At 61.2% G+C, this 50298-nt stretch carries 39 protein-coding genes; 17 read left to right on the top strand and 22 right to left on the bottom strand.

The genetic code is table 11. From position 1 onward, the window contains the following. Positions 1-536: 536 nt before the first annotated feature. A complete protein-coding gene (locus tag BT199_RS05465; protein WP_014718698.1) occupies positions 537-1442 on the bottom strand; it encodes an AraC family transcriptional regulator in 906 nt (301 codons plus the stop codon). 72 nt (positions 1443-1514) lie between these two features. Continuing rightward, positions 1515-2804: a glycosyltransferase gene (locus tag BT199_RS05470; RefSeq protein ID WP_072434086.1), complete on the bottom strand. Its 1290-nt coding sequence runs from the start codon at positions 2802-2804 to the stop codon at positions 1515-1517. A gap of 158 nt (positions 2805-2962) precedes the next feature. Between BT199_RS05470 and tpx the strand changes: the two genes are divergently transcribed. The 7 genes from tpx to BT199_RS05505 all read left to right on the top strand — a co-directional run bounded on the left by tpx (position 2963) and on the right by BT199_RS05505 (position 15996). After that, entirely contained in the window at positions 2963-3463 is a 501-nt protein-coding gene (gene tpx, locus BT199_RS05475) for a thiol peroxidase (RefSeq protein WP_072434087.1), read from the top strand. Between the two features lie 232 nt (positions 3464-3695). Further along, a complete protein-coding gene (locus tag BT199_RS05480; RefSeq protein WP_014718695.1) occupies positions 3696-4994 on the top strand; it encodes an MdtA/MuxA family multidrug efflux RND transporter periplasmic adaptor subunit in 1299 nt (432 codons plus the stop codon). Further along, complete coding sequence (locus tag BT199_RS05485) at positions 4991-8092, top strand: MdtB/MuxB family multidrug efflux RND transporter permease subunit (RefSeq protein WP_014718694.1); 3102 nt, start codon at positions 4991-4993, stop codon at positions 8090-8092. Before BT199_RS05480 ends, BT199_RS05485 begins: the two co-directional genes overlap by 4 nt. Continuing rightward, positions 8089-11196, top strand: coding sequence for an efflux RND transporter permease subunit (locus tag BT199_RS05490; RefSeq protein ID WP_072434088.1), 3108 nt, complete (start codon positions 8089-8091; stop codon positions 11194-11196). The genes BT199_RS05485 and BT199_RS05490 overlap by 4 nt, the downstream gene beginning before the upstream one ends. After that, positions 11193-12734 (top strand): efflux transporter outer membrane subunit, encoded by a 1542-nt coding sequence (locus BT199_RS05495; RefSeq protein ID WP_081088325.1) that lies wholly within the window; start codon positions 11193-11195, stop codon positions 12732-12734. Before BT199_RS05490 ends, BT199_RS05495 begins: the two co-directional genes overlap by 4 nt. Positions 12735-13098: 364 nt before the next feature. Then, entirely contained in the window at positions 13099-15195 is a 2097-nt protein-coding gene (locus BT199_RS05500) for a putative bifunctional diguanylate cyclase/phosphodiesterase (protein ID WP_038450352.1), read from the top strand. A 54-nt stretch (positions 15196-15249) separates the two neighbouring features. After that, positions 15250-15996 carry an SDR family oxidoreductase gene (locus BT199_RS05505; protein ID WP_014718690.1) on the top strand — a complete coding sequence of 249 codons (747 nt, stop codon included), beginning with the start codon at positions 15250-15252 and terminating at the stop codon, positions 15994-15996. Here the strand turns inward: BT199_RS05505 and mapR are convergent. From mapR to BT199_RS05520, 3 genes are all read right to left on the bottom strand, one after another. After that, positions 15993-17402, bottom strand: coding sequence for a GntR family transcriptional regulator MpaR (mapR, locus tag BT199_RS05510; protein WP_072434089.1), 1410 nt, complete (start codon positions 17400-17402; stop codon positions 15993-15995). The genes BT199_RS05505 and mapR overlap by 4 nt on opposite strands. Before the next feature lie 155 nt (positions 17403-17557). Continuing rightward, the gene (gene ccoG / locus BT199_RS05515; protein WP_032901679.1) at positions 17558-18967 is read right to left on the bottom strand and encodes a cytochrome c oxidase accessory protein CcoG; all 1410 of its coding nucleotides are present in this window, start codon (positions 18965-18967) and stop codon (positions 17558-17560) included. 183 nt (positions 18968-19150) lie between these two features. Continuing rightward, the gene (locus BT199_RS05520; protein WP_072434090.1) at positions 19151-19390 is read right to left on the bottom strand and encodes a DUF3203 family protein; all 240 of its coding nucleotides are present in this window, start codon (positions 19388-19390) and stop codon (positions 19151-19153) included. 122 nt (positions 19391-19512) lie between these two features. Here BT199_RS05520 and BT199_RS05525 point away from each other — a divergent pair, with 122 nt between their 5' ends. Further along, positions 19513-20004 carry an MgtC/SapB family protein gene (locus BT199_RS05525; RefSeq protein ID WP_014718686.1) on the top strand — a complete coding sequence of 164 codons (492 nt, stop codon included), beginning with the start codon at positions 19513-19515 and terminating at the stop codon, positions 20002-20004. Between the two features lie 19 nt (positions 20005-20023). Here the strand turns inward: BT199_RS05525 and BT199_RS27370 are convergent, their stop codons facing one another. Beyond that, positions 20024-21037, bottom strand: a complete 1014-nt coding sequence (locus BT199_RS27370) for a M10 family metallopeptidase C-terminal domain-containing protein (protein WP_256575930.1) — start codon at positions 21035-21037, stop codon at positions 20024-20026. A gap of 195 nt (positions 21038-21232) precedes the next feature. Next, complete coding sequence (locus tag BT199_RS27205) at positions 21233-21397, bottom strand: hypothetical protein (protein ID WP_165835081.1); 165 nt, start codon at positions 21395-21397, stop codon at positions 21233-21235. A gap of 204 nt (positions 21398-21601) precedes the next feature. Between BT199_RS27205 and BT199_RS05540 the strand changes: the two genes are divergently transcribed. The 4 genes from BT199_RS05540 (at position 21602) to BT199_RS05555 (ending at position 30522) form a co-directional block, all read left to right on the top strand. Further along, positions 21602-23590 carry an alpha-1,4-glucan--maltose-1-phosphate maltosyltransferase gene (locus tag BT199_RS05540; protein WP_019816874.1) on the top strand — a complete coding sequence of 663 codons (1989 nt, stop codon included), beginning with the start codon at positions 21602-21604 and terminating at the stop codon, positions 23588-23590. Between the two features lie 138 nt (positions 23591-23728). Beyond that, entirely contained in the window at positions 23729-27076 is a 3348-nt protein-coding gene (gene treS / locus BT199_RS05545; RefSeq protein WP_072434092.1) for a maltose alpha-D-glucosyltransferase, read from the top strand. After that, a complete protein-coding gene (gene glgB / locus BT199_RS05550; protein ID WP_072434093.1) occupies positions 27073-29319 on the top strand; it encodes a 1,4-alpha-glucan branching protein GlgB in 2247 nt (748 codons plus the stop codon). Before treS ends, glgB begins: the two co-directional genes overlap by 4 nt. A gap of 42 nt (positions 29320-29361) precedes the next feature. Beyond that, complete coding sequence (locus tag BT199_RS05555) at positions 29362-30522, top strand: GGDEF domain-containing protein (protein ID WP_019816876.1); 1161 nt, start codon at positions 29362-29364, stop codon at positions 30520-30522. Here the strand turns inward: BT199_RS05555 and BT199_RS05560 are convergent. The 6 genes from BT199_RS05560 to BT199_RS05585 form a co-directional block, all read right to left on the bottom strand. Then, positions 30501-32705: a GAF domain-containing protein gene (locus tag BT199_RS05560; protein ID WP_014718681.1), complete on the bottom strand. Its 2205-nt coding sequence runs from the start codon at positions 32703-32705 to the stop codon at positions 30501-30503. The two genes, BT199_RS05555 and BT199_RS05560, sit on opposite strands and share 22 nt — an antisense overlap. Before the next feature lie 172 nt (positions 32706-32877). Beyond that, the gene (locus BT199_RS05565) at positions 32878-33729 is read right to left on the bottom strand and encodes a CAP domain-containing protein (RefSeq protein WP_014718680.1); all 852 of its coding nucleotides are present in this window, start codon (positions 33727-33729) and stop codon (positions 32878-32880) included. Between the two features lie 82 nt (positions 33730-33811). Next, complete coding sequence (locus BT199_RS05570; RefSeq protein ID WP_014718679.1) at positions 33812-35137, bottom strand: MFS transporter; 1326 nt, start codon at positions 35135-35137, stop codon at positions 33812-33814. A 56-nt stretch (positions 35138-35193) separates the two neighbouring features. After that, the gene (lhgO, locus tag BT199_RS05575) at positions 35194-36387 is read right to left on the bottom strand and encodes an L-2-hydroxyglutarate oxidase (RefSeq protein ID WP_072434094.1); all 1194 of its coding nucleotides are present in this window, start codon (positions 36385-36387) and stop codon (positions 35194-35196) included. 106 nt (positions 36388-36493) lie between these two features. Beyond that, a complete protein-coding gene (locus BT199_RS05580; RefSeq protein WP_072434095.1) occupies positions 36494-37204 on the bottom strand; it encodes a FadR/GntR family transcriptional regulator in 711 nt (236 codons plus the stop codon). Positions 37205-37242: 38 nt separating this feature from the next. Then, a complete protein-coding gene (locus BT199_RS05585; protein WP_072434096.1) occupies positions 37243-38475 on the bottom strand; it encodes an MFS transporter in 1233 nt (410 codons plus the stop codon). 113 nt (positions 38476-38588) lie between these two features. Here BT199_RS05585 and BT199_RS05590 point away from each other — a divergent pair, with 113 nt between their 5' ends. Both BT199_RS05590 and BT199_RS05595 read left to right on the top strand, forming a co-directional pair. Next, complete coding sequence (locus BT199_RS05590; RefSeq protein WP_072434097.1) at positions 38589-39473, top strand: LysR family transcriptional regulator; 885 nt, start codon at positions 38589-38591, stop codon at positions 39471-39473. Between the two features lie 56 nt (positions 39474-39529). Beyond that, a complete protein-coding gene (locus tag BT199_RS05595) occupies positions 39530-40207 on the top strand; it encodes a GNAT family N-acetyltransferase (protein WP_072434098.1) in 678 nt (225 codons plus the stop codon). Here the strand turns inward: BT199_RS05595 and BT199_RS05600 are convergent. Beyond that, positions 40197-40799 (bottom strand): TetR/AcrR family transcriptional regulator, encoded by a 603-nt coding sequence (locus BT199_RS05600; protein ID WP_014718673.1) that lies wholly within the window; start codon positions 40797-40799, stop codon positions 40197-40199. The genes BT199_RS05595 and BT199_RS05600 overlap by 11 nt on opposite strands. A gap of 72 nt (positions 40800-40871) precedes the next feature. Here BT199_RS05600 and BT199_RS05605 point away from each other — a divergent pair, with 72 nt between their 5' ends. Continuing rightward, positions 40872-41471 carry an NAD(P)H-dependent oxidoreductase gene (locus BT199_RS05605; protein ID WP_072434099.1) on the top strand — a complete coding sequence of 200 codons (600 nt, stop codon included), beginning with the start codon at positions 40872-40874 and terminating at the stop codon, positions 41469-41471. A gap of 1 nt (position 41472) precedes the next feature. Here the strand turns inward: BT199_RS05605 and BT199_RS05610 are convergent, their stop codons facing one another. The 3 genes from BT199_RS05610 to BT199_RS05620 form a co-directional block, all read right to left on the bottom strand. After that, positions 41473-41862 carry a hypothetical protein gene (locus BT199_RS05610; RefSeq protein ID WP_020301139.1) on the bottom strand — a complete coding sequence of 130 codons (390 nt, stop codon included), beginning with the start codon at positions 41860-41862 and terminating at the stop codon, positions 41473-41475. A gap of 128 nt (positions 41863-41990) precedes the next feature. Then, entirely contained in the window at positions 41991-43247 is a 1257-nt protein-coding gene (gene aroA, locus BT199_RS05615) for a 3-phosphoshikimate 1-carboxyvinyltransferase (protein ID WP_072434100.1), read from the bottom strand. Positions 43248-43380: 133 nt separating this feature from the next. Then, positions 43381-43935, bottom strand: a complete 555-nt coding sequence (locus tag BT199_RS05620; protein WP_072434101.1) for a UPF0149 family protein — start codon at positions 43933-43935, stop codon at positions 43381-43383. 184 nt (positions 43936-44119) lie between these two features. Here BT199_RS05620 and BT199_RS05625 point away from each other — a divergent pair, with 184 nt between their 5' ends. Further along, positions 44120-44932 carry a crotonase/enoyl-CoA hydratase family protein gene (locus BT199_RS05625; protein ID WP_032901606.1) on the top strand — a complete coding sequence of 271 codons (813 nt, stop codon included), beginning with the start codon at positions 44120-44122 and terminating at the stop codon, positions 44930-44932. Between the two features lie 5 nt (positions 44933-44937). Next, on the top strand, positions 44938-45771 hold the full coding sequence (gene nudC / locus BT199_RS05630; RefSeq protein WP_032901605.1) for an NAD(+) diphosphatase: 834 nt from the start codon (positions 44938-44940) through the stop codon (positions 45769-45771). Here nudC and BT199_RS05635 read toward each other — a convergent pair. The 5 genes from BT199_RS05635 to BT199_RS05655 all read right to left on the bottom strand — a co-directional run bounded on the left by BT199_RS05635 (position 45739) and on the right by BT199_RS05655 (position 50261). Beyond that, a complete protein-coding gene (locus tag BT199_RS05635) occupies positions 45739-46518 on the bottom strand; it encodes a TSUP family transporter (protein ID WP_003191011.1) in 780 nt (259 codons plus the stop codon). The two genes, nudC and BT199_RS05635, sit on opposite strands and share 33 nt — an antisense overlap. 109 nt (positions 46519-46627) lie before the next feature. Then, positions 46628-47344, bottom strand: a complete 717-nt coding sequence (gene pcsA / locus BT199_RS05640) for a phosphatidylcholine synthase (protein ID WP_014718666.1) — start codon at positions 47342-47344, stop codon at positions 46628-46630. 148 nt (positions 47345-47492) lie between these two features. Next, positions 47493-48413 carry a class I SAM-dependent methyltransferase gene (locus BT199_RS05645; protein ID WP_014718665.1) on the bottom strand — a complete coding sequence of 307 codons (921 nt, stop codon included), beginning with the start codon at positions 48411-48413 and terminating at the stop codon, positions 47493-47495. 49 nt (positions 48414-48462) lie between these two features. After that, entirely contained in the window at positions 48463-48951 is a 489-nt protein-coding gene (locus BT199_RS05650; RefSeq protein WP_014718664.1) for a DUF1289 domain-containing protein, read from the bottom strand. Between the two features lie 146 nt (positions 48952-49097). Further along, the gene (locus BT199_RS05655) at positions 49098-50261 is read right to left on the bottom strand and encodes a ribonucleotide-diphosphate reductase subunit beta (protein WP_072434120.1); all 1164 of its coding nucleotides are present in this window, start codon (positions 50259-50261) and stop codon (positions 49098-49100) included. Positions 50262-50298 lie beyond the last annotated feature (37 nt).

A 50298-nucleotide genomic window follows, 5' to 3' on the forward strand; every position in this document is an offset into this window, starting at 1 on the left:
GCGGGAACGATCCTCAGTGCAGTGCTTAACGCTTGATCGTTCCCACGCTCCGCGTGGTAACGCCGCTTGGGACGCTCTGCGTCCCCGAGTGATGCAGAGCGTCACGGAATGCATGCCCACGCGGAGCGCGGCAACGATCGATGCCGTCTTTAACGGTGAATAGCACGCTGGGTGCTGGATCGTTTGGGGGATTTGGGGTGGGTTTGATCATGGTGAAACTCCTGATTTAAGTGGAGCTGCCACCCTTTCGCCGCGACGCTATGGGGTGGTAGCCGTACGCAGGTTCGCGGACCGGAATCAGGAAACCGGCATACCCGAAGGTATCCCGCGCACAGCCACCATGAAGCCGCACAGTAGACGATAAAAAAACGCCGACTAAAAGCGGAAATGGCACTTTGCATCTGATTAAACCGGGCCGCGACGCCCGACGCTGCCTGTGCAGCGGTGTACGGAGACTAGAGATCGAGTGTCCTAGGGGCAACCTCAAAGCCTTGTAAGACGTTTCTGTTTCCCACCACCTAGATGAACGATCAACCTCAAGCCAAATTCTGCTCAGTCAGCCGCTGCACCGCCAACCGCCGATAGTGAGACGGCGTCATCCCCTTAAGCTGCTGAAACCGCCGATTAAAGTTGGAAATATTATTAAACCCCGACTCAAAGCACACATCCGTCACGGCCTTGTCCCCATCGGCCAGCAATTCACAGGACTTGCTGATGCGCAGCCGATTGACGAATTCAATAAAAGTCCGCCCGGTCGCCTGTTTGAACACCCTGGAAAAATACGTCGGCTTCATCCCCAGGTACTCCGCCACTTCTTCCAACGGCAGCTCTCGGGCGTAGTGGGCAAAGATGTAGTCCACTGCGCGGTTGGTGCGGTCGATGCTGTGTTCGTCGGCTTGCTGTGGCGTGGTGACGCCGGACAGTAACTGGTAGTCCTCACAGGCGCTCAACACCTCCAGCAAGATAAAGAAGTGCCCCAGGCGTGCCATGCCTTGGGCGTCTTCGATGCGTTGCATCAGGGTCATGGCGTTGGCGATGGTTTTTTTGCAGCGAAATTCGATGCCGTATTGCGCACGTTCAAGCAGCGGCGCCAGGCTTTTGAGTTCGGTGAAGATGTGGCTGCCGTGTTCGAACAACTCATCGGTGAAGTTCACCAGCATGTCACGCTTGGGCACCACTTCATCTTCCTCCACCTGGCTGATCCAGTTATGGGGCAGGTTGGGGCCGGTGAGGAACAGGCTTTCCGGGTAGAAGTTGCCGATGTAGTCGCCGATAAACACCTTGCCGGAGCTGGCGACGATCAGGTGCAGTTCGTATTCCTTGTGGAAGTGCCAGCGCACCAACGGGCAGGGGAAGCCATGCTGACGATAGATGATGGACAGGCCGTTGTGGTCGTCCATCAGTTCGTAGGAAGGGTCGGTGATGCGCGTTGCTCGGGTCATGCTGCCGTCGCTTTATTGTGGTCGCTGCGTAGGATAATGCCCCGTCGCGCGCGACCTCGCCAGCAGCAGTGTTTATAGGGTGCGGTTTTTGGCCTCGATCCACTGGGACATGTACTGGGTACTTTTATGCGCGTGATGGCGCAGCATGCTGCCGGTGAAGTTGTCCCGGCGATGGGCGGCGAGGCTGCTGCGGCAACGTTCCAGGCATTCCACCAAGGCGGGCCCGTGCACGTCCTGGTCATAGCGTCGGGCCAGGAGTTGGCGCCCATGCTCCTGGGCTTGAGTCCAGCGCTCGCGGTTTTGGTAAAGGGCCACGGCAGCGGCGGCCAGGGCCGGGGCGTCCTGTGCGATCTCGCCGGGCCAGGGCTGGTCATCGCCCATGGCTTCGGCGCCGATCGGGGTGGTGACATTGGGTGTGCCGCACAGCATGGCGTCCACCAACTTGCCCTTGATGCCGGCGCCAAAGCGCAGTGGCGCCAGGCAAATACGCGCCGCCGTCATGACTTGCAAGGCATCTTCGGCCCAGTTCATCACATGAAAACCCTGTGCCGGGTTGTGCAGGGCGGTGGCTTTGGGCGGGGTGTAGGCGCCGTAGATGTGCAACTGCGCGCCCGGCAACTGTTGGCGGATCAGCGGCCACAGGCTGTGCTTCATCCACAGCACTGCGTCCCAATTGGGCGCGTGGCGGAAGTTGCCGATGCTGAGGAAATGCGCACGGTCTTCAAAGGGCGCAAAGGCTGCAGTGGGCGGTTGCAGCATCAAGGGGCACCAGTGGAGCAGGGCGGCAGGCACCTTGAACTGTTCGGTGAGCAGGCGGATTTCCACGTCGGAGATCATCAGGCTGATGTCGCAGCGGTAAATCGCGGCGATTTCGCGCTTGGCCAGGTCGGTATCGGCCATGCGCTGGAATTCGTCCTCCAGCGCCGGCGCGAACAGGGCGCTGAAGTCGTCGCTGTCGGGGTTGGCTTTTACTTGTTCTTTGAAACGCTGGTGGCGGGCGTCGCGCAGGCTTTGCAGGTCGGAGGTTTCCAGCACGCGCAGGGCGTCGGGGCAGCATTGTTCTACGCGCCAGCCGAATTGCTCCTCCATCATGAAACGGTCGAACAGCACGATATCCGGGGCCAGTTCGCGAATAAAGTCGTCGAAACTGCTGTTATTCAGTTCGATGGCGCGTTCGGCGATCCCGAGTGCCGGCAAGTCGGCCTTGTGCTCGCCAATGGTGGCCGGGCTGCTGAAGGTAATGTCCCAACCTTGCGTAAGAAAGCTCTCAAGGATTTGCATCATATGCCCGCCCGCTGCCGAGGAGCGGGGCTCGGGCCAGACGTAGCCAATGACCAGGACTTTGGTGGCGGGCTGATTCATCGACGAAGGTTTCCTTGAAGGGCAGGCGCAAAGCGCGCAATTAAACCACAACCTCAGGACATGACAATTTGTGTCTGGCGGTAGGTAGCTTCGGCACTTTGTGGTTAACTTCCGCCTCTCGAATTCGTTTAACCAAACCCAGCATAAGGATTCCGTTCATGGCTCAAGTCACCCTTAAAGGCAACACGGTCCAGGTTGAAGGCCAATTGCCGAAAGTCGGCGCCAAAGCTGCAGACTTCACCCTGACCGCCGGCGATCTGTCCAACGCCACCCTGGCTACCTTTGCCGGCAAGCGCAAAGTGCTGAACATCTTCCCAAGCGTTGACACCCCAACCTGCGCCACTTCGGTGCGCAAGTTCAACGCCCAGGCCAACGATGTGGCCAACACCGTGGTGCTGTGCATCTCCTCCGACCTGCCATTCGCCCAAGCGCGTTTCTGTGGTTCCGAAGGCCTGGAAAACGTTAAGAACCTGTCGGATTTCCGCAATGCCGACTTCGCCGTCGACTATGGTGTTTCCATCGCTGACGGCCCGCTGCAGGGCCTGACCGCTCGCGCTGTCGTGGTGCTGGATGAAAACGACAACGTGCTGCACAGCGAGTTGGTCAAGGAAATCGCTGAAGAGCCAAACTACGACGCCGCCCTGGCTGTGTTGAAGTAACTGTTTCTACGTATGACTGTCGTTTGGCAGTAACACGTATGATGCATGATTGCGGCCTGGCCTAGTCCAGGCCGTTTTTATTTGAGCGTCAGCGGCTTAGCGAAATAGCCGGTGGACTAAGATCAAAAAGTTAAACGTTGTAAGCCTAAGGTAAATAGCCGGTAAAGGTGCTTTTCTAAACGCACCCCAGTGCTTATCTTTCAGCCTCCCGAAGAAGAAGCTCTCACCCCCAATGGTTGATCACTCCATGCAATCCTCCTCCCGCAACTCCCGCCGCTGGCTGTTTGGCCTGCTCGTGCTGCTGGTTATCGCCGGCCTGTGCTGGAAATTCTGGCCCAGTGGCGCGGCCCATAAAGATGCTCCGGCGGGACACACGGGCAAGACCGGCATGGCGCGCCCAGGCTTCGGTGGTTCCACCGGGCCGGTACCGGTGCGTGTGGCGCCGGCGGTGCTGGGGGAGTTTCCGGTGTACTACAAGGCCCTGGGGACGGTCACTGCACTGAACACCATTAATGTGCGCAGCCGGGTGGGCGGCGAGTTGGTCAAGATCGCCTTCGAGGAAGGGCAGATGGTCAAGGCCGGTGACCTGCTGGCAGAAATCGACCCGCGCAGCTACCAGAACGCCTTGCTCCAGGCCCAGGGCACCTTGCTGCAAAACCAGGCCCAGTTGAAGAACGCCCAGGTCGATGTACAGCGTTATCGCGACCTGTACGCCCAGGACAGTATCGCCAAGCAGACCCTGGACACCGCCGAAGCGCTGGTGTTGCAGTACCAGGGTACGGTCAAGACCAACCAGGGCGCGGTGGACGATGCCAAGCTCAACCTGGAATTCACCAAGATCCGTGCGCCCATCAGCGGCCGCGTCGGTTTGCGCCAGCTTGACGTCGGCAACCTGGTTGCGGCCAACGACACTACCGCCCTCGCGGTGATCACCCAGACCCAGCCAATCAGCGTGGCCTTCACCCTGCCGGAAAATACCCTGGAAACCGTGCTGGCCCGTTACCACGCCGGTAACAAGTTGCCCGTGGAAGCCTGGGACCGTAGCGACGTGAAAAAACAGGCGGTCGGTGTACTGCAAAGCCTGGACAACCAGATTGACGTCACCACCGGCACCCTGAAGTTCAAGGCGCGTTTCGATAACAAGGACCAGGCGCTGTTCCCCAACCAGTTCGTCAATGTGCACCTGCTGGCCGATACCTTGAAGAACGTGGTGCTGGCACCCTCTGCGGCGATTCAGTTCGGCAACAATGGCACCTTTGTCTATAAGCTCGACGGTGACAAGAAGGTCAAGGTCCAGCCGCTGGTGGTGGGGGATACCGATGGCGAAAACACCGTGATCAAAGAGGGCCTGGTCGCTGGCGACCGCGTGGTGCTGGAAGGCACCGATCGCCTCAAGGACGGTAGCGAGATCGAAGTGGTCAACGCCAGCAGCGAGGTGCCGACCACGCCGACCGAACACCTGCAAGGCAAGCCCGCAGCTAAAGGGGAGACCGGGGCAGACGCCGGCAAGGCGCAAAAGGTCGGTTCATGAACCTGTCGCGCCTGTTCATCCTTCGCCCGGTCGCCACCACGCTGAGCATGCTGGCCATTGTCCTGGCCGGCATCATTTCGTACCGCCTGCTGCCGGTATCGGCGTTGCCCCAGGTGGATTACCCGACTATCCGGGTGATGACCCTGTACCCCGGCGCCAGCCCCGACGTGATGACCAGTGCGGTCACCGCACCGCTGGAGCGTCAGTTCGGGCAGATGCCCGGGCTGACCCAGATGGCGTCCACCAGCTCCGGCGGCGCGTCGGTGCTGACCCTGCGTTTCAACCTCGACATCAATATGGATGTCGCCGAGCAACAGGTGCAGGCCGCGATCAACGCCGCCACCAACCTGTTGCCCAAGGATTTGCCGGCGCCGCCGGTATACAACAAGGTCAACCCGGCGGACACCCCGGTGCTGACCCTGGCAATTACCTCCAAGACCATGTTGCTGCCCAAGCTCAATGATTTGGTCGACACGCGCATGGCGCAGAAAATCGCGCAGATCAGCGGCGTCGGCATGGTCAGCATCGCCGGTGGCCAGCGCCAGGCCGTGCGCATCAAGGTCAACCCCGAGGCCCTGGCGGCCAATGGCTTGAACCTCTCGGACGTGCGCGCCCTGATCGCCGCCTCCAACGTCAACCAGCCCAAGGGCAACTTCGACGGCCCCACCCGCGTGTCGATGCTCGACGCCAACGACCAGTTGGTCTCGCCCGAGCAATATGCCGAACTGATCCTGGCCTACAACAATGGCGCTCCGCTGCGGCTCAAGGATGTGGCGCAGATTGTCGACGGTGCCGAAAACGAACGCCTCGCCGCCTGGGCCAATGAGAACCAGGCCGTGTTGCTCAATATCCAGCGCCAGCCGGGCGCCAACGTGATCGAGGTGGTGGACCGCATCAAGGCCCTCCTGCCGAGCATCACCGACAACCTGCCGGCCGGCCTGGACGTGACGGTGCTCACCGACCGCACCCAGACCATCCGCGCCTCGGTCAAAGACGTACAGCACGAGCTTCTGATCGCCATTGCCCTGGTGGTCATGGTGACGTTCCTGTTCCTGCGCCGGGTCAGCGCTACGATCATTCCGTCCATCGCCGTGCCGCTGTCCCTGGTGGGCACCTTTGGTGTGATGTACCTGGCCGGATTCTCCATCAATAACCTGACGCTGATGGCCCTGACCATCGCCACCGGGTTTGTGGTGGACGACGCGATCGTGATGCTGGAGAACATCTCGCGCTATATCGAGGAAGGCGAGACGCCGATGGCGGCCGCGCTCAAGGGCGCCAAGCAGATCGGTTTCACCCTGGTGTCCCTGACGCTGTCGTTGATCGCGGTGTTGATCCCTTTGCTGTTCATGGCCGACGTGGTCGGGCGGCTGTTCCGTGAGTTCGCCATCACCCTGGCAGTGGCGATCCTGATTTCCCTGGTAGTGTCCCTGACCCTCACGCCCATGATGTGCGCGCGCCTGCTCAAGCGCGAACCCAAGGAGGAAGAGCAGGGCCGCTTCTACAAAGCCAGCGGCGCCTGGATTGACTGGTTGATCGAAGCCTACGGCCGCAAGCTGCAATGGGTGCTCAAGCACCAGCCGCTGACGTTGCTGGTGGCGATCGCCACCCTGGGGCTTACGGTAGTGCTGTACCTGGTGGTGCCCAAGGGCTTTTTCCCGGTGCAGGACACCGGCGTGATCCAGGGTATTTCCGAAGCGCCGCAGTCGATTTCCTTTGCGGCGATGAGCCAACGCCAGCAGGAGTTGGCGAAGATCATCCTTGCCGACCCGGCGGTCGAGAGCCTGTCGTCCTACATTGGCGTGGACGGCGATAACGCCACCCTCAACAGCGGCCGCTTGTTGATCAATCTCAAGGCCCACGGCCAGCGCGATTTGAGCGCAGCCGAGGTGATCACCCGCCTGCAACCGCAAATCGACAAGCTGGTGGGCATCCGCCTGTTCATGCAGCCGGTGCAGGACCTCACCATCGAAGACCGCGTCAGCCGTACCCAGTACCAGTTCAGCATGTCCTCCCCGGACGCCGAGTTGCTGGCGTTGTGGAGCGGCAAGCTGGTACACGCCCTCAGCCAGTTGCCGGAACTCACCGACGTCGCCAGCGACCTTCAGGACAAAGGCTTGCAGGTGTACCTGGTGATAGACCGCGACGCGGCCTCGCGCCTGGGCGTGAGTGTCTCGACCATTACCGACGCGTTGTATGACGCCTTCGGCCAGCGCCAGATTTCCACCATCTACACCCAGGCCAGCCAGTACCGGGTGGTGTTGCAGGCCCAGTCCGGCGAAACCCTCGGCCCGGCGGCCCTCAACCAGATCCATGTGAAAACCACCGACGGTGGCCAGGTGCGGCTGTCGAGCCTGGCCCATGTGGAGCAGCGCCAGGCGCAGTTGGCGATTGCCCATATCGGCCAGTTCCCGGCGGTGATGATGTCGTTCAACCTGGCGCCCGGCGTGGCGCTGGGCAAAGGCGTGGAGCTGATCAACCAGACCCAGAAGGACATTGGCATGCCGGTGGGCGTGCAAACCCAGTTCCAGGGTGCGGCCCAGGCGTTCGAAGCCTCGTTGTCGAGCACCTTGCTGTTGATCCTGGCGGCGGTGGTCACCATGTACATCGTGCTCGGTGTGCTCTATGAGAGCTATATCCACCCGATCACCATCCTCTCGACCTTGCCATCGGCGGCGGTGGGGGCCTTGCTGGCGTTGCTGCTCAGTGGCAATGACCTGGGCATGATTGCGATCATCGGCATCATCCTGCTGATCGGTATCGTGAAAAAGAACGCGATCATGATGATCGACTTCGCCCTCGACGCCGAACGCAACCAGGGCCTGGACCCGCAGACGGCGATCTACCAGGCGGCGCTGTTGCGCTTCCGGCCAATTTTGATGACCACCCTGGCCGCGTTGTTCGGTGCGGTGCCGTTGATGCTCGCCAGCGGTTCCGGCGCCGAACTGCGCCAGCCCCTGGGCCTGGTGATGGTCGGTGGCTTGCTGGTGAGCCAGGTGTTGACGCTGTTCACCACGCCAGTGATCTACCTGTACTTCGATCGTCTTGGCCGTCGCTGGCGCAAAGAGCCGCAACGCCTGGAGCCGGTTGAGCCATGAACCTGTCCGGACCTTTCATTAGCCGGCCTGTAGCGACCATGCTGCTGAGCCTGGCGATCATGTTGCTCGGTGGCGTCAGCTTCAACTTGCTGCCGGTGTCGCCGCTGCCGCAGATCGACTTCCCGGTGATCGTGGTGTCGGCCAGCTTGCCCGGTGCCAGCCCCGAGGTGATGGCGTCCACGGTGGCCACGCCGCTGGAGCGCTCGTTCGGCGCGATTGCCGGTATCACCACCATGAGCAGTTCGTCGAGCCAGGGCTCAACCCGGGTGATTCTGGCGTTCGATTCCGACCGCGACATCAACGGGGCGGCGCGGGAAGTGCAGGCGGCCATCAACGCGTCGCGCAACCTGCTGCCCAGCGGTATGCGCAGCATGCCCACCTACAAGAAGATCAACCCGTCCCAGGCGCCGATCATGGTGCTGTCGCTGACCTCTGACGTGCTGCAGAAGGGCCAGTTGTACGACCTGGCCTCGACCATCCTGTCCCAGAGCCTGTCCCAGGTGCCGGGCGTGGGCGAAGTGCAGATCGGCGGCAGTTCGCTGCCGGCGGTGCGCATCGAGCTGGAACCCAAGGCCCTCGATCAGTACGGCGTCGCCCTGGACGATGTGCGCAACACCATCGCCAATGCCAACCAGCGCCGGCCCAAGGGCTCCTTGGAAGACAGCGAGCGCAACTGGCAGATCCAGGCCAACGACCAGCTGGAAAAAGCCAAGGATTATGAGCCCCTGCTGATTCGCTACCAGGATGGCGCCGCTCTGCGCCTCAAGGACGTGGCGAAGATCACTGATGGCGTGGAAGACCGCTACAACAGCGGCTTCTTCAACAATGATTCGGCGGTGTTGCTGGTGATCAACCGCCAGTCCGGCGCCAACATCATCGAAACCGTGCGGCAGATCAAGGCGCAGTTACCGGCGTTGCAGGCGGTGTTGCCGTCCAGCGTCAAGCTCAGCCTGGCCATGGACCGCTCGCCCGTGATTACCGCCACCCTGCATGAGGCGGAAATGACCTTGCTGATCGCTGTAGGGCTGGTGATCCTGGTGGTGTACCTGTTCCTGGGCAACTTCCGCGCTTCGTTGATCCCGACCCTGGCGGTGCCGGTATCGCTGGTGGGCACCTTCGCGGTGATGTACCTGTACGGGTTTTCTCTGAACAACTTCTCGCTGATGGCGCTGATCCTCGCCACCGGGCTGGTGGTGGACGATGCCATCGTGGTGCTGGAGAACATTTCCCGGCACATCGACGACGGCGTGCCACCGATGAAAGCTGCGTACCTGGGCGCTCAGGAAGTCGGCTTTACTTTGCTCTCGATGAACGTGTCGCTGGTGGCGGTGTTCCTGTCCATCCTGTTCATGGGCGGGATCGTCACTAACCTGTTCCGTGAGTTTTCGATCACCTTGTCGGCGGCGATCATCGTTTCGCTGATTGTCTCGCTGACCTTGACGCCCATGCTGTGCGCCCGCTGGCTCAAGCCCCACGTCAAGGATCGGCAGACCGGTTTGCAGCGCTGGAGCCAGAAGGTCAACGACCGCATGGTCGCCGGCTACGCCACCAGCCTGGACTGGGTGCTGCGCCATCGGCGCCTGACCTTGCTCAGCCTGTTGATCACCGTGGGCGTGAATATCGCGCTGTACGTGGTGGTGCCCAAAACCTTCATGCCCCAGCAGGACACCGGCCAGTTGATCGGTTTTGTGCGCGGCGACGATGGCCTGTCGTTCAGCGTGATGCAGCCGAAGATGGAGATCTTTCGCCAGGCGGTGCTCAAGGACCCGGCGGTGCTCAGCGTGGCCGGCTTTATCGGTGGCAACCAAGGCACTAACAATGCGGTGATGCTGGTACGCCTCAAGCCGATCGGCGAACGCAAAATTTCCGCCCAGGCGGTGATCGAGCGCCTGCGCAAGGAGGTGCCGCTGGTGCCGGGCGGGCGCTTGTTCCTGATGGCCGACCAGGACCTGCAGTTCGGGGGCGGCCGCGACCAGACCAGCGCGCAATATTCCTACATCCTGCAAAGCGGCGACCTGGCCGCGTTGCGCCTGTGGTACCCGAAAGTGGTTGCGGCGATGCGTGAGTTGCCGGAGCTGACCGCTATCGACGCCCGCGAAGGCCGCGGCGCGGCCCAGGTGACGTTGATTGTCGACCGCGACCAGGCCAAGCGCCTGGGCATCGACATGGACATGGTCACGGCGGTGCTCAACAACGCTTACAGCCAGCGGCAGATTTCTACCATTTACGACAGCCTCAACCAGTACCAGGTGGTGATGGAGGTCAACCCCAAATACGCCCAGGACCCGATCACCCTCAACCAGATGCAGGTGATCACTGCCGACGGCGCACGGGTGCCGTTGTCGACCATTGCCCACTATGAGAACAGTCTGGCCGACGATCGCGTCAGCCATGAAGGCCAGTTCGCTTCGGAGAATATCGCCTTCGACATGGCACCCGGGGTCACGGTGGAGCAGGGCACGGCGGCTATCGAGCGGGCGATTGCCAAAGTCGGGTTGCCCGAGGACGTGATCGCCAAGATGGCCGGTACTGCCGATGCGTTCGCCGCGACCCAGAAAGGCCAGCCGTTCATGATTCTCGGCGCGCTGGTGGCGGTGTACCTGGTGCTGGGTATTCTGTATGAAAGCTACATTCACCCGCTGACCATCCTGTCGACGCTGCCGTCGGCCGGTGTCGGCGCGTTGCTTGCGATTTACCTGCTGGGCGGCGAGTTCAGCCTGATCTCCTTGCTGGGCTTGTTCCTGTTGATCGGCGTGGTGAAGAAAAACGCGATCCTGATGATCGACCTGGCGCTGCAACTGGAGCGCAACGATGGCATGAGCCCGCTGGAGTCGATCCGCAGCGCCTGCCTGTTGCGCCTGCGGCCGATCCTGATGACCACCCTGGCCGCGATCCTCGGTGCCTTGCCGTTGCTGCTCGGCAGTGGTGATGGCGCGGAAATGCGCCACCCGTTGGGCCTGACCATTATTGGCGGCCTGGTGTTCAGCCAGATCCTGACCCTTTACACCACCCCGGTGGTTTACCTTTACCTGGACCGCGCGCGCCATCGCTTCAACGCCTGGCGCGGCGTGCGTACCGATGCTGCCCTGGACACTGCGCTATGACCGACTCAACCAACGCCCCTGCGACCTCTGTAGGAGCGAGCTTGCTCGCGAAAAAGGCCCAGACGCCGCGCTCATCCAGAATGAACGCGTTAACGTTGGCAGTCTTCGCGAGCAAGCTTGCTCCTACAGTGGGCTTGGCCATGTTGCTCAGCGCCTGCGCCATCGGCCCTGACTACAAACGCCCGGACGTCATCGAGCCGGTGCAGTTCAAGGAGGCCCAGGGCTGGCGCCAGGCCAATCCGAGCGACTCCCTGGCCCGCGGCGCCTGGTGGGAGCTGTACGGTGACCGACAACTCAATGACCTGGTGGTGCGCCTCAACGCGTCCAACCAGACCGTCGCCCAGGCCGAAGCGCGTTTTCGTCAGGCAAAGGCGCTGGTGCGCAGCTCACGCGGGGCGTTTTACCCCAGCGTTGACCTGAGCGTGGGTAAAACCCGCGCCAGCCAGGGCACCGGCAGCAGCAGCGCCAGCCTCAGCAGCTCCAGCAGTGGTATCCGCGACACCCTCAATGCCCAGTTGGGTGTGAGCTGGGAAGCCGATATCTGGGGCAAGTTGCGCCGTGGTCTGGAGGCCAACGAAGCCAGCGCCGAGGCAAGCTCGGCCGACTTGGCCGCAATGCGTCTGAGCCAGCAGTCCGAACTGGTGCAAAGCTACCTGCAACTGAGGGTCATGGACGAACAGACGCGGCTGCTGCAAGCCACGCTGGACACCTACCAGCGTTCATTGAAAATGACCGAAAACCAATACCGCGCCGGTGTGGCCGGCAAGGACGCCATTGCCCAGGCGCAAACCCAGCTCAAGACCACCCAGGCCAGCCTGATCGACTTGATCTGGCAACGCGCCCAGCTGGAAAACGCCATAGCCGTGCTGATTGGCGAAGCCCCGGCCAACTTCAATCTGGCGGTGAGCAAAGATATTCCGGCGCTACCGCAAATACCGGTGAGCCTGCCGTCCCAACTGCTGGAGCGTCGCCCCGATATTGCCTCGGCCGAACGCTCGGTGATCGCCGCCAACGCCAATATCGGCGTGGCCAAGGCGGCCTATTACCCGGACCTCAGCCTGAGCCTGCAGGGCGGCTATTCCAGCAGCACTTATGAAGATTGGATCAGCCTGCCGAACCGCTTCTGGTCGGTGGGGCCGAAACTGGCCATGACCCTGTTCGATGGCGGCCAGCGCTCGGCGGAAGTCGACCGCAGCGTGGCCAGCTATGACGAGACCGTGGCCAAGTACCGCCAGACCGTGCTGGACGGTTTCCGTGAGGTGGAAAACTACATGGTCCAGCTCAAGGTGCTCGCCGATGAGGCGGTGGTCAGCAATGAAGCGCTGGAATCGGCGCGTGAATCCTTGCGCTTGACCGAAAACCAATACAAGGCCGGGTTGATTGCCTATCTGGATGTGGTCACGGTGCAGGCAACGGCCTTGAGCAACGAGCGCACCGTGCTGACCTTGCTGCAATCGCGCCTGGTGGCGAGTGTGCAATTGATTGCAGCGTTGGGCGGAGGCTGGGACGGCCAGACCTCCCTGGCCGAAAAGGAGTAACCGGATGCGCCGCGCATCCTGGGGGAGCAAGATCAACTGTGTGGGCTTGCCCCAATGCCAGTCAGTTAAGCACAGTACCCTGTGGGAGCTGGCTTGCCTGCGATAGCGTTAGTGCAGTAGTAGTTGCGGTGACTGACACACCGCCTTCGCGGGCAAGCCCGCTCCCACAGGGGATCTGCGCAGGCCACATTTTGATGTCCATGACGTCGTTGAAAACAGCCTGGCGAAGCCATCCGATTGACGCCAAAAACTCACTAATGGCCAACTGATTAATTAATCACCTGCCTCGGATTCATACTCGCTACAATCGCCCGCTTTGCCACCCGGCACGGGCTTTTTCGCCCCGTCGCCAGCGAGAAAACCTATGTTGATCGGTAGCTATTCAACCTCCCTTGTCGTGATTTCCCTGTGCGTGGCCATCCTGGCGTCCTACACGGCCTTGGACCTGGCCGGGCGTATCGCGACCGCCAAGGGGCGGGCTGTATACCTATGGATCACTGGCGGCGCAGTGGCGATGGGCGTGGGCATCTGGTCCATGCACTTTATCGGGATGTTGGCCCTGCGCCTGCCGTTTGCCCTCGGGTTTGAGGTAGGCATTACCCTGTTTTCGCTGTTGATCGCCGTGCTATCCAGTGGTTTCGCGTTATGGCTGGTCAGCCAGCCACGCTTGCCGGTCTGGCAACTGGCATTCGGGGCGTTGGTAATGGGCGCTGGAATTGCCAGCATGCATTACACCGGCATGGCCGCGATGCGCATGACACCCGGCATTGATTACGACCCGACCTTATTTGGCGCTTCGTTGGTGATCGCGGTGGTGGCTTCCGGCGCCGCCCTGTGGATCGCCTTCAACCTGCGGCGCAACACACCTTATGTGCGGCTGGCACGGGGTGGCGCCGCCGTCGTGATGGGCGTGGCCATCGTGGGGATGCACTACACCGGGATGGCTGCGGCGCGCTTTGCCGATGGCAGCTTCTGCGGCGCCGCATTGACCGGCCTGAGCGGCAAGGGCCTGGATAACCTGGTCTTGGTCACTTCGCTGGCGGTGCTGGTCATTGCGCTCTTGACCTCGGTGCTGGATGCGCGCCTGGAAGCGCGCACCGCCGTACTCGCCGATTCCCTGACCCTGGCCAATCAGGAACTTACTCACCTGGCCCTGCATGACATGCTCACCGGCCTGCCCAATCGCACGTTGTTGGCTGATCGCATTCAACAAGGCATCCAGGCGGTGAACGAGCGGGGCGGTTGCTTTGCCTTGATGTTTATCGACCTGGATGGCTTCAAGCCGGTCAACGATGCCTTTGGTCATCACTTGGGCGACCAGTTACTGCGCGAGGTCGGCTTGCGCTTGCGTGAGGACTTGCGCAGCCAGGACACCCTGGCCCGTATCGGCGGCGATGAGTTCGTATTGCTGGTGCAACTCACCCAGCCCGACGATGCCATGGGCTTGGCCGAGCGCCAGGTGAGCCTGATCAACCGCACCTTCACGGTGGCCGAGCATGAGTTGCAGATCTCAGCCAGCGTCGGTATCGCCATGTTCCCCGGTAACGGTAATAGTCCTCAGGAACTGCTGATGAACGCCGACGCGGCGATGTATCACGCCAAGGGCATGGGCAAGAACGGCTACAGCTTCTTCGATGTGTCGATGAACACCAATGCGCGCAAACAACTGCAATTGCTGCAGGACCTGCGCAATGCCCTGGAGCAGGGGCAATTTCGTTTGCACTACCAACCCAAGTTCGACGCCGTCAGCGGTCTTGCCGTGGGGGCCGAGGCGCTGTTGCGCTGGGAGCATCCGCAACAAGGCTTGTTGATGCCCGCTACGTTTATTGCACTGGCGGAGAAAACCGGGCTGATCATCCCCATCGGCGAATGGGTACTCGATGAAGCTTGTCGCCAGATGAGCCTGTGGTACGCACAGGGTTATGAGCACTGGCGCATTGCCGTAAACCTCTCGGCGTTGCAGTTCTGCCACGCCGGGTTGGTCAACAGCGTAGCGGCCGCGCTGGAGCGTCACCAATTACCGGCCAACAGCCTCACGCTGGAGATCACCGAGACCACCGCCATGAGCGATGCCGACGCGAGCATGAAGGTATTGCAGCAACTGTCGGACATGGGTGTGGACCTGTCTATCGATGACTTTGGCACCGGGTACTCCAGCCTCATGTACCTCAAGCGCCTGCCGGCCAATGAGTTGAAGATCGACCGCGGCTTTGTACGTGACCTGGAACACGACAGCGACGACGCCGCCATCGTCTCGGCCATCGTGGCCCTCGGCCAGGCTCTGGACTTACGGATTGTCGCCGAAGGCGTGGAAACCGATGCGCAGCAAAATTTCCTTACCCGCCTGGGGTGTGATTCCTTGCAAGGCTATCTGTTGGGGCATCCATTGCCGGCCGACAGCTTCATGACCAATATCCGCAGTGCCGAACAGGCAGCAGTGCCTGACAAACGCCCAGAGTGACGGGTATTCTTGGATCCAACCCTAAACATCAGGTTGAATCAGGAGACCGCAGCCATGGACAAAGTCGTCATCATCACCGGGGGCAGCCGAGGGATTGGCGCCGAGACGGCCTTGCTGGCCGCTCGCGAAGGTTATCGCATCTGCATTAATTATCAGTCGGACGAGAAGGCTGCCCATGCTGTGCTTGAACAAGTGCGCGGCCTCGGAGCACAGGCCATCGCGGTGCGCGCCGATGTCAGCATCGAAGATGAGGTGATTGCGCTGTTCAATCGTGTGGATGCCGAATTGGGGCGTGTCACTGCGCTGGTCAATAATGCCGGTACCGTGGGGCAAAAATCGCGGGTCGACGAGATGTCCGAGTTTCGTATCCTCAAAATCCTCAAGACCAATGTGCTGGGCCCGATTCTGTGTGCCAAGCACGCGGTGTTACGCATGTCGCCCCGGCATGGCGGGCAGGGCGGCAGTATCGTCAACGTGTCCTCGGTGGCGGCGCGGCTGGGCTCGCCGGGTGAGTATGTCGACTACGCCGCCTCCAAGGGCGCGCTGGATACCTTTACCCTGGGGTTGTCGAAGGAGGTGGCGGGCGAGGGCATTCGCGTCAACGCCGTGCGCCCAGGCTATATCTTTACCGATTTCCATGCCCTGAGCGGCGACCCGGACCGAGTCAGCAAGCTGGAGTCCGGCATCCCGATGGCGCGCGGCGGGCGTCCGGATGAAGTGGCGGAGGCGATTATCTGGTTACTGTCGGACAAGGCATCGTATTCCACCGGAACGTTTATCGACTTGGGGGGCGGCCGTTAAAACGATCGCACAATCCGCCCTAATGTCTCCATGGCCTTTTCCGATGCCTCGTTCCACGGGCTGCCATAGTTCAAGCGTATGCAGTTTCTGAACCGCTGAGTTGCGGAAAAGATCGGTCCCGGGGCAATGCTGATGCCCTGGGCCAAGGCCATCTGGAACAACTTCAGCGAGTCGGTCTGCTCCGGCAATTCCAACCACAGGAAATAGCCCCCCGCCGGCTGGCTGACCCGTGTCTGGGCCGGGAAGTAGCGAGCGATAGCCGCGAGCATGGCGCTTTGCTGTTCTTCCAGGGCGTAGCGCAGTTTGCGCAGGTGGCGGTCATAGCCGCCGTGTTGCAGGTAGTCGGCAATTGCCGCCTGGGCCGGCATCGACGGGCATAACGAGGTCATCAACTTGAGCCGCTCGACCTTCTGTGCAAAGCGCCCGGCGGCGACCCAGCCCACTCGGTAACCCGGCGCCAGGCTCTTGGCAAAGGAGCCGCAATGCATCACCAGCCCTTCGGTATCGAAGGCCTTGGCCGGCTTAGGCGCTTGTTGCCCGTAGTACAGCTCGGCGTAGACGTCATCTTCGATCAGCGGCACTTGATGGCTGCGCAGCAGTTCCACCAGCGCCTGTTTTTTCTCTTCAGGCAGCGTAGCGCCCATGGGGTTCTGGAAGCTGGTCATGGTCCAGCAGGCCTTGATCGGATAGCGCTCAAGGCTTTGGGCCAGGGCGTTCAGGTCAATACCGTCGCGCGGGTGCACCGGGATCTCCACGGCCTTGAGCTTCAGGCGTTCAAGCACTTGCAAACACGCGTAGAACGCCGGCGCCTCGATGGCCACCAGGTCGCCCGGTTCGGTCACGGCCTGCAGGCACAGGTTCAACGCTTCGAGAGCACCGTTGGAGATCAACAGCTCCTCCATCGGCAGCATCAGGCCACCGACCATATAGCGCAGGGCAATCTGCCGGCGCAGTTGCGGGTTGCCCGGCGACATGTCGGTGACCACCAAGCGTGGGTCCATTTCGCGGCTGGCGCTGGCCAGGGAACGGGCCAGGCGCGGCAGCGGGAACAGCATGGGGCAGGGGAAGGCCGAGCCGAAGGGCACGGTGTTGGGGTCTTTGATGGAGTCCAGTACCGAGAACACCAGCTCACTCACGCCCACCTCGGTGGACTCATGCACCTGCTCACTCACCACCGGTTCGGAAAACGGGCTGGGCGCATGGGTGTTGACGAAGTAGCCAGAGCGGGGGCGTGCGCGAATCAGACCACGACGCTCCAGCAGGTAGTAGGCCTGGAACACGGTGGACGGGCTGACGCCGTAGGCCTGGCTGGCATAGCGCACCGATGGCACGCGCTGGCCGGGGCCGAGGACGCCGGAGCGGATCAGTTCTGCGATGTCGTCGGCAAATTTTTCGTAGCGTTTCATGGCGGCCTAATTAGCTTTTTGAATGTGTACGCAGGGCAAATTGTAGGCGCTGGCTTGCCTGCGAAGGCGGTGTGTCAGTCACTGCATCTGTTACTGCTCTACCGCTTTCGCAGGCAAGCCAGCTCCCACATTTGATCTCTGTTGTTGATGAAGTATCAGCGATTCAAGGGCGCTACGAAGCGGCTGTCAGCAGCGGTATAGATCCAAGGTTCATCCACATCAGTGACTTTAAAACGTAAGGTTTGAGAGCTGCTGGCCGGTGTGTCCGCCAGCAATGCTACCGACACCGGTATATCGACAATTTCCCCGGCAGCCAGGCTGACCTGGGTCTTGCCTTGCAACTGGAACCCCTCGGCATCCACCAGTTCCAGGCGGTATTCCTGGCGCTGCTGGGTTTTGTTGATCACCTTGAGGCTGTAGATGTTTTCGATCAAACCCAGGCTGTTTTCGCGGAACATGCCACGGTCTTTGGTCACATCCAGCGACACCATCGGCCGTTCAATCAGGGCCACCACCAGTGCCGCGAGCATCACCACCAGCACGGCACTGTAGCCGATCAGGCGTGGCCGCAGCAGATGAGTCTTGCCACCCTGCAATTGGTGCTCACTGGTATAACTGACCAAGCCACGGGCATAGCCCATTTTGTCCATGATCGAATCGCAGGCGTCGATGCAGGCTGCGCAGCCGATGCATTCCATCTGCAGGCCGTCGCGGATATCGATGCCCGTGGGGCATACCTGCACGCATAGCTGGCAATCGATGCAGTCACCGAGGCCAACCTGCGCTGGCGGCACGTCACGTTTACGCGGGCCACGGTGCTCGCCGCGGGCGGCGTCGTAGGAAATAGTCAGGGTGTCTTTATCAAACATCACGCTCTGGAAGCGTGCATAGGGGCACATGTGCATGCATACGGCTTCGCGTAGCCAGCCGGCATTGATGTAAGTGGCCCCCGTGAAAAACAATACCCAAAACAGGCTCACACCGCCCATCTGCCACGTCAGCAGTTCGGCGGCCAAGGGGCGGATGGGGGTGAAGTAGCCCACAAACGTCAGCCCGGTCAACACACTGATACCCAGCCACAACGTATGTTTGGCCGAGCGCCGTGCCAGCTTATTCAGGCTCCAGGGTGCCGCCTGCAGTTTGATACGTTGGTTGCGTTCACCCTCGGTCACCTTCTCGCACCACATGAACAGCCAGGTAAACGAGCTTTGCGGGCAGGTGTAGCCGCACCAGACGCGGCCGGCAAACACCGTGATCGCGAAGAGGCCAAAGGCACAAATGATCAACAGCGCCGAGAGCAGGATGAAATCCTGGGGCCAGAACGTGGCGCCAAAAATGTGGAACTTGCTCTCGGCCAAGTCCCACAGTACGGCTTGGCGCCCGCCCCAGTTCAGCCACACAGTGCCAAAAAAAGCCAGGAACAGCAGGCCGGCACCGCCCACGCGCAAGGTGCGGAACACACCGGTAAAACTGCGGGTATGGATCAGGTTGTCGCTGGATTTGGCCTTCACCTTCTTTGGGTGAATGGGCTCAAAGGTTTCCACGGTTGGGATTCGTTCGCTCATGGTCGTTCGCTCATCAGCCTCCATCAGGCCGATGAACTATGGGCGACAGGCTGTTTACATAACAGACTCAGGTGTAAGGATAAAAAGCGGATCAGATAGGCTTGGTGCGTTCTGTGCGTCAATGTGCTGCACCCCGAGCGCATAGGGGTGCAGGCGTTCATAGGGTTCGATGATACAGATCAATCAAATCACCGAACCAGGCTCTTGCGCCTTTACATGGTTACGGCCATCCGTGGCCCCTTCAACCGTCAGCGCGTCGGCTTCGGCTTCAGTGATATAGATCCGCTCGCCCGCCAAGTCCACATAGGACATGGCTTTGTCATTGTCGGTAAGGACCTTCACGCGGGTGGCTGGCAGGCTTTGTTCCTGGCCGTCCACGTCGAGCGTGAAGTAGCACAAATGGTTTTCGATGCGCAGGGGCATGGCGATCTCCTTTCTATGGGCTCTATCACTTTAGGCGACCCCTATGACGAGGGGTTCCAGGCAACTGACTGGCGGTCTGCGCTGTCCATCCTTTATCTATCCATACTAAAAGGAGCGCATCCATGGACGCCTGGTGGCATCAAGTGTGGCAAACCCTGCAAGCCGAATTCGCGGACATCGGCGATGCCCGGCAACTCACCCAAGTGACGGTGCGCCTGCTGATCGCCGCGATCCTGGGCGGCATCCTGGGTTTTGAGCGTGAGCACAAGGGCAAGGCGGCTGGCGTGCGCACCCATATGCTGGTTGCGCTTGGTGCGGCGCTGTTCGTGCTGGTGCCGCAGATGTCCGGCAACCAGGCGGACGCCATGAGCCGTGTGGTTCAGGGGGTGATTGCGGGCATCGGCTTCCTTGGCGCTGGCACCATCCTCAAGGGCAAGGAAGATGAGGAGGGCCAGCATGTGAAGGGCCTGACCACGGCGGCCGGGTTGTGGATGACCGCCGCCATTGGTGTGGCGGCGGGGATGGGGCGTGAATCGACGGCAGTACTCAGTACACTGCTGGCCCTGGCGGTGTTCAGCATCATGCCGAGAATCGTCAGATTGTTGGAAAAGTGATCCTGAGTCATACCGCGGATCAAGTCACGATGTTGCTTTGGCGTACCTCACCAAATACCTTGAGCAAAAAGGGGGCTTTGCCCGGCGCATCGGCGATGACAATAACGCTGGTGTTGGCGCTGGGCGAGTGATGGATCTGCATTTCACCGATTGCCTCTGGAAACCGATCGACCGGCCGCAGCGACGTGTTCAGCTGCCGCTGGATGCCGGACAGGTCCAGTTTATCTCCCGATTTGAAATTGCGGATCTCGCTGGGGGCCTTCAGGGTAGATTCACTGGTGGCGTTGAAACTGTAGGTTGCAGCGCGAGTGTCGGCAGGCGATGAGTCCTGCGTTTCAGGCGCCGCCGATTGGTCGAGCTTTTCGTCGCTCAGGGACGAAGCTGCATCCGTGAGGGCTTTGGACTTGGTCTCCATTGCAGAAAAATTTTTGCTCAGAGCACCCAGTTCTTCGAGCCAATTTTTGTGATGGTCAACGGTGTTCCAGATGTCGCCGTCGAACGCGGCGGTAATGATTTCCAGAAGTTTGAGCCTCATTTTATCGGCCGCCTCATTGATCACCTGGTGCTTGGCAGACTCCAGGTTTGAATCAATATTTTTTTTGTCGAGCTTGTCCCTGATCTCTCGAAGTGTTTCGCGGTTTTTTTTCGCGTTGGCGCCCCTCGACATTAATTTGACATTCTCTGGGGTCAATGTGGTGTTGAACTGCTCAGTGATTGCGCGAGATTTCGGCGAGCTTGGATTGCGTTGTATCTCCTTGATGGTGTCTGGGGTCAATGCCGTATTCAGGTCGTCCAACTTATTCTTCGCCTCTACCTCCGACATAGAAGGTGAGGTGTTGGACTTCGTCGTTGGCGACAGGGGGGTATGGGGTGAGCGGTCAGGCGCCTTAGGGGAGGAGGACCAGTTCGGGCCGGCCTTGAGCAACGTATTTATTCGCTCGGGCGTCAGCGCCTGTTGATTGGAGACGGGATTGGAGGATGTGGGTGTTGTGACTGGAGCAGTGGGCGTTGATGGGGAGGCGATAGTCGACATGGGTCTACTCGTGATAAATGGGCTAAAGGCCAGGTGAAAAAAAGGCTGAGCATTCACGCGAGATCAATATAAAAAGGAACAGTAAAACGAACATTCAGCCTTGACGTGGAACTTCGTAGGACTCCTCGTTTTTTTGTGTGCTCGAACACCAGTACGTCTAGGTGTTCGAGCAGGCCGTGTTCTTGCTCTGATGATTTAGACGATCACCGGAGGCAGGGTCGTCGGCGGCTCTTGCACGGGCGGTGGGTCGTTTTCCGGCGGCTCTCTCTCTGGAATGGGCGCCGGTTCACTGGGCGGCGTCGGTAGTGGCGGAGTGTCGATATTCGGATCTTCAGGTTCAGGTGGTATCGGGATATTCATCGGTGTGGCCTCCTTTGTGCTTTGCTCTAGCGGTGGACCGCTGCCTGGGGCAATTGATTCCCTGCCCAGCGGCGGCATATCCACCTGAACTTTTGCGGCGCGCCCAGGCTCGGACCTTATACGGCCACGCTCAGGGAAAGCGTCGCCGCCTTTGAATTCGGATCAAGCCAAGAGCGTCCACAGGGCGTAAGGGGAAGATGCTCGATGATTGCTGAAACACTGGCTCCAGAAGGCTCGATACTGCCGCTGTCGCAAGCGCTGTTGTTACCCAGGATCGCTATCGAAAGCACCATGCCGGTGATCGACAATGGTGAGTTCGCCGTCAAGGCTGTGGTCGGCCAGCGTGTCAATGTCACCAGCAAAGTGTTCGCTGATGGCCACGACAAGCTGGCGGTGCTGATCCGCTGGCGCGTGCTGGAGGAAGAAAGCTGGCACAGCGTGGTCATGACCGATGTCGGCAACGATGGCTGGGAAGGCGCGTTCACCGTCGCCCAACTCGGGCCGCATGAGTACTGCATCGAGGCATGGATCGATACCTTCGCCAGCTTCTGCTATGAATTGCGCAAGAAACATGAGGCCGGGGTGCCGGTCAGCCTTGAATTGCAGGAAGGCCGCAGCCTGGTGTTGCAGGCTGCCGAGCGCAGTGACAACGAATTGCGCGACCGTTTGATGGTGTTGCACCACGAACTGTCGGGCCTGCTGGAAACCGAGCAGGTGGCGTTGTTCCTGCACGAAGACAGTGCACACCTGATGACCCAGGCCGATCATCGCGCGTATCTGAGCATCAGCCCCGCCTACCCAATTGACGTAGAGCGTGAGGCGGCGCAGTTCGCCAGTTGGTATGAGCTGTTTCCCCGCTCGATCACCGATGATCCGGCCCGCCACGGTACATTCAACGACGTGCACTCGCGCTTGTCGATGATCCACGACATGGGTTTTGACGTGCTGTACTTCCCGCCGATCCATCCTATCGGCCGCAGCCACCGCAAGGGCAAGAACAACTCACTCACCGCAGGCCCCGATGATCCGGGCAGTCCGTATGCCATCGGCAGCGCGGAGGGCGGGCATGAGGCGATTCACCCGCAACTGGGCAGCCGTGAGGATTTCCGTCGCTTGGTCAAGGCCGCTGCCGACCACGGCCTGGAAATTGCCCTGGACTTCGCCATCCAGTGCTCCCAGGACCACCCATGGCTTGAACAGCACCCTGGCTGGTTCAACTGGCGCCCCGACGGCACGATTAAGTACGCCGAGAACCCGCCGAAAAAGTATCAGGACATCGTCAACGTCGATTTCTATGCGGCGGATGCGATACCGGGCTTATGGACAGAACTGCGCGACATTGTGGTGGGCTGGGTGGAAGAGGGCGTGAAGACCTTTCGCGTCGACAACCCGCACACCAAGCCGCTGCCGTTCTGGCAATGGCTGATCAGCGACGTGCGTGCCAAGTACCCGGAGGTGATCTTCCTCGCCGAAGCTTTCACCACCCCGGCAATGATGGCGCGCCTGGGCAAGGTCGGCTATTCCCAGAGCTATACCTACTTTACGTGGCGCAACACCAAGGCTGAACTGAGCGAGTACCTCACTCAACTGAACCAATCGCCCTGGCGTGAGTGCTACCGCCCGAACTTCTTCGTCAATACGCCGGACATCAACCCGGGTTTCCTGCATGACTCCGGCCGCGCAGGCTTCCTGATCCGCGCTGCGCTGGCCACGATGGGCTCGGGCCTGTGGGGGATGTATTCAGGCTTTGAGTTGTGTGAGTCGGCGCCCGTGCCAGGCAAAGAAGAATACCTCGACTCCGAGAAGTACGAGATCCGCCCCCGCGACTTTACCGCCCCCGGCAACATCATCGCCGAGATCGCCCAGCTCAACCGCATCCGCCGCCAGAACCCGGCGTTGCACACGCACCTGGGGCTCAAGCTCTACAACGCCTGGAACGACAACATCCTGTACTTCGGCAAGCGCAGCGAGGACGGCAGCAATTTCATTCTGGTCGCCGTCAACCTCGACCCGCACAACGCCCAGGAAGCCCACTTTGAATTGCCGCTGTGGGAGATGGGCTTGCCCGACGATGCCCAGACCCAGGGCGAAGACTTGATGAACGGCCATCGCTGGACCTGGTACGGCAAGACCCAATGGACCCGGCTGGAGCCGCAGATGCCGTTCGGGATATGGCGCATCAGCACCCCCTGAGTGCTCGTTCCCACGCTCTGGTGGGAATGCCTCGCTTGACGCTCTGCGTCGCGCTTGGGACGCGGAGCGTCCGGGGCTGCATTCCCACGCGGAGCCTGGGAACGATCCTCGAGAACTTTGTATTTTCAGGAGTTTGCAATGGCCAAGAAACCCAAGGCAGCCACCTTCATCAAAGACCCGCTCTGGTACAAAGACGCGGTGATCTACCAGGTACACGTCAAATCCTATTTCGACTCCAACAACGACGGCATTGGTGACTTTGCCGGGCTGATCGCCAAACTCGACTACATTGCCGACCTGGGCGTGAACACCATCTGGCTGCTGCCGTTCTACCCGTCTCCCCGCCGTGATGACGGCTACGACATTGCCGAATACCGCGGCGTGCACAGCGACTACGGGACGATGGCCGACGCCAAGCGCTTTATTGCCCAAGCCCATCAACGCGGGCTGCGCGTGATCACAGAGCTTGTGATCAACCACACCTCCGACCAGCACCCCTGGTTCCAGCGTGCGCGCAAGGCCAAGCCGGGCTCGGCCGCACGGGACTTCTACGTGTGGTCGGACGATGACCAGAAATACGACGGCACGCGCATTATTTTCCTGGACACCGAAAAGTCCAACTGGACCTGGGACCCGGTGGCCGGCCAGTACTTCTGGCACCGTTTTTACTCGCACCAACCGGACCTCAACTTCGATAACCCGCAGGTCATGAAAGCGGTGCTGTCGGTGATGCGCTATTGGCTCGATCTGGGCATCGACGGCCTGCGCCTGGACGCCATTCCCTATCTGATCGAACGGGACGGCACCAACAACGAAAACCTGGCGGAAACCCACAACGTCCTCAAGCAGATCCGCGCTGAGATCGATGCCCATTATCCCGACCGCATGCTGCTGGCCGAAGCCAACCAATGGCCGGAAGACACGCAGCTGTACTTTGGGGATAGAAAGGGTGATGACGGCGATGAATGCCACATGGCCTTTCACTTTCCACTGATGCCGCGCATGTACATGGCGTTGGCCCAGGAAGATCGCTTCCCCATTACCGACATTCTGCGCCAGACCCCGGAGATTCCCGCCAACTGCCAGTGGGCAATTTTCCTGCGCAACCATGATGAGCTGACCCTGGAAATGGTCACCGACAAAGAGCGCGACTACCTGTGGAACTACTACGCCGCAGACCGCCGCGCCCGCATCAACCTGGGCATTCGGCGACGCCTGTCGCCGCTGGTGGAGCGCGATCGTCGGCGGGTGGAATTGCTCAACAGCCTGTTGCTGTCGATGCCGGGCACGCCGACCCTGTACTACGGCGATGAAATCGGCATGGGCGACAACATCTACCTGGGCGACCGTGACGGCGTGCGCACGCCCATGCAATGGTCCATCGACCGCAATGGCGGGTTTTCCCGTGCCGACCCGGCCAGCCTGGTGTTGCCGCCGATCATGGACCCGCAATACGGCTACCAGTCGGTCAACGTCGAGACCCAGGCCCAGGACCCGCATTCATTGCTCAACTGGACCCGGCGCATGCTCGCAGTGCGCAAGCAGTCCAAGGCGTTTGGTCGTGGCAGCTTGAAAATGCTCTCGCCGACTAACCGGCGCATCCTGGCTTACACCCGTGAATACACCGGTGAAGACGGCCACACCGAGATCATCCTGTGCGTGGCCAACGTGTCGCGCAGCGCCCAGGCGGCGGAGCTGGACCTGTCGGCCTTTGCCGGCATGGTGCCGGTGGAGATGCTTGGCGGTAATGCCTTCCCGCCAATCGGCCAGCTGAATTTCCTGCTGACCCTGGCGCCCTATGGTTTCTATTGGTTCGTGCTGGCAGCGGAAAACCAGATGCCCAGCTGGCATGCGGAACCGGCGCAAAGCATGCCCGACTTCACCACTTTGGTACTGAAAAAACGCATGGAAGAGCTACTCGAAGAACCTTGCCGCACCAGCCTGGAACATACGTCACTGCCCGCCTGGCTGCCCAAGCGGCGCTGGTTTGCCGGCAAAGATACGGCAATCGACACGGTGCACATCGCATATGGCGTGCGTTTTGGCGACCCGCAGCATCCGGTGTTGCTCAGTGAGATCGAAGTGACCAGTGCCGGCCAGGTCAGCCGCTACCAACTGCCCTTGGGCTTCCTTGGCGAAGACCAGTTCACCAGCGCCTTGCCCCAGCAATTGGCGTTGGCCCGAGTGCGACGCACCCGCCAGGTAGGTTTGGTGACCGATGCCTTCAGCCTTGAGCATTTTATCCTTGAGGTGATCCAGGCCATGCAGGCCGGCACCGTGCTCAATACCCCTGACGGCGATCTGCGATTCGAGGCCACTCAACACTTGGCCGCATTGCAACTGACCCGTGAATCGCCGGTGCGTTACTTGTCCGCCGAGCAGTCCAACAGCTCGGTGGTGGTCGGTGAGAGTCTGGTGCTCAAGCTGATTCGCAAAGTCAGCGCCGGCGTGCACCCGGAGCTGGAAATGAGTGCGTACCTGACCGCCGCTGGCTACCCGAACATCTCGCCGCTGCTGGGCTTTATGAGCCGCCAGGACGGGCAGGGACAGGACAACTTGCTGATGATTGCCCAGGGTTACTTGAGCAATCAGGGCGATGCCTGGAGCTGGACCCAGAACAACCTGGAGCGGGCGATCCGCGATGAGCTGGCCGACGCGATCTCTGAACAGGAACAGCATTACAACGCCCTCGGGGAACTGGCAGATTTTGCCGGTTTGCTCGGTCAGCGCCTGGGTGAAATGCACCTGGTGCTGGGCGCGCCAACGGCGGACACGGCCTTCAAACCCGAACCCACCACAATCAAAGACACCCAAGCCTGGGCCAAGGATGTCGGCGCCCAGATCGACCGTGCCTTGCAGTTGCTCAAGCTTAATCAAAGCCAGTTGAACCCCGCCGACCAGGCGTTGGTCAGTGAATTACTGGCGCAGAAAAAAGCCATCGCGGCGCATGTCCAGGCGTTGGCCAAAGCCACGGCGGGCGGATTGCGCATTCGCGTCCACGGTGACTTGCACCTGGGCCAGGTATTGGTGGTCAAGGGCGATGCCTACTTGATCGACTTCGAGGGCGAACCGGCGCGACCGCTGCATGAGCGGCGCGGCAAACACAGCCCTTATAAAGATGTGAGCGGTGTGCTGCGTTCCTTTGATTATGCCGCGGCCATGGCGCTGAATGTACAAGGGGTGGATCACACGCCAGAAGCGAACGCTGCGCGCAAACGCGTGACCGACCGCTACCTGAATGAAGCCCGCGTAGCATTTACCCAGGCTTACCAGGCCGCTGCGTCTACACTGGCGCATGACTGGCAGGATGCCAACGGCCAAGACGCAGCGCTGACCTTGTTCAGCTTGGAAAAGGCCGCGTACGAAGTGGCCTACGAAGCAGAAAACCGCCCGACCTGGCTGCCGGTGCCCCTGCAAGGGCTGCACGGCTTGTTGAGCGGGCTGACACCTATATCTAAACCTGTACGCGGTGGGGAGACGTCATGAGTTTTACACAGAGAGAACCGCTGCAGCCCAAGTTGACTGCATTGCCGGCGTCCAAGGACGTCGATGCGCTGGTGCGCGCCGAGCACCCCGACCCCTTTTCGATCCTGGGGCCCCATGATGACGAGCAGGGCGGCCAGTTTATCCGTGCGTTCCTGCCCGAGGCCCTGAGTGTCCAGGTACTGGCGCGTGACACAGGTGAGCCGTTTGGCAGCCTCGATGCCACCCAGGTGCCAGGCCTGTTTATTGGGCACTTCAGCACTCGCCAGCCCTACCTGCTGAAAATCCAGTGGGCCGGCGGTGAGCAGATCACCGAAGACCCCTACAGCTTCAGCCAATTGCTGCTGGGGGAAATGGACCTGTACCTGTTTGCCGAAGGCAATCACCGTGACCTGGGCAACTGTCTGGGGGCTCAGGTGGTCAGCGTCGATGGCGTGCAAGGCGTGCGCTTTGCCGTGTGGGCGCCGAACGCACGGCGGGTTTCGGTGGTGGGCGACTTCAATATCTGGGACGGGCGCCGCCACCCGATGCGCCTGCGTCATCCATCGGGAGTGTGGGAAATCTTTATCCCGCGCCTGCAACCGGGCGCGGCCTACAAGTATGAAATTCTCGGTGCCCACGGCATTCTGCCGCTCAAGGCCGACCCTGTGGCGCTGGCCACCCAACTACCGCCGGACACCGCCTCGAAGGTCGCCGCACCTTTGCAGGTGGATTGGCAGGACCATGAGTGGATGCAATCGCGGGGAGACAAGCAGAAAGCCACCGCGCCGTTGTCGATCTACGAGCTGCATGTGGGGTCCTGGCAGTGCGAGCTGGACGAGGCCGGTGAAGTGGCTCGGCAATATGGCTGGCGCGAATTGGCCGAGCGGCTGATTCCTTACGTTCAACAATTGGGCTTCACCCATATCGAACTGATGCCGATCATGGAGCACCCCTTTGGTGGCTCGTGGGGTTATCAAGCGTTATCCCAGTTTGCCCCCAGCGCGCGCTTTGGCTCGCCGGAAGACTTCGCCTGGTTCGTCAATGCCTGCCATCAGGCCGATATCGGCGTGATCCTTGATTGGGTGCCAGCGCATTTCCCCACCGATACCCACGGCCTGGCGCAATTTGACGGTACCGCGCTGTACGAATACGCCAACCCGCTGGAAGGTTTTCACCAGGACTGGGACACGCTGATCTACAACCTGGGCCGCACCGAGGTCCACGGTTTCATGCTCGCGTCGGCCTTGCACTGGCTCAAGCATTTCCACGTGGACGGCCTGCGTGTGGACGCAGTGGCCTCCATGCTGTATCGCGATTATTCGCGCAAGGCCGGTGAATGGGTGCCCAACCGTCATGGCGGCCGCGAGAACCTGGAAGCCATCGATTTCTTGCGGCACCTGAACGACGTGGTTGCCCTTGAAGCGCCGGGCGCGCTGGTAATTGCCGAGGAGTCCACGGCCTGGCCCGGCGTCAGCCAGCCGACCCAACAGGGTGGCCTGGGCTTCAACTACAAATGGAACATGGGCTGGATGCACGACTCCCTGCATTACATCCAGCAAGACCCGGTGTACCGCGCCCATCATCACAACGAGCTGAGTTTCGGGTTGGTGTACGCTTGGTCCGAGCGCTTTATCCTGCCGATTTCCCATGATGAGGTGGTGCACGGCAAGCACTCGCTGATCGACAAGATGCCCGGCGACCGCTGGCAGAAATTTGCCAACCTGCGCGCCTACCTCAGTTTCATGTGGATGCACCCCGGCAAGAAGCTGCTGTTCATGGGCTGCGAATTTGGCCAATGGCGCGAGTGGAACCACGATCAGCAACTGGATTGGTATTTGCTGCAGTACCCCGAGCACCGTGGGGTGCAGAAGCTGGTTGGCGACCTGAACCGCCTGTACCGCGAAGAACCGGCGTTGCACGAACAGGACGATGCGCCCCAGGGCTTCCAATGGCTGATCGGTGATGACGCGATCAACAGCGTCTACGCCTGGCTGCGCTGGAGCAAGGATGGCAAGCCGGTGTTGGTGGTTGCCAACTTCACCCCGGTGCCCCGTGAAGGCTACGCAGTCGGTGTGCCGTTTGGTGGGCGTTGGAGTGAGGTGATCAACAGTGATGCCGATACCTACGCCGGCTCCAATTACGGGAATGGCGGAGCCGTGTTTACCCGGGATGAGCCGCGCCATGGGCAACCGGTGTCATTGTCGTTGAACCTGCCGCCCCTGGGCGTGCTGATTTTGCGACCTCAAGAGCCTGAAACGCTCTAGCGCGGCGTATGCCGCTGTTCGGCTTGCTGGCAAGGTGCCACAATGGCGCCTTTGCCGTCGCCGGTCAAACAGGCCAACCCCATGAATAGCCTCGGGCAGGACCAGGGTCACTCCATCGAAGAGCAGGTGCGAACCGACCGTTTGCACCAGCTGTTTCGTCAATCATTCTCGGCGATCTTCGGCAGCTACCTGGGCGCCGTCATGCTCTGCTGGCTGTGCTGGGATCGGTTCGATCATCAGGTCATCCTGGTGTGGTTGGTACTGTTGGCGGGCTCGTCATTGGTGCGCCTGCATCTGTTCGTGCAATGGTTTCGCTGCCCTGACGCGGCGCGCACGCCCGCCCGTTGGGAACGCCGCTACTGGGTCACGCTGATGCTGTCGGCGGGTATCTGGGGCGGCGGGGCGCTGGCGGTGATGCCGGTCGATGACCGCTTATCCCAGGTGCTGGTGATGCTGTTTACCGTGGGCATGTCGGTCAGCGCGGTGTCCTGTTATTCAGCCTATCGCTACATGACGCTGGGCTCGATGGCGCTGGTGTTGCTTCCCTGTACGGTATGGATGCTGTTTCAGCCTTCGCCGATGCAGGTCGGCGTGGCGTTGGCGGTGCTGGTGTTTGCTTCGTTTGTGGCCGGTGCCACGCGCAAACTCTCCGATGCCCTGGAAAAAGCCTTTCGCCTGACGAGGCAAATGGAACGCGCTCATCATATTTCCACCCGCGCCGCTCAGACCGATGAACTGACCGGGCTGATGAACCGTCGGGCGTTCTACGAACAGGCTCAGTTGCTGTATGCCCAGTGCCTTCGCGAGCAGCAGCCGTTGTGTGCATTGATGATGGACATGGACCACTTCAAAGCCATCAATGACACCTACGGCCACCAGGCCGGCGACCAGGTGTTGCGTCAGATTGGCGCGGTGATCAGCGCGTCCTTTCGCCAGACCGATATCTACGGTCGCCTGGGGGGCGAGGAGTTTGCAGTGCTGCTGCCCAATACCTCATTGGAGACCGCACGCAGCATTGCCGAGCAGTTGCTCCAGACGATTTATCACTTGCCCGCCGACCCGGTACAAGGGGTGAGCGCAAGCTTGGGCGTGGCATCGACCCACGCTCAGCCTCTGGATTTGAACGGCTTGATGAACAGCGCCGACAAGGCCCTGTACCAGGCCAAGGCATCGGGCCGCAATCAGGTGGCGGTTGTCGACTGATCCTTGCTCATCGCCTTTGCCAGCACTCGCGCAACCTGGTCGGCGGAGTAGGGCTTGGCGAGGAACTCAAAGCCTTCATAGCCGCTGTCCGCCAGTTCCTCGCTGTAGCCGGAGACGAGTACCACGGGCAGGTCCGGGCGGCGCTGGCGCAGTAGCTTGGCCATGGCCACGCCGGTCATGCCGGGCATCACCACGTCGGAGAAAATCGCATCGAACCCCTGGACGTCTGTGCCGGCGAGGTTCAGCGCCTGTTCGGCATTGGTCGCCCACGTGGTCTGGTAACCCAGGTCCTTGAGGATCTGGCTGGCGAAGCGTCCTACCTCAAGGTTGTCCTCGACGATCAGCACGTGCTGATGAGCAGCCTCTTGCGGCGCTGGCAAGTCTGTATGCGGGTCTTGATCCGGCGCCGCTTCGCCTTCGACCTGCGGCAGGTACAAGGTAAACACCGTACCCTGGCCAAGGGTGCTGGCCACATCGATATTGCCGCCTGACTGCTTGGCAAAGCCGAATACCTGCGACAGGCCAAGGCCCGTGCCTTTGCCCACGGCCTTGGTGGTGAAGAACGGCTCGAAGATGCGTTCGAAGGTATCGCTGGGAATCCCGGTGCCGGTATCGGCCAGAGAAATGGCGATGTAGGGCATGCACGACTCGGCATCCCCGCGAATACGTGGCAGCGTTTGCTCGCTGGCGACTTTGAGGGTCAGGGTACCCTGGCCGTCCATCGCATCGCGGGCGTTGAGGGCGATGTTGATCAGCGCGGTTTCGAACTGGCTTGGGTCGATGCGTGCATAGCAGGGCCGATCGGGCAATTGCACCTGCACATGAATGCGTGCGCCGGTGACGCTTTCGAGCATCTCGCCGATGTTCTGCACGCGCTGGCCGACATCGAACACCTGCGGGTTCAATGGTTGGCGACGGGCAAAAGCGAGCAGTTGGCTGGTGAGCTTGCTGGCCCGCTCCACCGTGTCGGATACCGCGCACATATAACGTTGCCGACGCTCTTCGGACAGGCCCGGTTGGCGCAGGAAATCCACGGATGAGCGGATAATGGTCAGCAGGTTATTGAAGTCATGGGCGACGCCACCGGTCAGTTGGCCGATGGCCTCAAGTTTTTGTGACTGGCGCAGTGCAGCTTCGGCTTCGGCCAGCGCACGGGTACGCTCATTCACGCGCTGCTCCAGGCTGGCATTGAGTTCCGCATAGGCGGCCAGGCCCTTACGCACGGCGGCGTCGGCACGCACGCGCTCGATATGCGCCCATGAACGTTCGGTGACTTCGCCCAACAGCGCGATGTCGTAGGACGACCAAAAACGCGGCACTTTGTCGTGTACGGCCATCAGCGCGGTGAGCCGCCCGTCTTTGATCAACGGCATGCAAATAGTGGCGGTCACGCCCAGTGCCTGGAAGCTCGCGGCGTCATGGGGCGGCAGCTCGATCAGATTATTGCGTATCACCAGTGGCTCGCCGGCACGCAGGCAGTTGACCGCGCATTCGCCAAACGCCGCCAGGCTGTAATGGCCGATGATGCTCGGCGAGCCTTGCGCCGACCAGTCGCCTCGAATGGTAAAGCCATCTTCATCCTCGTCCATGTCGGCGTAGGCACAGATGGACACCTGCAGATGTTCGGCCAGCAGGCGAGTCGTAGACGTCAGGATGGTTTCGGCGTCGGTAGCGTTGGTCACGCTATTGCTAATGGCGTCCAGCACTTCAAGACGACGGGCGAGGAACACCGTGGCAGTGGTTTCGGTCACCGTGTCGAGCAAACCGACCACTACACCTTGGGCATTGCGAATCGGGCTGTAGCAGAAGGTGAAATAGGCTTGTTCCGGCGCTTCGTTGCGTTGGATCAACAGCGGGAAGTTTTCGATATAGGTGGCGTGCCCATCGAACGCGGCGTCGGCGATAGGGCTGATATCGTCCCACACCTCGTGCCAGATCTCGTTGAACGGGCGGCCCAAGGCGTCGGGTTTGCTACCCAGGATCGGCGTGAACGCGTCGTTGTAGAGGGTAATCAACTGAGGCCCCCAGACGATGGCCTGGGGGAAACTCGACGCGAAGCACAGCGCAACGGTTGTCTTCAACACATCGGGCCAGTGTTCAAGTGGCCCCAGGGGCGTACTGGCCCAATCGTGCTGACGAACCCGCTCTGCCATTTCGCTGCTGCCTTGCAGCCAATTCATCATGGGGTTCACACCTTGCTTGCTACGTACTGTTTAGCTTTGAAGAGTCATACCGACTAGCAACAGACCGGAATGACCGCATTCAGTTCAGCGCGATTATCTCCCTGATAGCACTTTGATTTCATTGTCTATTTGCACGCCGTCATTATTGGCCGGGTTGGGCCGGCGCCCAACCTTATTGCGTGCCGAATAAGCCCGTCCAATAGATGCCCGCGTCACTCTTGGGGTCCATGGCGTAGGCAGCACCCAATTCGCGAAACTGCGGGTTCATCAGGTTGGCGCAGTGGCCGGGGCTGGCGAGCCAACCGTCGACGACCTTGCGCGGCGTGTCGAGGCCGGCGGCGATGTTTTCGCCGATATTCTTCGCGATATACCCCGCCAACTCGGCGCGGTCACCCGGCGTGCGGCCGTCGGGGTCCAGGTGGTCGAAGAAATTGCCGTTGGCCATGTTGCGGGTATGGCTGTTGGCTGCGCCGGCCAGGGTGTCGTTCCACGACAGGGGCGCCGTGGCGGTGAACGCCTGGGTGCCACACTGGCGCGGCTCGGCACGGGCGGTGTTGATCAGGTCGAGCAGTTTTCTGCCTTCGGTCTGCCAATCGCCCAGGCCGCTGGTCACCAACGGGCGAGCCAGCACGATGCGCCAGTCCTGGCCGCTGTTGCTGACGCCGATGTCGACAAATTGCGGATCGAGCACTACGCGGCAAAAGCTTTCGCGCACCGCTTTCATCGCGGCCTCGGCATCCTTGGGCCCGGACAGGCTGATGGCCTGCACATTCACCATCGGGTAGGCAGCGCGCGCCAGCGACTGCTGCAAATCGCCGACATTGGAGGCCGGCAGCACCAGCCGCGTGTCGCTGGTCAGCGGCGGAAGCTCCTGGGAACCCTGGTCACCGCAGCGTTGCACCTGGCTGCGGTATTGGTTGATCTGTTGGACTAACTGACTTTCTTCATTCGCCATCGCGCTGGCGCAGAACACCGTAGTGGCGGCCAGCGTCGTAAGACCCATCATCAATGACAGAACGCGCATGGACGTTACCCTTGAGCTTGAAAGTGCCCATGATGCGCGATCCAGGTGCATCCATGCACCCGTTGGTCCGAACTTTTTTTGCTCAGTTCTTGAATGTCGAGTGTTTCGCGCCCTGATCGCAGAGGGCAAACACCACCACCAACAAGGCAGAAATCGCGAGGATCACCACCACGCCATCGGTGGAGTGGGTGGCCGAGGCCGCTACCATCGACAGCGCGCCCAGCGGTGCCAGGCCACCGGCAATGGCGGTGCCGATCTCCCGCCCGGTGCCAAAGCCCGATGAGCGCGTTTGCGTCGGGAACTGCCGGCTCAGGAACGAACCCTGGGGAGCGAACATCATCGGCGCGAGGATTCCGGTGCCCACCCCGATGGCGAGGTAAATCATCAGGCTTTCACCACTGTTGAGCAGGGCCAGGAACGGGTAGGCGAACAACAGCGAGCACAGCCCGCCGAGCATCAACACGGTCTTGCTGCTCCACTTGTCACACAGCCAGCCGAAGCAGGGCACGGCGACGATGGCCACCAGGCTGGCGATGGTCACCGACAGCGAGGTGACATGCACGTCCACGCCTTTGAATTGGGTCAGGTACGCCAGGGAGAAGGTCTTGAAGATGTAGCTCAGGGCGTTGTAGCCAATCGCGACAAAAAACACCACGGCGAGGCCCTTGAGGTCATTCTTGAACAAGGCTTTGAGAGGCGATGGCTTGGCCTTGGCTTTTTCTGTGCTCAGCGCTTCGAACTGTGGGGTCTCCGGAATGCTGTTGCGCACCCACAGGCCGACGCCTACCAGCACGATGCTGCAGATAAACGGAATGCGCCAGCCGCCGGCCAGCAGGAACTCGTTGCCGTTGATGGTCAGCAGGTAAATAGTCAGTGAGGACAGCAACAGGCCCAGGTTCAGGCCCAGTGCCGGCCAGGCGCCCTGGCTGCCACGCTTGCCTTGGGAGGCATGCTCGTAGGAGGTGACTGCCGCGCCCGACAACTCGGCACCTGCGCCCAGGCCCTGGATGATGCGGATAAACACCAGCAGGATCGGGGCCCAGATGCCGATGGAGGCGTAGCTGGGGATCAAGCCGATCAAGGTGGTGCACACGCCCATCAGGCAGAAGGTCAGCACCAGCACTTGCTTGCGCCCGAACTTGTCGCCCAGGTAGCCAAACAGGATGCCGCCGAAGGGGCGGGCGATAAAGCCGATGGCAAAGGTCGAAAAGGCCATCAGCGTGGCGGTCTTCGGGTCGCTGTTATCGAAGAAGATCTTCGAAAACACAATCGCCGCCATGGTGGCGTACAGGTAAAAATCGTACCACTCCAGCATCGAGCCGAAGATGGTGGCGGCGGCTACTTTGCGTAGGCGCTTGCGGGTTTGTTCGGGCGTTTCGGTACCGGGAATGGAGGCGGATGCCGACATGCTGGACTTCCTTCTGGGTCTTTGTAGTTATTGTTGGGTGAGCGGGCGGTGCGGTCTTACTGGGGGTGGAACAGGCGGTCGGCGATCATCGCGCCGATGGGCATGGCTGAGGTGGCGGCCGGTGAGGGCGCATTGCACACATGCAGCATTCGTGAGGTTTGGGCGAACAGAAAGTCGTGCACCAGGCTGCCGTCGCGCATTACCGCCTGGGCACGGATGCCGGCCTCGTAGGGCAGCAGGTCATCGAGCGTCAGGGACGGGCAGTACTTGCGGCACTGCTCCAGGTAGCCGGACTTGAACAACGAGTTCTTCATCTCGGTGGTGCCGGAGCCGAGGTTTTGCCACAGGGTTTTCCAGAAACCGGGGAAGCTGGCGTACTGCGCCACGTCGCGCCAGTTCACCGAAAACTTGCGGTAGTTCTCGCGGCCCAGGCCCAGCACGGCATTCGGGCCGACGGTGACGCTGCCGTCGATCATGCGGGTCAGGTGCACGCCGAGGAAGGGCAGCTCCGGGTCGGGGATCGGGTAGATCAGATGGTTGACGATGTTGTTCTTGGTGGCGGGCAGGCGGAAGTATTCGCCCCGAAACGGGATGATCTGATGGTCGATGCGGATGCCGGCCAGGCGGGCCAGGCGGTCCGACTGCAAGCCGGCACACACCACCAGGTGGCGGGCCTGCCAGGTCTCGCCCTCGGTGTTGACGGTGACCGTGTCGGTATTTTCTTGGATGGCGGTGACGGTGCGCTCCAGGCAGATCTGCCCACCGCTGCGACGAATCACCTGGGCCATGGTCTCGCACACCTGGCGGTAATCGACAATGCCGGTGGCATCGAGAAACAAGCCGCCGAGGCCGACGATGTTTGGTTCACGCTGGCGCAGTTGTTCGGCATTCAAGCGCTCGACCTGCATGCCATTGAGCTGGGCACGGGCGTACAGCGCTTCCATGCGTTGCATTTCAAGCGGGCTTGAGGCCACCAGCAGCTTGCCGCACACCTCGAATTTGATCCCGTGTTCGCGGCAGAACTGCTTGGTGGCTTCGGCGCCGCGCTTGCACAAGTCGGCCTTGAGGCTGCCGGGTGCATAGTAGATGCCGGCATGGATCACGCCGCTGTTGTGGCCGGTCTGGTGCTTGGCCAGCACCGTCTCTTTTTCCAGGATCACCAGCGACGCGCCCGGTTGGCGCTTGAGCAGCTCCATGGCGGTGGCCAGGCCGACGATGCCGCCGCCGATAATGCAAAAGTCATGAATCATTGCAGAAGTACCTAGGCTGTACATTTCAGTCTGCTTATCAGGTTGTCAGACTAATGTTTTTGTTAAAAAAATGGCGTGTCCGCGGACACGCTGCAAACAAGGTGGATCAGTTCGTGGTCGGTAATTCCAGTTGCAGGCGTCGCGCCGCGGCACGCAGGTGCGCCTCGGCACTGGCGGCGGCGCGTTGGGCGTCGCCGTCGGCAATGGCCTGGTAGAGCTGTTGATGTTCCTGGGTGGCATCGGCCGAACCGGTGGCAAAGCGCGACGCCGAGTTCTCCCACGCGGTTTTACGCGCACTGGCCAACTGGCTCCTGAGGAAGTCATGGAAGGCCACGAAGTAGTCATTCTTGCTGGCGTCGGCAATGGCACGGTGGAATTCCACATCGGCCAGGGCTGCGGCTTCATAGTCGTCGCGGTTGTCCTGCATGGCCTGCAACGCGCTTTTCATGCGCTGCAGGTCGGCACTGTCGCGGCGCTGGGCGGCAATCGAAGCGGCCTGGGTTTCGATCCACAGGCGCACTTCGAACATCTGCGCCAGGTCAGGTCGTCGACCGTTGGGCTGCGGAAACCGAAACACCGTGCCCGCAGGGGTCTGCGAAATAAACGAGCCTAGGCCACGGCGGGCGGTGAGCACACCGTCGGCCTTGAGCTGGGCAATGGCTTCACGCACCACGGAACGGCTGACGTTGAGTTGTTCGGCCAGTTGCTGTTCGGTCGGCAGGCGCGACTCCGGGGCCAGTTGGCCGGATTCGATTTCTGCGCGAATGGCGCTGACAACCCGTACGACAAGCGAATCGGGGCGCTGGAGCTCAAGCATGGGAAAACCTTGGTGATCAGGTTGTCAGACAATAGTCGTTACGATTTTAGCTTGTCAATATTTGTCTGCTTCGCGCTGGCCAGGGAATACCCACGTCTCCAGGCAATCAGCACCGCCAGTAACAGCAAACCTACCGCCATGGCGAAGGTGGCGTGCAGGCCGGCAGCCACCGCCTGGGGCGCGGCGAGGCTGACATCCGGGGTGGCGCGGGCGAACACCGCGCCGAGGGCCGAGGCGCCGAAAATCAGGCCCAGGTTCCGTGACAGATTCAGCAGGCCGGACACTGTGCCTCGGCGTGTCGCCTGTATATCGCTCATCACCGCCGTGTTGTTGGCCGCCTGGAACAGGCTGTAGCCGGCCGTCAACACGATCAGGCCCGCGAGATAAACGCCAAGCCCGGACGCCTGCGACAGCAACAGGGCCCCGCACAGCATCACGCTTAGCCCCACGAGGGTCAGGCGTTGGCTGCCAAGGTGATCGGTCAGGTAACCCGCCGGTACACCGGTCACCGCCGCGACCGTTGGCCCGACGGCCATGGCCAAGCCCATCCAGGCGGGATCGAGGCCCAGGCCACGTGACAGGTAGAACGGCCCCACCACGAACGTGGCCATGATCACCGCCGACACCAGGGCACTCATGGCCAGGCCGGCGCGCAACGGCGCATCGCGCAGGGGCGCCCAGACTGTATCGCCTGGCCAAGCGTCGCGGCGGTGAGCATCCACCGGCAAATAACGGTAGGCGAAGGCGGCAGCCACACCCGCCAAGGGCAGGCCGATCAAAAACAGCGCGCGCCAGCTCCACAGGCTGAGCAATACCCCGCCGACACTCGGACCCATGGCCGTGCCGAGTGCCGACAGGGTGCCCAGCAGGCCCATGACTCGGCCGGTATTCTCTTTCGTGACAGTGTCACCCACCATGCCCAGGGTCATCGCCATCATGATCGCCGCGCCCAGGCCCTGGAATGCCCGTGCGCCGATCAGCCAGGGCAGGGTTGGCGCGGCGGCACACCCGGCGCAGGCCAGGGCAAACACCAGCAACCCGGCCAGCAGCAAGCGCCGGCGCCCCAGACGGTCGCCCAGGCGCCCGGCGCTGACAATCACGGCGGTGATGGCCAGCAGGTAGGCGAGCACCACCCACTGCACGGCCTGAAACGAGGCACCGAAGGCGTGCGCCAGGCTGGGCAGGCCGACATTGGCGATGCTGGTGCCCAGGGCGGCCAGCAACATGGACAGCGACAAGGCGACCAGGCCGCCGCGTGTGGAGGTTTGCATGCGCGTTTCCTTGAGTGAATGCACCTGTCACAAATCTACGGCGTCGCCTAACATGGCGGAAGACGCATGGCTTGCAGGTTATAGCTGCACCCAACGCCTGATCAGGAGCCCGCATGCCCGACCTCAATTTACTCATCACCCTCGACGTGTTGCTTGCCGAAGGCAGCGTCGCTCGCGCCGCCCAGCGCCTGCGCCTGAGCCCTTCGGCCATGAGCCGGGCCCTGGCGCGTTTGCGTGCGGCCACGGGCGATCCGCTACTGGTACGTGCCGGGCGCGGCCTGGTGCCGACGCCCCGGGCGTTGCAATTGCGCGAACAGGTTAGCCAACTGGTGCAGGACGCCCATGCGGTATTGCGCCCGGCGCACAGCCTGGACTTGGATGAGGTGGTGCGCACCTTCACCCTGCGCACCAGTGAGGAGTTCGTCGAACGCTTCGGCCCTGCATTGCTCGCGCGTATCGCCCAGGAGGCTCCAGGGGTGCGCTTGCGTTTCGTGCACAAGAGCGACAAGCACAGTGCGCTGCTGCGCGACGGTGGCGTCGACCTGGAAACCGGTGTGGTCGATGTCGGCGCCAGCCCGGAGGTGCTGACCCAGGCGCTGTTCCGTGATCGCCTGGTGGGCGTGGTGCGCGAGGGCCATGCTCTGAGCCGCGGCCCCTTGAGCGCAGCGCGCTTCGCCCAGGGACAACATGTCTACGTGTCGCGGCGCGGCCAGGACCGTGGCCAGATCGATGAGGCCCTTGAGGCGCAAGGTCTGGTTCGGCAGGTCAGCATCGTGGTCGCCGGTTTCAACACGGCCATCGCCCTGGCGCGTGATACCGACCTGATCGCCAGCGTGCCTGAGCGCTATATCACAGTGCCGCCTCGAGGCTTGTATTGCTTTGAGCTACCGGTGACATTGCCGCCATTTACCGTGGCGATGCTGTGGCACCCGCGACAGGATGCCGACCTGGCCCATCGCTGGCTGCGCGCGTGTTTGCGCGAGGTGTGCGGGCCATGAGCGGCGCGCAACAGGTACAATCGCCGCTGCCTTGACGCGAAACCCCAGGAATTTGCATGTTCAGCCTTACCCGCTATACCACGCCGTGCCCCGAACCGGTCAACAGCCAGATCCTGCAGATGGTGGTGGACAACCTCACCGATATCAGCAGCGTAGCGCTGGCACCGAGCAACCTGCTCTACAACATCTACCAGTACGCCATCGGGTTTGAGGTACACCTGTACCTTGAGGCGTTGAATGGCGAAAAGGGCATCGCCGTCGAGTTGGTCGTGGCGATGGAAGACGAGACGGTGGTGGGCTTTTGCCTGTACCTGCCGGTGAAGGATGACCCGAACGCGTGTGGCATCGCGTTTATGGCGGTACACGCCCGCTTTCGTCGCCAGGGTGTGGCACGCAGCCTGATGGACGAGGTGTTGGCGCGTTATCCCCACGCCGAACTGGCCTGTGCGGTAGAGAAGGTTGCGGTGTTCGAAGCCATGGGTTTCCAGGTACGCGGTGCGCGTGGCACCCAGGTCGTGATGAACACCCGCAACTACGGCACCGATGGGCTGCTGGGCGTGTTGGATGTGGCTTCAATCTACAGCTCGCTGGAAGTGCGGCAGATCCACACCTACCTGCTGCAAAAACACGGCAAGCGCGCCATGGTCGATGCGGAGAAACAGCGTGATCGGCACCTGGACCAGCTGACGCGCAAGGCGCAACTGTTCGTCCAGGGCCGTCTGCCTACGGCCTGACGCGCATGACCATCCCGAGGATAGTCTCCAGCAGTTCCTGCTGAGCTTCCTCGCGGCTGATCTCGCCATTGGCCGCCGCATGGGACAGGGCTTCCGCCGCGCCGAGCATGGCGCGCAACCCGGCCTGGGAAATACTGCCGCCGTGAGTGAAGGGCGACAGCGCGTCTCTGCACTTATCGAGGAAGATCGCCTCGTATTCGCGCTTGGACGCTTCCAACTCCGGCGAACCGCTCAAGGCGGCAATCACCCCGGGGATTTCCCGACCTTGCAACAACACACAATCGACATACGACGACGCGATAACCCACGCGCGGTCCTCAAGCGTCGCCTTGCTGGTGGCGATGGCATCGGCAAACACCTGGTCCTGGCGCTCGTCGAAGTCTGCATACAGCGCGGCCAGCAACCCCGCGCGTGTAGCGAAGTGGTCGTACACCACTGGTTTGGTGACGCCCGCCAGCTCGGCCAGGCGGCCCAGGGTCAGGGCGTCGGTGCCTTCGTCACGCACCAATTGCCAGGCGACGTCGAGTAACTGGCGCAGGCGATCTTCACGGGACAAACGACGACGGGGGGCAGGGGATTCATTGCTTGACATGCTTATATACCAAAAGTAACTTATTCGACGTAACTTACTAAAAGTAGATTAAGCCGAAACGGAGTCAAAGTCATGCACGCACTGATCGTTGTTGCCCATCACGACCCGCAATCCCTCACCCACAGCGTGGCCGCCGAGGTGGGCGCGGGCTTGAGCGCCTCTGGCCACACCTTTGAAATAGCCGACCTTGCCGCTGAAGGGTTCGACCCACGCTACAGCGCGGCCGACCATCGGGTGCACCGTACTCGGGCGACGCCGCCAGCCGACGTGGTGGCCGAGCAGGCCCGCATCGATCGCGCCGACGCGCTGGTGCTGGCATTCCCCATCTACTGGTGGTCAATGCCGGCATTGCTCAAGGGTTGGGTCGACCGCGTATTCGTCAATGGCTGGGCGATTGATTACGGCCCCGATACACCGGTGCAGAAGAAACTAAGGCATTTGCACGTGCATGTGCTGGCCCTGGGGGCGGCTGACCAAAGCGCCTTTGAGCGACACGGTTATGCCAAGGCCATGAATACCCAGATCGACTACGGCATCTTTGATTATTGCGGGGCGCGGGTACTCACTTCCGAGTTGTTGTTGGACTCGGAAAGTGGCACGGCCCAGGCGCATTTGCACAAGGCCCGGGCGGTGGGGCAGGGGTTGTTTGAGCGTGAGGCCGTCGCGGGATAATTCAAGCGTCGCGAAACAGGTCGTGGGCGTCCAGCAAGCGGTAGGCAATCTCTGGTTTTTTCTCCAGGCCGCGGCGAATGGAGGCGGGGATCGACTGGCGAGTCTTGCGGCACATGCCCGGCAGTTCGTCGATGACGATCTGGATCCCGCGCATGCTTTTGACCTCGGTATGCCCGGGCGCGATGTGGACGCGGATGCCCAGTTGGTCGTACATCCGCTGTTGCAGGTGTTCGAGGTCTTGCAGGCTCTTGAGGTTCTCCAGGCGCGCCAGCAGGATTTTTTCCTGCTGGCGCGTCAGTTGCAGAATGCGCAGATCAGCGCCGGGAGCTTCCAGCAGTTGTTCACGGTTGCAGACACAGGCGCCGGGTGGGCAGGGTTGGCGAAGGGTCATTGACGCTCCCGGCAGAGTTGTAGGAGCGAGCTTGCTCGCGAAAAACGTCAACGATAACGCGTGTTTCCTGAAGAAACGCGGAACCTGTGCGTTTTTCGCGAGCAAGCTCGCTCCTACAGGTTTGTGTGTCAGTCGTTTAGGTGAACGCCCAGGCTGGCCAGGGCTTTCCAGTAGTCAGGGTAGGTCTTGGCTACGCATTCCGGGTCTTGGATGCGAATGCCCGAGACTTTCAGCCCGGCCAGGGCAAAGCACATGGCGATGCGATGGTCGGCGTGGGTGTCGATCAGTGCGGTGCAGGCGGTGCCAGCCAAAGCGGGGTCGCTGGCAACCAGCAAGTCATCACCCTCGATGGTCGCCAGGCTCGGGCGAATTTCGTTGAGGCCATCGTGCAGCGCCTGCACGCGGTCACATTCCTTGACGCGCAGGTTCGCCAGTTCAGTGAAGCGCACCGGGGTGTTGTTGAACGCGGCGACCACCGCCAGGGTCGGGATCGCATCCTGCATTTGTGAACCCACCACCGTGGCCTGCATGTTCGGGAATTGCGCGATCACGGCCTGGGCCTTGGCGTCGGGCTGGGTGAAGTCCTGTGGGGCTACACCAATATCGATACGGCCACCGGTCAGTACTTCTGCGGCCCACAGGTAAGTGGCGGCGGAAGCGTCGGGTTCGATCAGGTAATCATGGGCGGTATAGCCGGTGGGGGCCACGCGCCAGGTGGTGTCGTCCACGGCGTCGACCTGGGCCCCGAACGCACGCATGCAATCGAGGGTCAGGTCCACGTAGCCACGGGCGCCAATGTCCTTGCCGGTCAGCGCCACTTCAATCGGCGCTTCGCCGCACGCCGCCAGCATCAGCAGGGCCGATACGTACTGGCTGGACAAACCTGCGTCAATCTCAAAACGCCTGGCCTGGACCTTGCCCGCGCCGTGCACGGTTACCGGTGGGCAACCGGTGGGGCTGTCGACCTGGATGCCGTTCTGGCCCAGGGTGGCCAGCAGCGGGCCGATCGGGCGTTTTTGCATGTACTCGTCACCGTCCAGTACCACGGTGCCTTGCACGGTAGCGACGGCAGCCGTGAGAAAGCGCATGGCGGTGCCGGCGTTGCCGAGGAACAACGGCTGGGCCGGCAATTGCAGCGAGCCTTGGCTGGTGACGACAAAGGTGGTGTCGTCCGGCTCGTCGATGGTGACGCCCATCTGCCGCAGGGCGACCGACATGTGGCGCGTGTCATCACTTTTGAGCGCACCGCTCAAACGGCTGGTGCCCTTGGCCAGTGCCGCCAGCAACAGCGCTCGATTGGTAATGGATTTGGAGCCGGGGGGCGCGACCTTGCCAGTGAGGGGGAAGTTGGGCGGTGTAACGGTCACGGTTTTCTGCGAACTCAAGGTACAAGGCTCCTGGTCAAGGCAAGGTGGCGTGGAGTGGCCGACGTGCGGACCCGAATCATCAGGCAAACACGCCATGCTTGTCGAGTGAGTGGGTGATCTGCGTGATTTATTGGCATGCGCTCCTACTGCCTTAACGCTGGCTCAACCAGTAGTCATGCAGCGCCCGTGCAGCCGGTTCGATTTCGCTGACCTGCAGTTGATGGGCGTTTACATCCAGATCCGCCGGCAATTCGAAATTGTCCTGTTCGGCGCACCAGGAAATCCGCTCCAGTTGCCCGGCTTGTACAGCGGGCAATGGCGGCCAGTTGGCGATTGTCACGCCGCGCACATAACCAAAGCACCATTCCTCGGCAAGGGTCACCGCCTGGCCTTGATGTTCGGTTTCATCGAAACGGGCTTTGAATGCCTGGGAGTCAGTGGCCAATTGCGCGGCCAGGGTATTCATATGGCGTACACACAGCTCGAGAAAAGCCTGGGCCTCGTCCATGTTGTCCCATTCAGGGTTTTGCCCACCCCAGATCGCCGGGAACCACTCGGCCACATCCACCTTGGCCGGGCTGGAAACCAGGGCGGTGAAATAACCGTCGAGTTCGGCCATGTTCAGCACCGAGTGGTCTTCGCCGTATTTGAGCAAGGTGGCGTCAATGAATTCGAAATCGGCGGGAGCGAGGGGTTGGGCGTGCATGGCATATCCTTAAAACGTCGAGCGCCGCGCACAGCGCGGCTTAAAGCGCAAAGGATGGCCTGTGCATCGGGTTTTATCCAGCGTCTTTTCCCTCACCGTGACCAGTCCCGTTTTTGGCCGATGCGCCGTGGCGCACCCTTGATATAGTCTGGCCTTTCTCAATCGCCAGTCAGGGATCACTGCCATGTCCGAATACCAAGCCTTCGTTGTCGAACTCAGTGGCAACGTTGCCCATGTGCAGATCAATCGCCCGGAAAAGATCAACGCCATGAACGCGGCGTTCTGGACCGAAATCATCGACATCTTCCAATGGGTCGACGAGACCGACGCCGTGCGTGCCGTGGTGCTCAGCGGGGCGGGCAAGCACTTTTCCTCGGGCATCGACCTGATGATGCTGGCCTCGATCGCCAATGACTTTGGCAAGGACGTGGGTCGCAATGCGCGCCTGCTGCGCCGCAAGATTCTCGAGCTGCAAGCTTCGTTCAACGCCGTGGACACTTGCCGCAAGCCCGTGCTGGCGGCGATCCAGGGCTACTGCATTGGCGGTGCCATCGACCTGATCAGCGCGTGCGACATGCGCTACGCGGCCGAAGACGCGCAATTCTCGATCAAGGAAATCGACATCGGCATGGCCGCTGACGTCGGCACCTTGCAACGCCTGCCGCGCATTATCGGCGATGGCATGCTGCGTGAACTGGCCTATACCGGTCGTCAATTCGGCGCTGAAGAAGCGCGCAGCATCGGCCTGGTCAATCGCGTGTTTGCCGATCAGCAAAGCCTGCTGGCGGGTGTCATGGACCTGGCCCAGCAAATCGCCGCCAAGTCGCCGATTGCCGTGACTGGCACCAAGGCCATGATCAGCTACATGCGTGACCACACAGTCAATGACGGCCTGGAATACGTTGCCACCTGGAACTCGGCTATGTTGCAATCCAACGACCTGCGCGTGGCCATCGCGGCCCATATGAGTAAGCAGAAACCCGAATTCGTGGATTGACTGACATGACCCCAGGCTGGATTACCACAACGCTGCTGGACAACGACGCCCCCGGCGGCTGGGCCGTCGCCCGCAGCCGCGAAGGCTTTTTACACGATACCAACGGCCCGCTGTTCCCGCGCGAATGGCTCAAGCGCCAGGACCTGTCGGTGTTTGCCGAACATGGCATCGGCCATCTCGATGGCGAGCCGGTGTACCTGTTGGAACTCAACGCGTCGGCAGAGGTGCCAGGGTGCAGTTGGCAAGGCTTGCGCGGCTTTATGCTGCAAGGTGATCACACCCTGTACAAGGTGCTGGGCTACGCCGCGCAGATCGGCACCTGGGCGCGGGAGCACCGTTTTTGTGGCAGTTGCGGCCAGGCGATGGTACAGGTGCCGCGGGAGCGGGCGATGTATTGCCAGGCCTGCGACCTGCGCAGCTATCCACGCATCTCGCCAAGCATGATCGTGCTGGTGACTCGTGGCGATGACATCCTGCTGGCGCGCTCGCCGCGTTTCGTCACGGGGGTCTACAGCACCCTGGCCGGTTTTGCCGAGCCGGGTGAGTCCGCCGAAGACTGCCTGATCCGTGAAGTGCGCGAAGAGGTGCAGTTGGAGGTCAAGAACATCCAGTACATGGGCAGCCAATGCTGGCCGTTCCCTCACTCGATGATGCTGGGCTTTCACGCCGAATACGCCGGTGGCGATATCGTGCCCCAGGCCGACGAGATCGAGGACGCGCAGTGGTTCAATATCCACGAGCTGCCGCCGTTGCCGGCGTCACGCTCGATTGCGCGTTACCTGATCGACCTCTACGTGGCCCGCCGCCTAGGCCACGCTGAACCAGTGCTGCCAGGCTAGGCGCACGGTCAGGCCCAGCACCACGGTGATAAACACTGGGCGGATGAATTTGGCGCCGCCGCTGATCGCGCTGCGTGCGCCAAAGAACGCGCCACACATCACCGACACACCCATCGCCAGGCCGACGATCCAGTCCACCGACCCATTGATGATGAACACCGTCAGCGCCGCGGCGTTGCTGACGAAGTTCATGCTGCGCGCCACGCCGCTGGCCTTCACCAGGTCGATGGGGTGCAGCAGCATCGTGCTGACCGTCCAGAACGCCCCCGTGCCGGGCCCGGCCACGCCATCGTAAAAGCCCAGGCCAAAGCCCTGGGTGGCTTGCCATTTCTTTTTGATCGGTGCCTCGGCATCCAGTGGCGCCTTGGGCGTGCCCCCGAACAGCAGGTACACACCGCAGGCGAAGACGATCACCGGGAGCATCTTGTTCAGGGTTTCGGCAGGCAAGTAATGAGCGACGACCGCGCCGGTCAGTGCACCGATCAAGGTACCGACGATGGCGTGCACCCATTGGCGTGGGTGGAACAGCTTGCGGCGGTAGAAGGTAAAACTGGCGGTGGCCGAGCCGAAGGTGGAGCTGAGCTTGTTGGTGCCCAGCACCAGGTGCGGCGGCATACCGGCGGTGAGCAGGGCCGGGGTGGTCAACAAACCGCCACCGCCGGCGATGGCGTCGATAAAACCGGCGATAAAAGCGACAACGGCCAGGATGGCCAGGGTGGTGAGGTCTACGCTGAGTTCGAAGGGCATGGGCAGGGCTTATTGTTGGAGGGCCGCAGAAGGCCAGCATCTTACTGCGATGTGACTCAAATGTGGGAGGTGGCAAGCCTCTCCCACATCTTTTACCGGGCCCGCCTGGTTATTTGTGCGCGCCCAGCCATTCCACGGCCGTGCGCCAGATGCAGATACCCAGGAAGTACGCCGACATCAGCGACCACAAGCCAAATGTCCAAGGGTTGGTATTCGGGTAATCCACCACCATCAGGAAGCTGCACAGCAGCCAGATAGTGGTCACCGCGATGTTGATCGGCATGAAGCGCTTGACCCGGAACGGGTGCAGGAACTTCATCGGCGTCACGGTCAACAGCGCCAGGCCGATCACGGTCAGCAAGGTGACCCAGGCATCCGGCTGGATGATATAGACGCACAGGGCAACGACGTTCCAGGCGGCAGGGAAGCCGACGAAGTAGTTGTCCTTGCTCTTCATGTTCACATTGCAAAAGCAGAACAGCGACGACACCAGGATCACCGACACCGCAAACAGGTGGGTGAACTCGGGCAGGTCGATGTAGCGGTAGATAAACAGGGCAGGAATGAACACGTAGGTGAGGTAGTCGATCACCAGGTCCAGCACCGAGCCGTCAAAGCTGGGCAGCACCGTGCTGACATTCACCCGTCGCGCCAGCGAGCCGTCGACGCCATCCACCACCAGTGCCAGGCCCAGCCACAGCAGGCACGCCTTGGGGGAGTTTTCCAGCAGCGCCAGGGTGGCCAAAAAGGCCAGTACCACACCGGTGGCGGTAAAGCCGTGGGCGCCCCAGGCTTTGAGTCTGGCTACATGCAGGGTCGATATCACGGGCGGTTCTCCAAAAGGTCAAACGGGGCAGCCGACGACGTAGCGCCGTCGAGTCTGGCCAGGGAATGCAGGTATCGACCGGGAAGGGGAGGATAAGGTTCACCGCCCGGCGTATCCGTTAGCGTAGCAAGCGTAGGATGTTTCGGCATCAGCCCTGACGGAACACCAGTGCCTTTAGTCCACTCTGCGGATCAATGTCAGGAAATTCCGGTGGGTTTTCCAGCCGCTGTACAAACCGCAGGCCCGGTGCTTCGCGGGTCACGCCGTCGATCAGGAAATCTTCGCCGAAGGCCGGATCGTTCATGCATGCCAGTACGGTGCCGTGGGCACTGAGCAAGTCCGGCAGGCGGCGCAGCACGCGCTGGTAATCCTTGGTCAGCAGGAAACTGCCTTTCTGGAAGGAGGGCGGGTCGATGATCACCAGGTCATAAGGACCGTTGTTCGTCACCTTGGCCCAGGACTTGAACAGGTCGTGGCCCAGGAAACTCACCCGGCTCAGGTCGTGCCCATTCAAACGATGGTTGTCGCGGCCACGGCTGAGGGCACCACGGGCCATATCCAGGTTCACCACATGGTCGGCGCCGCCTTCGATGGCGGCCACGGAAAAACCGCAGGTATAGGCAAACAAATTCAGCACGCGCTGGCCCTGTGCTTGCTCACGTACCCAGTTGCGCCCGTAACGCATGTCGAGAAACAGCCCGCTGTTCTGTTTTTTACCCAGGTCGATCAGGTAGCGCAGGCCGCCCTCGGTGATGGTCAACTCGTCGATGGCGTCGCCCACCAGCCATTCGGTGGTGCTTTGCGGCAGGTAGCGGTGTTGCAGGGCCACGGTGTGCGCGCCGAAAGCGGCCCAGTCGATGTGCAGTAGCGTCTGCTTCAGGGCCTGCAGGTGCTCGGTTTCCTTGAACAACGCCACCAGCACCACCCCTTGCAGCCAGTCCACCGTCAGTTGTTCCAGGCCCGGCCAGCAGCGGCCACGGCCATGGAACAGGCGCCGGGTTTCCGCGGGCGCGTCAGCCAGGGCAGTGAGCAAGTGGGCGTGCAGGGTAGCGAGTGCGTCTGGGTTCATCGTTAAGGGTCAGTCATCGGGCGGGCGGCATTTTAAACACAACTGTGGGTCAGCGCGTGGCAATCAGCGCCGGGCCGAATGACTCCTTCAAGAAAACCGGAGCGATATAGCGCTCGTAATGTGCCTCGGACAGCAGAAAAAACTCTCGATCTATCGCATCGCGCAAATCCGCCAGGTGGCGTTCGCGAAACTCCGGTAACAGCGTCAACCCATAGGCATCCAGCTTGGAAATCACCCGCGCTCCGCGCGCAATCAACTGGTATGCCCAGCAATACGGCGACTGGTGCGGCATAAAACGAATCTTGCGCGCTTCCAGCTGCTGTCGCAGGCAGTGCGGGTCGAACACTTCCAGCTTGCTGGCCATCACCTGCACCAGCAGTTGTTCCAGGCGCAGCCACACCGCCTGTTTTTCCTCGGCGTTATAGCCATTCCACTGGATCACCTCGTGGTGATAACGCTTGCAGCCCCGGCAGACCAGGTCACCGTAGACGGTGGAGCACAGGCCGACGCAGGGGGTTTTGATGGTGTGGTTGGGCATAAAGGCTTACTTGCAAAGTCTATGGATCACAATAGCCAATGTGGGAGCTGGCTTGCCCGCGATAGCTGTGTGTCAGTGGGTACATCCGTGACTGATACACCGCTATCGCGGGCAAGCCCGCTCCCACATTTTTTGGTTCGTGTTGATTAGTCCCAGCTCAACGCGCCGCCAGTCTGATACTCAATCACACGGGTCTCGAAGAAGTTTTTCTCTTTCTTCAAGTCCATGATCTCGCTCATCCACGGGAACGGGTTGGTGGTGCCTGGGTACTCTTCCTTCAAGCCGATCTGCGACAGGCGACGGTTCGCGATGAACTTCAGATAGTCTTCCATCATCGCCGCGTTCATGCCCAGCACCCCACGCGGCATGGTGTCACGCGCGTATTCGATCTCCAGCTGCGTACCCTGCAGAATCATCTGGGTCGCTTCTTCCTTCATCTCGGCATCCCACAGGTGCGGGTTTTCGATTTTGATCTGGTTGATCACGTCGATACCGAAGTTCAGGTGCATCGACTCATCGCGCAGGATGTACTGGAACTGCTCGGCCACGCCGGTCATCTTGTTGCGGCGGCCCATGGACAGGATCTGGGTGAAGCCGCAGTAGAAGAAGATGCCTTCCAGCACGCAGTAGTAGGCGACCAGGTTGCGCAGCAGCTCTTTGTCGGTGTCGACGGTGCCGGTTTCGAACTTCGGATCGGAGATCGAGCGGGTGTACTTCAGGCCCCAGGCGGCCTTTTTGGCCACCGATGGAATCTCGTGGTACATGTTGAAGATCTCGCCTTCATCCATGGCCAGCGATTCGATGCAGTACTGGTAGGCGTGGGTGTGGATCGCTTCTTCGAAGGCCTGGCGCAGGATGTACTGGCGGCACTCCGGGTTGGTGATCAGGCGGTACACGGCCAGCACCAGGTTGTTGGCTACCAGGGAGTCGGCGGTGGAGAAGAAGCCCAGGTTGCGCATGACGATGCGGCGCTCGTCGTCGGTCAGGCCTTCGGGGTTTTTCCACAGGGCGATGTCGGCGGTCATGTTGACCTCTTGCGGCATCCAGTGGTTGGCGCAGCCGTCGAGGTACTTCTGCCAGGCCCAGTCGTACTTGAATGGCACGAGTTGGTTGAGGTCGGCGCGGCAGTTGATCATGCGCTTTTCATCAACGGCGACGCGGGCGGAGGCACCTTCCAGCTCGGCGAGGCCTTCGGCGACGTCGAGTTTGTCCAGGGCGGCCTTGGCGCGCACGATGGCGGCGGAGTCGTTGGCGGTGACGGCGCGGGCTTCCACGGCGGCAGCGGCGCCGGCACCGTCGAGGCGGTCCATGTTGGCTTCGGTGGCGTGGCCGGCGTTGGCGCCTTTG

Source organism: Pseudomonas sp. NFR02 (assembly GCF_900119375.1).
In the GTDB taxonomy this organism is placed as follows: domain Bacteria; phylum Pseudomonadota; class Gammaproteobacteria; order Pseudomonadales; family Pseudomonadaceae; genus Aquipseudomonas; species Aquipseudomonas paracarnis.

Bases quoted from the DNA above. Each gene is read 5' to 3' on its own strand.
- BT199_RS05465 (WP_014718698.1), bottom strand. From the start codon at position 1,442: ATGACCCGAGCAACGCGCATCACCGACCCTTCCTACGAACTGATGGAC.
- BT199_RS05470 (WP_072434086.1), bottom strand. From the start codon at position 2,804: ATGAATCAGCCCGCCACCAAAGTCCTGGTCATTGGCTACGTCTGGCCC.
- tpx (WP_072434087.1), top strand. From the start codon at position 2,963: ATGGCTCAAGTCACCCTTAAAGGCAACACGGTCCAGGTTGAAGGCCAA.
- BT199_RS05480 (WP_014718695.1), top strand. From the start codon at position 3,696: ATGGTTGATCACTCCATGCAATCCTCCTCCCGCAACTCCCGCCGCTGG.
- BT199_RS05485 (WP_014718694.1), top strand. From the start codon at position 4,991: ATGAACCTGTCGCGCCTGTTCATCCTTCGCCCGGTCGCCACCACGCTG.
- BT199_RS05490 (WP_072434088.1), top strand. From the start codon at position 8,089: ATGAACCTGTCCGGACCTTTCATTAGCCGGCCTGTAGCGACCATGCTG.
- BT199_RS05495 (WP_081088325.1), top strand. From the start codon at position 11,193: ATGACCGACTCAACCAACGCCCCTGCGACCTCTGTAGGAGCGAGCTTG.
- BT199_RS05500 (WP_038450352.1), top strand. From the start codon at position 13,099: ATGTTGATCGGTAGCTATTCAACCTCCCTTGTCGTGATTTCCCTGTGC.
- BT199_RS05505 (WP_014718690.1), top strand. From the start codon at position 15,250: ATGGACAAAGTCGTCATCATCACCGGGGGCAGCCGAGGGATTGGCGCC.
- mapR (WP_072434089.1), bottom strand. From the start codon at position 17,402: ATGAAACGCTACGAAAAATTTGCCGACGACATCGCAGAACTGATCCGC.
- ccoG (WP_032901679.1), bottom strand. From the start codon at position 18,967: ATGAGCGAACGAATCCCAACCGTGGAAACCTTTGAGCCCATTCACCCA.
- BT199_RS05520 (WP_072434090.1), bottom strand. From the start codon at position 19,390: ATGCCCCTGCGCATCGAAAACCATTTGTGCTACTTCACGCTCGACGTG.
- BT199_RS05525 (WP_014718686.1), top strand. From the start codon at position 19,513: ATGGACGCCTGGTGGCATCAAGTGTGGCAAACCCTGCAAGCCGAATTC.
- BT199_RS27370 (WP_256575930.1), bottom strand. From the start codon at position 21,037: ATGTCGACTATCGCCTCCCCATCAACGCCCACTGCTCCAGTCACAACA.
- BT199_RS27205 (WP_165835081.1), bottom strand. From the start codon at position 21,397: ATGAATATCCCGATACCACCTGAACCTGAAGATCCGAATATCGACACT.
- BT199_RS05540 (WP_019816874.1), top strand. From the start codon at position 21,602: ATGATTGCTGAAACACTGGCTCCAGAAGGCTCGATACTGCCGCTGTCG.
- treS (WP_072434092.1), top strand. From the start codon at position 23,729: ATGGCCAAGAAACCCAAGGCAGCCACCTTCATCAAAGACCCGCTCTGG.
- glgB (WP_072434093.1), top strand. From the start codon at position 27,073: ATGAGTTTTACACAGAGAGAACCGCTGCAGCCCAAGTTGACTGCATTG.
- BT199_RS05555 (WP_019816876.1), top strand. From the start codon at position 29,362: ATGGCGCCTTTGCCGTCGCCGGTCAAACAGGCCAACCCCATGAATAGC.
- BT199_RS05560 (WP_014718681.1), bottom strand. From the start codon at position 32,705: ATGATGAATTGGCTGCAAGGCAGCAGCGAAATGGCAGAGCGGGTTCGT.
- BT199_RS05565 (WP_014718680.1), bottom strand. From the start codon at position 33,729: ATGCGCGTTCTGTCATTGATGATGGGTCTTACGACGCTGGCCGCCACT.
- BT199_RS05570 (WP_014718679.1), bottom strand. From the start codon at position 35,137: ATGTCGGCATCCGCCTCCATTCCCGGTACCGAAACGCCCGAACAAACC.
- lhgO (WP_072434094.1), bottom strand. From the start codon at position 36,387: ATGATTCATGACTTTTGCATTATCGGCGGCGGCATCGTCGGCCTGGCC.
- BT199_RS05580 (WP_072434095.1), bottom strand. From the start codon at position 37,204: ATGCTTGAGCTCCAGCGCCCCGATTCGCTTGTCGTACGGGTTGTCAGC.
- BT199_RS05585 (WP_072434096.1), bottom strand. From the start codon at position 38,475: ATGCAAACCTCCACACGCGGCGGCCTGGTCGCCTTGTCGCTGTCCATG.
- BT199_RS05590 (WP_072434097.1), top strand. From the start codon at position 38,589: ATGCCCGACCTCAATTTACTCATCACCCTCGACGTGTTGCTTGCCGAA.
- BT199_RS05595 (WP_072434098.1), top strand. From the start codon at position 39,530: ATGTTCAGCCTTACCCGCTATACCACGCCGTGCCCCGAACCGGTCAAC.
- BT199_RS05600 (WP_014718673.1), bottom strand. From the start codon at position 40,799: ATGTCAAGCAATGAATCCCCTGCCCCCCGTCGTCGTTTGTCCCGTGAA.
- BT199_RS05605 (WP_072434099.1), top strand. From the start codon at position 40,872: ATGCACGCACTGATCGTTGTTGCCCATCACGACCCGCAATCCCTCACC.
- BT199_RS05610 (WP_020301139.1), bottom strand. From the start codon at position 41,862: ATGACCCTTCGCCAACCCTGCCCACCCGGCGCCTGTGTCTGCAACCGT.
- BT199_RS05620 (WP_072434101.1), bottom strand. From the start codon at position 43,935: ATGCACGCCCAACCCCTCGCTCCCGCCGATTTCGAATTCATTGACGCC.
- BT199_RS05625 (WP_032901606.1), top strand. From the start codon at position 44,120: ATGTCCGAATACCAAGCCTTCGTTGTCGAACTCAGTGGCAACGTTGCC.
- nudC (WP_032901605.1), top strand. From the start codon at position 44,938: ATGACCCCAGGCTGGATTACCACAACGCTGCTGGACAACGACGCCCCC.
- BT199_RS05635 (WP_003191011.1), bottom strand. From the start codon at position 46,518: ATGCCCTTCGAACTCAGCGTAGACCTCACCACCCTGGCCATCCTGGCC.
- BT199_RS05645 (WP_014718665.1), bottom strand. From the start codon at position 48,413: ATGAACCCAGACGCACTCGCTACCCTGCACGCCCACTTGCTCACTGCC.
- BT199_RS05650 (WP_014718664.1), bottom strand. From the start codon at position 48,951: ATGCCCAACCACACCATCAAAACCCCCTGCGTCGGCCTGTGCTCCACC.
- BT199_RS05655 (WP_072434120.1), bottom strand. From the start codon at position 50,261: ATGGACCGCCTCGACGGTGCCGGCGCCGCTGCCGCCGTGGAAGCCCGC.